55 protein-coding genes, 1 tRNA gene, 1 other RNA gene and 1 pseudogene (2 of these 58 running past the window's edge) are annotated in these 56,528 nt (G+C 57.7%); 28 read left to right on the top strand and 30 right to left on the bottom strand.

Annotated elements, in window-relative coordinates:
- The 8 genes from AC2FFB_RS10670 to AC2FFB_RS10635 all read left to right on the top strand — a co-directional run.
- Positions 1-703, top strand: the 3' portion of a protein-coding gene (locus AC2FFB_RS10670) for a glucosamine kinase nucleotide-binding domain-containing protein (protein WP_496689635.1). It extends 173 nt beyond the left edge of the window; only the last 703 of its 876 coding nucleotides appear in the window; the start codon falls outside the window, past its left edge; it ends in the stop codon at positions 701-703.
- Positions 690-1,439: a GntR family transcriptional regulator gene (locus AC2FFB_RS10665; protein WP_271949346.1), complete on the top strand. Its 750-nt coding sequence runs from the start codon at positions 690-692 to the stop codon at positions 1,437-1,439. The genes AC2FFB_RS10670 and AC2FFB_RS10665 overlap by 14 nt, the downstream gene beginning before the upstream one ends.
- Positions 1,440-1,458: 19 nt before the next feature.
- Complete coding sequence (locus AC2FFB_RS10660) at positions 1,459-2,487, top strand: SIS domain-containing protein (RefSeq protein ID WP_271949347.1); 1,029 nt, start codon at positions 1,459-1,461, stop codon at positions 2,485-2,487.
- Entirely contained in the window at positions 2,484-3,620 is a 1,137-nt protein-coding gene (gene nagA / locus AC2FFB_RS10655; protein WP_281994951.1) for an N-acetylglucosamine-6-phosphate deacetylase, read from the top strand. Before AC2FFB_RS10660 ends, nagA begins: the two co-directional genes overlap by 4 nt.
- Before the next feature lie 138 nt (positions 3,621-3,758).
- Positions 3,759-3,833 (top strand) — tRNA-Gly (locus AC2FFB_RS10650).
- 127 nt (positions 3,834-3,960) lie between these two features.
- Complete coding sequence (locus tag AC2FFB_RS10645) at positions 3,961-5,781, top strand: ABC transporter transmembrane domain-containing protein (protein ID WP_496874890.1); 1,821 nt, start codon at positions 3,961-3,963, stop codon at positions 5,779-5,781.
- 151 nt (positions 5,782-5,932) lie between these two features.
- Complete coding sequence (locus tag AC2FFB_RS10640) at positions 5,933-7,822, top strand: acyl-CoA synthetase (protein WP_496689643.1); 1,890 nt, start codon at positions 5,933-5,935, stop codon at positions 7,820-7,822.
- A gap of 13 nt (positions 7,823-7,835) precedes the next feature.
- On the top strand, positions 7,836-8,759 hold the full coding sequence (locus AC2FFB_RS10635; RefSeq protein WP_282027562.1) for an alpha/beta hydrolase: 924 nt from the start codon (positions 7,836-7,838) through the stop codon (positions 8,757-8,759).
- Positions 8,760-8,763: 4 nt separating this feature from the next.
- Here the strand turns inward: AC2FFB_RS10635 and AC2FFB_RS10630 are convergent, their stop codons facing one another.
- The 16 genes and pseudogenes from AC2FFB_RS10630 to AC2FFB_RS10555 all read right to left on the bottom strand — a co-directional run.
- Entirely contained in the window at positions 8,764-9,600 is an 837-nt protein-coding gene (locus AC2FFB_RS10630) for an alkaline phosphatase family protein (RefSeq protein WP_281994948.1), read from the bottom strand.
- 143 nt (positions 9,601-9,743) lie between these two features.
- Entirely contained in the window at positions 9,744-11,381 is a 1,638-nt protein-coding gene (locus AC2FFB_RS10625) for an ABC transporter ATP-binding protein (RefSeq protein ID WP_142636696.1), read from the bottom strand.
- On the bottom strand, positions 11,378-12,193 hold the full coding sequence (locus tag AC2FFB_RS10620) for an ABC transporter permease (RefSeq protein WP_142636698.1): 816 nt from the start codon (positions 12,191-12,193) through the stop codon (positions 11,378-11,380). The genes AC2FFB_RS10625 and AC2FFB_RS10620 overlap by 4 nt, the downstream gene beginning before the upstream one ends.
- Positions 12,193-13,149: an ABC transporter permease gene (locus tag AC2FFB_RS10615; RefSeq protein WP_142636701.1), complete on the bottom strand. Its 957-nt coding sequence runs from the start codon at positions 13,147-13,149 to the stop codon at positions 12,193-12,195. The genes AC2FFB_RS10620 and AC2FFB_RS10615 overlap by 1 nt, the downstream gene beginning before the upstream one ends.
- Before the next feature lie 15 nt (positions 13,150-13,164).
- Positions 13,165-14,748: an ABC transporter substrate-binding protein gene (locus AC2FFB_RS10610; protein WP_142636703.1), complete on the bottom strand. Its 1,584-nt coding sequence runs from the start codon at positions 14,746-14,748 to the stop codon at positions 13,165-13,167.
- 125 nt (positions 14,749-14,873) lie between these two features.
- Positions 14,874-16,865: a CocE/NonD family hydrolase gene (locus tag AC2FFB_RS10605; RefSeq protein WP_281972705.1), complete on the bottom strand. Its 1,992-nt coding sequence runs from the start codon at positions 16,863-16,865 to the stop codon at positions 14,874-14,876.
- 51 nt (positions 16,866-16,916) lie between these two features.
- Entirely contained in the window at positions 16,917-18,020 is a 1,104-nt protein-coding gene (locus AC2FFB_RS10600; protein ID WP_496689652.1) for a DUF4147 domain-containing protein, read from the bottom strand.
- On the bottom strand, positions 18,020-18,457 hold the full coding sequence (gene dtd, locus AC2FFB_RS10595; RefSeq protein WP_271949362.1) for a D-aminoacyl-tRNA deacylase: 438 nt from the start codon (positions 18,455-18,457) through the stop codon (positions 18,020-18,022). The genes AC2FFB_RS10600 and dtd overlap by 1 nt, the downstream gene beginning before the upstream one ends.
- 20 nt (positions 18,458-18,477) lie before the next feature.
- Entirely contained in the window at positions 18,478-19,146 is a 669-nt protein-coding gene (locus AC2FFB_RS10590; RefSeq protein ID WP_271949366.1) for a nitroreductase, read from the bottom strand.
- 85 nt (positions 19,147-19,231) lie between these two features.
- The gene (locus AC2FFB_RS10585; protein WP_281972708.1) at positions 19,232-20,341 is read right to left on the bottom strand and encodes a TFIIB-type zinc finger domain-containing protein; all 1,110 of its coding nucleotides are present in this window, start codon (positions 20,339-20,341) and stop codon (positions 19,232-19,234) included.
- 18 nt (positions 20,342-20,359) lie between these two features.
- Positions 20,360-20,851 (bottom strand): cytochrome b, encoded by a 492-nt coding sequence (locus AC2FFB_RS10580; RefSeq protein ID WP_281994944.1) that lies wholly within the window; start codon positions 20,849-20,851, stop codon positions 20,360-20,362.
- Between the two features lie 65 nt (positions 20,852-20,916).
- Entirely contained in the window at positions 20,917-22,065 is a 1,149-nt protein-coding gene (locus AC2FFB_RS10575; protein WP_281994943.1) for an SPFH domain-containing protein, read from the bottom strand.
- A gap of 22 nt (positions 22,066-22,087) precedes the next feature.
- Positions 22,088-23,092: a DUF2927 domain-containing protein gene (locus AC2FFB_RS10570; protein WP_496693850.1), complete on the bottom strand. Its 1,005-nt coding sequence runs from the start codon at positions 23,090-23,092 to the stop codon at positions 22,088-22,090.
- Positions 23,061-24,251 carry a toxic anion resistance protein gene (locus AC2FFB_RS10565; RefSeq protein ID WP_496693849.1) on the bottom strand — a complete coding sequence of 397 codons (1,191 nt, stop codon included), beginning with the start codon at positions 24,249-24,251 and terminating at the stop codon, positions 23,061-23,063. Before AC2FFB_RS10565 ends, AC2FFB_RS10570 begins: the two co-directional genes overlap by 32 nt.
- Positions 24,252-24,282: 31 nt before the next feature.
- Complete coding sequence (locus AC2FFB_RS10560) at positions 24,283-25,197, bottom strand: 5-bromo-4-chloroindolyl phosphate hydrolysis family protein (protein WP_271949379.1); 915 nt, start codon at positions 25,195-25,197, stop codon at positions 24,283-24,285.
- Between the two features lie 177 nt (positions 25,198-25,374).
- Positions 25,375-26,181: pseudogene (locus tag AC2FFB_RS10555) on the bottom strand (pseudouridine synthase); the annotation flags it as partial.
- Between the two features lie 61 nt (positions 26,182-26,242).
- Here AC2FFB_RS10555 and AC2FFB_RS10550 point away from each other — a divergent pair.
- Positions 26,243-26,698, top strand: a complete 456-nt coding sequence (locus tag AC2FFB_RS10550; protein WP_496693848.1) for a nucleoside deaminase — start codon at positions 26,243-26,245, stop codon at positions 26,696-26,698.
- A 28-nt stretch (positions 26,699-26,726) separates the two neighbouring features.
- On the opposite strand, the gene AC2FFB_RS10545 is transcribed toward AC2FFB_RS10550, so the two are convergent.
- Both AC2FFB_RS10545 and AC2FFB_RS10540 read right to left on the bottom strand, forming a co-directional pair.
- Positions 26,727-27,704: a nuclear transport factor 2 family protein gene (locus AC2FFB_RS10545; RefSeq protein ID WP_496689659.1), complete on the bottom strand. Its 978-nt coding sequence runs from the start codon at positions 27,702-27,704 to the stop codon at positions 26,727-26,729.
- Between the two features lie 7 nt (positions 27,705-27,711).
- Positions 27,712-28,404 carry a metal-dependent hydrolase gene (locus tag AC2FFB_RS10540; protein WP_496874889.1) on the bottom strand — a complete coding sequence of 231 codons (693 nt, stop codon included), beginning with the start codon at positions 28,402-28,404 and terminating at the stop codon, positions 27,712-27,714.
- Between the two features lie 58 nt (positions 28,405-28,462).
- On the opposite strand from AC2FFB_RS10540, the gene AC2FFB_RS10535 reads away from it, so the two are divergent.
- Positions 28,463-29,119 carry a ceramidase domain-containing protein gene (locus AC2FFB_RS10535; protein WP_271949387.1) on the top strand — a complete coding sequence of 219 codons (657 nt, stop codon included), beginning with the start codon at positions 28,463-28,465 and terminating at the stop codon, positions 29,117-29,119.
- Here the strand turns inward: AC2FFB_RS10535 and AC2FFB_RS10530 are convergent.
- A complete protein-coding gene (locus AC2FFB_RS10530) occupies positions 29,110-29,673 on the bottom strand; it encodes a DUF4202 domain-containing protein (RefSeq protein ID WP_496689663.1) in 564 nt (187 codons plus the stop codon). The two genes, AC2FFB_RS10535 and AC2FFB_RS10530, sit on opposite strands and share 10 nt — an antisense overlap.
- Before the next feature lie 135 nt (positions 29,674-29,808).
- Positions 29,809-29,967, bottom strand: a complete 159-nt coding sequence (locus AC2FFB_RS10525; RefSeq protein ID WP_185956681.1) for a hypothetical protein — start codon at positions 29,965-29,967, stop codon at positions 29,809-29,811.
- Positions 29,968-30,194: 227 nt separating this feature from the next.
- Between AC2FFB_RS10525 and gatC the strand changes: the two genes are divergently transcribed.
- From gatC to AC2FFB_RS10490, 7 genes are all read left to right on the top strand, one after another.
- On the top strand, positions 30,195-30,482 hold the full coding sequence (gatC, locus tag AC2FFB_RS10520; RefSeq protein ID WP_142636734.1) for an Asp-tRNA(Asn)/Glu-tRNA(Gln) amidotransferase subunit GatC: 288 nt from the start codon (positions 30,195-30,197) through the stop codon (positions 30,480-30,482).
- A gap of 3 nt (positions 30,483-30,485) precedes the next feature.
- On the top strand, positions 30,486-31,973 hold the full coding sequence (gene gatA / locus AC2FFB_RS10515) for an Asp-tRNA(Asn)/Glu-tRNA(Gln) amidotransferase subunit GatA (protein WP_496693846.1): 1,488 nt from the start codon (positions 30,486-30,488) through the stop codon (positions 31,971-31,973).
- A gap of 39 nt (positions 31,974-32,012) precedes the next feature.
- Positions 32,013-32,705 carry a hypothetical protein gene (locus AC2FFB_RS10510; RefSeq protein WP_281972717.1) on the top strand — a complete coding sequence of 231 codons (693 nt, stop codon included), beginning with the start codon at positions 32,013-32,015 and terminating at the stop codon, positions 32,703-32,705.
- Complete coding sequence (locus AC2FFB_RS10505; protein WP_496712845.1) at positions 32,656-33,372, top strand: N-acetylmuramoyl-L-alanine amidase; 717 nt, start codon at positions 32,656-32,658, stop codon at positions 33,370-33,372. The genes AC2FFB_RS10510 and AC2FFB_RS10505 overlap by 50 nt, the downstream gene beginning before the upstream one ends.
- Positions 33,373-33,495: 123 nt before the next feature.
- Positions 33,496-33,887, top strand: an RNA gene (rnpB, locus tag AC2FFB_RS10500) — RNase P RNA component class A.
- A gap of 281 nt (positions 33,888-34,168) precedes the next feature.
- On the top strand, positions 34,169-34,336 hold the full coding sequence (rpmG, locus tag AC2FFB_RS10495; RefSeq protein WP_007799108.1) for a 50S ribosomal protein L33: 168 nt from the start codon (positions 34,169-34,171) through the stop codon (positions 34,334-34,336).
- Between the two features lie 228 nt (positions 34,337-34,564).
- Positions 34,565-35,071, top strand: a complete 507-nt coding sequence (locus AC2FFB_RS10490) for a hypothetical protein (protein WP_185956682.1) — start codon at positions 34,565-34,567, stop codon at positions 35,069-35,071.
- Between the two features lie 166 nt (positions 35,072-35,237).
- Here AC2FFB_RS10490 and AC2FFB_RS10485 read toward each other — a convergent pair whose 3' ends face one another.
- Both AC2FFB_RS10485 and AC2FFB_RS10480 read right to left on the bottom strand, forming a co-directional pair.
- Complete coding sequence (locus AC2FFB_RS10485; protein ID WP_142636741.1) at positions 35,238-36,017, bottom strand: Bax inhibitor-1/YccA family protein; 780 nt, start codon at positions 36,015-36,017, stop codon at positions 35,238-35,240.
- A gap of 181 nt (positions 36,018-36,198) precedes the next feature.
- Positions 36,199-36,408 (bottom strand): DUF1127 domain-containing protein, encoded by a 210-nt coding sequence (locus tag AC2FFB_RS10480; RefSeq protein WP_142636743.1) that lies wholly within the window; start codon positions 36,406-36,408, stop codon positions 36,199-36,201.
- 125 nt (positions 36,409-36,533) lie between these two features.
- Between AC2FFB_RS10480 and AC2FFB_RS10475 the strand changes: the two genes are divergently transcribed.
- Positions 36,534-37,415 carry a LysR family transcriptional regulator gene (locus AC2FFB_RS10475; protein WP_142636745.1) on the top strand — a complete coding sequence of 294 codons (882 nt, stop codon included), beginning with the start codon at positions 36,534-36,536 and terminating at the stop codon, positions 37,413-37,415.
- A 7-nt stretch (positions 37,416-37,422) separates the two neighbouring features.
- On the opposite strand, the gene AC2FFB_RS10470 is transcribed toward AC2FFB_RS10475, so the two are convergent.
- Positions 37,423-38,379, bottom strand: a complete 957-nt coding sequence (locus AC2FFB_RS10470; protein ID WP_496693843.1) for an NADPH:quinone oxidoreductase family protein — start codon at positions 38,377-38,379, stop codon at positions 37,423-37,425.
- 339 nt (positions 38,380-38,718) lie between these two features.
- On the opposite strand from AC2FFB_RS10470, the gene AC2FFB_RS10465 reads away from it, so the two are divergent.
- The 3 genes from AC2FFB_RS10465 to AC2FFB_RS10455 all read left to right on the top strand — a co-directional run bounded on the left by AC2FFB_RS10465 (position 38,719) and on the right by AC2FFB_RS10455 (position 41,375).
- Positions 38,719-39,090 (top strand): helix-turn-helix domain-containing protein, encoded by a 372-nt coding sequence (locus AC2FFB_RS10465; RefSeq protein ID WP_142636749.1) that lies wholly within the window; start codon positions 38,719-38,721, stop codon positions 39,088-39,090.
- A gap of 44 nt (positions 39,091-39,134) precedes the next feature.
- Entirely contained in the window at positions 39,135-39,926 is a 792-nt protein-coding gene (gene hisN, locus AC2FFB_RS10460) for a histidinol-phosphatase (RefSeq protein WP_281994937.1), read from the top strand.
- 114 nt (positions 39,927-40,040) lie between these two features.
- A complete protein-coding gene (locus AC2FFB_RS10455; protein ID WP_281994936.1) occupies positions 40,041-41,375 on the top strand; it encodes an 8-oxoguanine deaminase in 1,335 nt (444 codons plus the stop codon).
- Here the strand turns inward: AC2FFB_RS10455 and guaD are convergent.
- Entirely contained in the window at positions 41,372-42,661 is a 1,290-nt protein-coding gene (guaD, locus tag AC2FFB_RS10450) for a guanine deaminase (RefSeq protein ID WP_496874909.1), read from the bottom strand. The two genes, AC2FFB_RS10455 and guaD, sit on opposite strands and share 4 nt — an antisense overlap.
- 140 nt (positions 42,662-42,801) lie before the next feature.
- Here guaD and mgtE point away from each other — a divergent pair, with 140 nt between their 5' ends.
- On the top strand, positions 42,802-44,196 hold the full coding sequence (mgtE, locus tag AC2FFB_RS10445) for a magnesium transporter (RefSeq protein WP_496712793.1): 1,395 nt from the start codon (positions 42,802-42,804) through the stop codon (positions 44,194-44,196).
- Complete coding sequence (locus tag AC2FFB_RS10440) at positions 44,193-44,750, top strand: 5-formyltetrahydrofolate cyclo-ligase (RefSeq protein WP_496712795.1); 558 nt, start codon at positions 44,193-44,195, stop codon at positions 44,748-44,750. Before mgtE ends, AC2FFB_RS10440 begins: the two co-directional genes overlap by 4 nt.
- 8 nt (positions 44,751-44,758) lie before the next feature.
- Here the strand turns inward: AC2FFB_RS10440 and AC2FFB_RS10435 are convergent, their stop codons facing one another.
- Complete coding sequence (locus tag AC2FFB_RS10435; protein WP_142636759.1) at positions 44,759-44,992, bottom strand: putative hemolysin; 234 nt, start codon at positions 44,990-44,992, stop codon at positions 44,759-44,761.
- Between the two features lie 87 nt (positions 44,993-45,079).
- Here AC2FFB_RS10435 and AC2FFB_RS10430 point away from each other — a divergent pair, with 87 nt between their 5' ends.
- From AC2FFB_RS10430 to AC2FFB_RS10420, 3 genes are all read left to right on the top strand, one after another.
- Complete coding sequence (locus AC2FFB_RS10430; protein ID WP_142636761.1) at positions 45,080-45,895, top strand: TIGR00282 family metallophosphoesterase; 816 nt, start codon at positions 45,080-45,082, stop codon at positions 45,893-45,895.
- A 90-nt stretch (positions 45,896-45,985) separates the two neighbouring features.
- On the top strand, positions 45,986-47,764 hold the full coding sequence (locus AC2FFB_RS10425; RefSeq protein WP_496689672.1) for an SLC13 family permease: 1,779 nt from the start codon (positions 45,986-45,988) through the stop codon (positions 47,762-47,764).
- A gap of 96 nt (positions 47,765-47,860) precedes the next feature.
- On the top strand, positions 47,861-48,607 hold the full coding sequence (locus tag AC2FFB_RS10420) for a YbaY family lipoprotein (RefSeq protein WP_496874888.1): 747 nt from the start codon (positions 47,861-47,863) through the stop codon (positions 48,605-48,607).
- On the opposite strand, the gene AC2FFB_RS10415 is transcribed toward AC2FFB_RS10420, so the two are convergent.
- The 4 genes from AC2FFB_RS10415 to AC2FFB_RS10400 all read right to left on the bottom strand — a co-directional run bounded on the left by AC2FFB_RS10415 (position 48,608) and on the right by AC2FFB_RS10400 (position 53,735).
- On the bottom strand, positions 48,608-50,269 hold the full coding sequence (locus AC2FFB_RS10415) for an FAD-binding dehydrogenase (protein ID WP_496874887.1): 1,662 nt from the start codon (positions 50,267-50,269) through the stop codon (positions 48,608-48,610).
- A gap of 11 nt (positions 50,270-50,280) precedes the next feature.
- The gene (locus tag AC2FFB_RS10410; protein WP_496690945.1) at positions 50,281-51,138 is read right to left on the bottom strand and encodes a bile acid:sodium symporter family protein; all 858 of its coding nucleotides are present in this window, start codon (positions 51,136-51,138) and stop codon (positions 50,281-50,283) included.
- A 72-nt stretch (positions 51,139-51,210) separates the two neighbouring features.
- Positions 51,211-51,945: a glutamine amidotransferase gene (locus tag AC2FFB_RS10405; RefSeq protein ID WP_496712799.1), complete on the bottom strand. Its 735-nt coding sequence runs from the start codon at positions 51,943-51,945 to the stop codon at positions 51,211-51,213.
- Between the two features lie 17 nt (positions 51,946-51,962).
- The gene (locus AC2FFB_RS10400) at positions 51,963-53,735 is read right to left on the bottom strand and encodes an SLC13 family permease (protein ID WP_496874886.1); all 1,773 of its coding nucleotides are present in this window, start codon (positions 53,733-53,735) and stop codon (positions 51,963-51,965) included.
- Positions 53,736-53,845: 110 nt separating this feature from the next.
- Here AC2FFB_RS10400 and AC2FFB_RS10395 point away from each other — a divergent pair, with 110 nt between their 5' ends.
- Positions 53,846-54,586 carry a YebC/PmpR family DNA-binding transcriptional regulator gene (locus tag AC2FFB_RS10395; RefSeq protein WP_271949434.1) on the top strand — a complete coding sequence of 247 codons (741 nt, stop codon included), beginning with the start codon at positions 53,846-53,848 and terminating at the stop codon, positions 54,584-54,586.
- Between the two features lie 136 nt (positions 54,587-54,722).
- Positions 54,723-55,994, top strand: coding sequence for a permease (locus tag AC2FFB_RS10390; RefSeq protein WP_271949435.1), 1,272 nt, complete (start codon positions 54,723-54,725; stop codon positions 55,992-55,994).
- A gap of 14 nt (positions 55,995-56,008) precedes the next feature.
- On the opposite strand, the gene AC2FFB_RS10385 is transcribed toward AC2FFB_RS10390, so the two are convergent.
- On the bottom strand, positions 56,009-56,528 hold the 3' portion of the coding sequence (locus AC2FFB_RS10385; RefSeq protein ID WP_496677723.1) for a LysR family transcriptional regulator ArgP. It continues 365 nt past the right edge of the window; only the last 520 of its 885 coding nucleotides appear in the window; the start codon falls outside the window, past its right edge — the gene reads right to left on this strand; the stop codon is at positions 56,009-56,011.

The following is a 56,528-nucleotide window of genomic DNA, read 5'->3' as shown; positions in this document are numbered from 1 at the left end:
TGGCAAGCTTGGCATCGGGGTTGAGGGCTTGTTGGCAAGTCCTGCCTTTGTTGGTTTAGCTGGGATCACGGATCAGGCGATCTCAACTCGTTTGAGGGATGCGCTTGGTCTAAAGCACGCCCGGATAGAGGATGATCGTCCCGCTGCCTTGCGCGGGGCACTGGGTGCGCAGGACGGGCTGATTGCCCATTGTGGTACAGGCTCATTTCTGGCCAGACAAACTGGTAGAGACATGCGCTTTGCCGGTGGCTGGGGCTCGGTCTTGGGGGATGAAGCCTCGGCCCAGTGGGTTGGAAGGATGGCATTGTCCTTGGCATTGCGTGCGTCTGATGGAACGCAGACCCGTTCGGACCTTTTGACCACTTTGCTGTCCGAACATGACGGACCTGCCGGGATCGTTCGTTTTGCAGGGGCTGCAGACCCTGCGCAGTTTGGAGCGATTGCACCAAAAGTGACCATGGCTGCCCAAGATGACGACGTGGTTGCGCAACAAATCATGCGGGCAGGTGCTGCCTATCTGGCGGATACCGCCACGCATTTGGGGTGGAGCCCGGGAGCCGCGCTGTGTCTGACGGGCGGTATTGGTGGTCAATACGCGTCGTATCTGCCCGAAAACATGCAATCCGACCTGCGCGCGCCGTTAGGAGAACCGCTCGACGGGGCGCTCGCCTTGGCAAAGGAGGTCGAACATGAGCATTGCTGATTTTCTGCGTTCGGATTCCTGGCTGACCGCTGATAATGGGCCGCGATATGTCCAACTACGGCGAAGGCTGCAGGAGGGCATTGATACGGGTGTTCTGCCCCCCAAATCGTCGCTTCCGTCCGAGAGAGAACTTGTCGAGATCACGGACCTTTCGCGCGTCACCGTGAGAAAGGCGATTCAAGAGCTTGTCCAAGAGGGCGTGATCGAACAGCGCCAGGGCTCGGGCTCGTTCATCCGCGAGCGCATCCCACGGGTCGAACAATCGCTGACACATCTGACTTCGTTCACCGAAGACATGTCCAGCCGTGGAATGAAAACCGCGTCGAAATGGCTGGAGCGGGGGGTCTTTGCGCCGACCCAAGAAGAGATTGCCGCCTTGAGCTTGTCCGAGGGTGAGCAAATCTCTCGTATCTACCGATTGCGCGAAGCCGATGGCCGTCCATTGGCGCTGGAAAAAGCGGCGTTACCTTTGGATATCCTGCCGAACCCGATCGAGGTGACCACCTCTCTGTACGAGGTCTTGGATCGGCTGGGCCGCCGTCCTGTTCGGGCGGTTCAGAAGATCTCGGCCCTGAATTTGGCCGCGCGTGAGGCTGAACTTCTTGATGTTCCCGAGGGAGCCGCCGGGCTGAATATTGAACGTGTTTCTTTTCTCAGAAACGGACGCGTCGCCGAACTGACACGCTCGCTTTATCGCGGCGATGCGTATGATTTTGTCGCTGAATTGCGGTTGTAACCTGAAAGGACGGAACTAGATGTCCGTAGAACTCTCGAAGATGCGTCAGGAAATTCTGGAAATTCCTGATGCCGTAGACCGATTGCTAAGCAATGGGGCTGACAATATCCGCCACGCTGCCCAGTTGGCGCGCGACGCAGACCCGCGTTTTCTGGTCTCGGTGGCGCGAGGATCTTCGGATCACGCCTGCACCTATCTGAAATATGCATGCGAACTATTGCTGAACCTTCCTGTTGCCTCGGTCGGGCCCTCGGTCAACTCGATCTATGGTGCCGAGCTTCGGGCGCAGGGTGCGTTGAGCATATCGGTGTCGCAATCTGGTCAAAGCCCGGACATCGTTGGCATGACGCGCGCGCTGAAACGATCTGGTGCCGTGACGGTCGCCATTACGAACAATACGGAATCCCACCTGGCAGATGCCACGGACGCCGTCCTGCCTCTTCATGCGGGACCGGAATTGAGTGTGGCAGCAACCAAGACCTTTGTGACGTCTCTGGTGGCGGGGCTGTGGTTGCTGGCGGAAATCGCGGATGAGGCAGAGCTGAAGCAGGCCATATGGTCACTGCCCGGGTATCTTGGGAAGGCTGCCCAATGCGACTGGACCCCGGCCGCCAATGCGATTTCCGGCCGGTCCCTGTTTACCTTGGGTCGCGGTCCATCGCTGGCGATCTCGAATGAAGCGGCGCTGAAAATCAAAGAGACCTGCCAGATCCACGCCGAGAGCTATTCGACTGCAGAAGTTCTGCACGGGCCGGTCTCAATCGTTGAAGAAGGGTTTCCAACCATTGTGTTCGCTGCCAGTGATGCCGCTGAACAAACAACGGCAGAAGCGGCTGATGCGTTGGCGGCAAAAGGGGCTACCGTTTTTGCCACAACATCGGCGGTGAAACGGGCGCAGCCTCTGCCGGTCGTCAGAACGGACCATTGGCTGACCGATCCCATCAGCGCCATCACATCGTTCTACAGCATGGTTGAATCGGTCGCCTGCAATCGCGGAATTGACCCTGATGCCCCGCGTCACCTTAAGAAAGTTACGGAAACTGTATGACCTCTGAGACGGTTGTATTCAGAAACGGCGCCTATTTCGACGGCACACACCTGCTGGAGGGGCAGGCGGTTGTGTTTCGCCAAGGTAATTTGTCCGAGATCACCCCGGCAGACGGAACCAAAATCGCCGGGCAGCAGGTCGATCTGAACGGTGATATTCTCTGCCCCGGATTTGTGGACCTACAGGTCAATGGCGGCGGAAGTGTCATGTTCAACGATGACCCTTCTGTCGAGACTATCCAGCGCATTTCTCAAGCGCATAGAAAGCTTGGCGTCGCATCCTTTTTGCCCACCCTGATTACCGACACTGCGGCCAAGACCCAGCAGGCAATAGAGGCCGCGATCAAGGCTGTGGATGTCGGTGTTCTCGGTGTCGCTGGACTGCATCTGGAGGGACCGCATCTTTCGTTGGCGCGAAAAGGGGCGCATGACGCCGCGCTGATCCGCCCGATGGATGAAGAGGATCTGACCACCCTGATAGCCGCGGCCAGCCGATTGCCTTGCCTTAAAGTAACCCTGGCGCCAGAAGCTGTGTCTGAGCGACAGGTTACCTCTTTGGCTGAGGCCGGAATTCTGGTGTCTCTGGGTCATAGCGATGCGGATTTTGCGACCTGTCAACGTTATGCTGCGGCGGGCGCGCGCTGTGTCACACATCTGTTCAACGCCATGAGCCAGCTTGGAAACCGCGAGCCTGGTCTTGTGGGGGCGGCGCTGGCCAATGCGGGTTTGTCTGCGGGTCTGATTGCCGACAGTATACACGTACACCCTGAGGTCATGCGGGCGGCATGGGCGGCAAAGACCGGCCCGGCCCGGATATTTCTGGTCAGCGATGCCATGGCTGTTGCCGGAACAGAGGATGCCGAATTCAACCTTGAAGGGCGCCGTATTACCAGAACGGATGGCCGCCTGACGCTTGAAAATGGAACGCTGGCAGGGGCTGACCTGGATCTGACGACGGCTGTTCGCATCCTTGTCAAAAATGTCGGTGTCCCGCTGAAGGATGCGCTGAGCGCCGCAACGACCTATCCTGCGAAGTTGATTGGCTTGGCCGAATCTTCCAGTAAGAATCTGGCATCCATGATCCGTATTTCGGCGGATCTTGAAACTTGCGAATGGGCGAATGCCGCGCGTTGAATAAGCCGCGCGCTGCCGAAACGACCCCGGGATTACCGATGCGCCGGGGTCCGTCCCCGGGTGTCATATGATTTTGAATTTCGCGTGCGAACTGTGCTTGACGACACCTTGGGCATGGCATAAACCAGCCACCGCTGAGCGGGCGTCGTATACTGGCTATTACCTCAGCCTTCCAAGCTGATGAAGCGGGTTCGATTCCCGCCGCCCGCTCCAAATCAGCCCCAAAAGTCTGCGTCAAATAGCCTTTCGTTTGGGCCATTCGGCTGCACCGCTTGACCCGGCGGGTTGTAGACGCCAAGAAGCGGGATACCGGAATTCGAACACGATGTAAGGGCCTGACATGGCAAAACCCGTCTCAGCCAGTCCAGCAGCAAAACCCGCACCCGGTGCGGCTGAGGAACGGGCCAGGTCCAGGAAGATCGGTGTTCTGGCTTCGCTCTGGCCATTCATGAAGCCTTATCGATTGCAAATGATTGGGGCCTCTATGGCCTTGGTTCTGACCGCCAGCATGACGCTTACATTGCCTTTGGCTGTCCGCCGTGTGGTCGACAACTTTCGGATCGAAGACGGAGAGCTACTGGATTGGTACTTTCTGGCGGCGCTGGGCATCGCCGCGATTCTGGCCGTCGGAACAGGTATCCGCTACGCGCTTGTTACGCGCCTGGGCGAACGCGTTGTCGCCGATATCCGCAAAGCCGTTTTTGATCGCGTCATCGGGATGAGCCCCGAATTCTATGAACGTATCATGACGGGTGAGGTGCTGAGCCGGATCACGACCGACACCACGCTGATTCAATCCGTGCTGGGCTCGTCAGTCTCGATCGCTCTACGCAATATGTTGATGTTTCTGGGCGGGCTTGTGCTGATGCTGCTGACCTCGGCCAAGCTGACCGGGATGGTCTTGCTGCTGATTCCGCTGGTTGTGGTTCCGATACTGGTATTGGGGCGGCGCCTGCGGGTTATTAGCCGGGAAAACCAAGACTGGATCGCAGCCTCATCAGGCAATGCCGGCGAGGCGCTGAGCGCGGTTCAAACCGTTCAGGCCTTTACCCATGAGCAGGCCAGCCGAAATCAATTCGGTGAGATGACCGAAACGTCCTATACTGTCTCGCTGCGCCGAATTCAGACCCGGGCCGTGCTGACCGTCATCGTTATATTCCTGGTGTTTTCCGGAATCGTGGGCGTGTTGTGGATGGGGGCGAATGATGTCCGCAATGGTGTCATGACCGAGGGCGTTCTGATCCAGTTCGTGATCTATTCGATCATCATGGCCGGTTCGGTCGCGGCCCTGTCCGAAATCTGGAGCGAATTGCAGCGTGCGGCCGGTGCGACCGAGCGGTTGGTCGAGTTGTTGAATGCTCAGGACACCGTGAACGATCCCGGCCAGGCGCAAGTTTTCCCCGCGCCCGTGCGCGGCGAGATTCAGTTCGACGATGTGACTTTCCGCTACCCGGCGCGTCCGGGTGTCGTGGCGTTGAATGAACTGTCGCTGACAGTCAACCCCGGGGAAACCGTCGCATTTGTCGGCCCCTCGGGGGCCGGAAAAACAACTGTGATCCAGATGATTCAGCGATTCTATGATCCTGACTCGGGACGCGTTTGTTTGGATGGCATTGACCTGCGAGATTTGGATCGTTCCAATTTCCGCCGTCATATGGCACTTGTGCCTCAGGATCCCACGATATTCGCCGCATCGGCGCGCGAAAATATCCGATTTGGGCGGCTCGATGCGACGGATGCCGAGGTTGAAGACGCAGCCCGCGCAGCTGCGGCCCACGAATTCATCTCGACGCTGCCCGAAGGCTATGACAGCTTTGTAGGAGAGCGAGGCGTCATGTTGTCCGGGGGACAAAAACAGCGGATCGCCATCGCCCGCGCCATTTTGCGCGATGCTCCGATCCTGTTGTTGGATGAGGCGACATCGGCATTGGACGCTGAAAGCGAGCGCGCTGTGCAAGGGGCTGTCGACAGGTTGCGTGCAGGGCGGACGACGCTGATTGTTGCGCACAGATTGGCAACCGTGAAAAAAGCCGACCGCATCATCGTCCTGGAGAACGGGCAGATCGTTGCGCAGGGAACGCATGACGATCTGGTATCGCAGGATGGGCTGTACGCGCGTTTGGCACGGTTGCAATTTACCGATGGTGTTGCAGCAGAGTAACCTGATGGCGAGAAATTTTGTTTTGCGCCCCAGCGTCATTCTACATTCTGGGTTGTTCTGCCGTTAAGCCCTTACTTGCACATGAGCGGGTTTTACTTTCATCCTAGATGAGAGCCTGCGCGTGACGCAGTAAAAGTACAGGGAGGAACTAATGGCATTCGCGGGATTAGACGATAAGGCAAGAATAGAAAATGAAATGCCGTGGGAGGATCGAGACGTACCGGTAACCTTTCATCAGTTACTTTCTCGAACGGCGGCCAAGTTCCCCGACCACAAGGCCATTAGCTTTCAGCTGTTTTCCGGCCCAACCGATAAGGCCGAGACACTGACGTGGTCTGATCTGCTGGGTAAGGTCAATCAGGCCGCCAATCTTTTCAGATCTCTGGGTATCGGTGAAAACGATGTGGTGGCCTATGTGCTGCCCAACTGCAACGAAACTCTGGTGACCCTCATGGGAGGGGCCGTCGCAGGGATCGTGAACCCGATCAACCCGTTGTTGGAGCCCGAGCAAATCGCAGCAATTTTGCGCGAGACGAAAGCCAAGGTTGTTGTGACGCTAAAGTCATTTCCCAAAGCCGATGTTGCACAGAAGGTGGAAGAGGCCGTACGCCACGCGCCCGGTGTGAACACAATTCTGGAAATCGACCTGAATCGCTATCTGACGCCTCCGAAATCGTGGATCGTGCCCCTTGTGCGTCCCAAAATGGGCGACAAGGCTAAATTGGCTCATGCGGACTATTTGAATTTCAGCAAAGAGCTGGCGAAACAGCCCGAGACACTGACATTCGAAGACAGTAAATCAGACCGTGTTGCGTGCTATTTCCATACTGGTGGTACAACCGGCATGCCCAAGGTTGCACAACACAAATATTCCGGCCTGATCTATAATGGCTGGTGTGGTGGCACCTTGTTGTTCGACGAAAACGATGTGGTCATGTGCCCACTGCCCATGTTCCACGTCTTTGCTGTGCATGTGATCGTCATGGCTGCAGTGAGTTCGGGTGCGCATGTGGTCTTCCCGACGCCTCAAGGATATCGCGGGGATGGCGTTTTCGACAATTTCTGGAAACTGATCGAGCGTTGGAAAGTCAGCTTTATCATCACGGTTCCGACAGCGATCTCTGCCAAAATGCAGCGCCCTGTCGACGCCGATATCTCGTCAGTGAAAACGGCCTTCTCGGGCTCGGCTCCTTTGCCGGTTGAACTGTTCCGTCGCTTTGAAGAGGCCACCGGCGTCACTATAGTCGAAGGCTATGGCCTGACCGAAGCCACCTGCCTAGTGTCGTGCAACCCGGTGGATGGCGAAAAGAAGATCGGTTCGATTGGCGTTCCGTTCCCTTATACGGATGTGAAAATCCTTCAGGATGGGCCCGACGGTCCGACCGAATGTGGCACTGATCAGATTGGTGAGATCTGTATCTCGAACCCCGGCGTATTTGCGGGCAACACGTATACAGAGGTCGAAAAGAACGTGGGCCTGTTCCACTATGACAAATATCTGCGCACCGGTGATTTGGGCCGGTTTGACGATGATGGCTATTTGTGGATCACCGGTCGTGCCAAGGATTTGATCATTCGCGGCGGGCACAATATCGACCCGGCCGAGATCGAAGAGGCGCTGTTGGGGCATGAGGCCGTGGCATTTGCCGGTGCGATCGGTCAACCAGACGCCCATGCGGGCGAAGTGCCCTGTGCCTTTGTCGAATTGGTCTCTGGGGCCAGTGTGACAGAGCAGGAGCTGATGGAATACTGCAGAGTTCACGTTCACGAGCGTGCCGCGCAACCTAAGCACATGACTATTCTGGACGAACTGCCCAAAACGGCAGTGGGCAAAGTCTTTAAGCCCGAGCTACGTAAGCAGGCGATCACACGCATCTACAATGGTGCGCTTGAAGACGCAGGCGTTGCTGCGCGTGTGGTTTCGGTTCTGGATGATAAAAAGCGCGGACTTGTCGCGCAGCTTGACGCCAACGGTTCCTCGGACGACGATGTCAGCAAAGTGCTGGGATCGTTCACCCGGCCATGGGAGTGGGCTGCCTGATCGCGGAGGGGCTATGGACTATGAACGTCTGATTGATGAAGAAACCTGGGCGTTCATAAGACGAACGGCTGAAAGCTATCCTGATGACGCGGTCGAATTGTCGATCGAAGATCAGCGCGGCGTCTATGACGTAATGTGCAAGGATTTTCGCCAGCCTCGCCCAATGGGTGTTGAAACAGAAGACAGGCGCGCCGCTGGCGTGCCTGTTCGCATTTACACCGCAGGCAATCCAAGCCGGACGGTGATCTATTTCCACGGAGGCGGGTTTGTCGTCGGCGGACTGGACAGTCACGACGATGTCTGTGCCGAACTTTGTGCACAAACTGGGTATCGGGTGATTGCCGTGGATTACCGCCTGAGCCCCGAACATATTCATCCTGCCCAGTTTCACGATAGTTGGGCGGCAACCAACTGGGCGGTGCAAGAGTTCCAGGACCCTTTCGTTCTGGCGGGCGACAGCGCTGGTGGAAATCTGGCCGCCGCAGTTTCACAGCACGGACGGACGCAGTTTGACAATCTTCTTGGTCAGGTCCTCATCTATCCAGGCTTGGGCGGAGATTCGTCCCGTGGTTCCTATAAGGAACATGCCCATGCGCCTTTGCTGACGCTGGAAGATGTAAGTTTTTACGAGAAGGTGCGCTGTGGTGGAGATGTGCCGGAAAACGACCCGACATTTGCTCCATTGCATGACACGGATTTCTCGGGGCTGCCCCCGACCGTGGTGGTAACTGCAGATTGTGATCCCTTACGTGATGATGGTGCGATCTATTGCGAACAGATCAGGGCTGCAGGTGGGCAGGCTCATTGCATCAATGAACCCGGCCTTGTGCACGGCTATCTGCGGGCGCGCACCATGGTCAAACGTGCGGCGGACAGCTTCGAGAGGATCTCGGTGGCGATAGAGGCGTTGGGCCAGCAGATCTGGCCCTACGACTGATCCCCTACTTCAAGAAGGGCTGACCCTTCATGGTCTCGGCAATCGGGGCACCCAAACGGTCCAGAATCGTGGGCGCCAGCTGTAGCTGGTCGATCACAGCGTCCGCATCGGGGCCTTCGGCGTCACCGAAGTAATACAGCGCGGTTTCCTGCTGCAATGCGCCACGCCCACCGTGATGGCCACGATCGTCCTGGCCGTGATCTGCGGTGACGATGACGTCGTAACCCAACTGCCGCCAGCGCGGGATAAACGGGGCCAGCATTTCGTCCATCACGAAACAGGCATGGTCCATCTCTTCACATTCATGAAAGAACCTATGACCCATGCTGTCCAAAGTGCTGGTATGCAGCAATCCATAGTCCAAGCCATGGCGTAGGCAGAGATTGGTCAGCGTTGCGAACAGATCGACGTCACAGGGCGTCATCTGGTTGGCTTTGCCATAGCCTGTCATCGTGTGGAACCGACCATGATTGATCGTTTTGCTGTTGGGCTCGTCATATTCAACATCGCGGACATAGTCGAATGGATGGCGATTAAAGAATTGCGACCAGAAGCTGTGGGCCACAGCCCCAGTCACGCCGCCGGCTTCGCACACTTGGCTGAAGATGTCCTTCTGACTCAGGCGGAACACGTTGCCATTGCCGGTACAGCCATGCTCCTGCGGTGTTACACCGGTATGGATCGAGGCATAGCAGCTTGCCGAGATTGACGGTAGCACAGCGCGCTTCTTCCAAACGCGCGCCTCGCCGGTGTCGACCCAGCCTTCCAGATTGCCGAACAAGCGACGGAAATTGCGCCATGGAACACCGTCCAGAATGATGAGGAGAAGTTTGCGGTCCATGCTCTGACCCTTTTTCAGATTGCTTCAGCCGACCCTAAAAGATTCGGTGCGGTCTGGCTGCCTAATCCCGCCCCGAATGGCAAAATCCCGACACCTTGATCGAATGGCGCCGGGATTTCATAAACTTACGGGAAGGGCCGGGATCAGTTCCCGGCGCTTTCCATTTTGCGGTGGGCGACGACCTCTTCCAGCCAGCCCAGATGCATTTCGGGGACAGAGCTGAGCAGTAGGTCGGTATAGTCATCAAACGGTGGGCTCAGCACCTGCGACTTGGGGCCGTAGCGGACGACTCGGCCCTGATACATCACCGCAATACTGTCGCTGATCGCGCGCACCGTTGCCAGATCGTGGGTGATGAACAGATAGGCCACATCCTCGATCTTCTGCAGGTCCAGCAGCAGTTTGAGGATACCATCCGCCACCAGCGGATCGAGCGCCGAGGTGACCTCATCACAGATGATCATCTTAGGCTTGGCCGCCAATGAACGCGCAATGCAAACACGCTGTTTCTGGCCGCCAGAAAGTTCCGCCGGATAGCGATCCATGTACTTCTCGCCCAGCTCGATCTCATCCAGCAGTTCCACGATCCGCTTGCGCTTTTCGGCGCCGCGCATGTTGAAGTAGAACTCCAGCGGGCGCCCGATGATCGTTCCAACGGTTTGACGCGGGTTCATTGCCACGTCTGCCATCTGATAGATCATCTGCAACTCACGCAGGTCTTCACGGCTGCGGCCCTTCAGATCGCCACTGAGCTTGCGTCCGGCGAAATTGATCTCGCCATCGCGCGGCGGAAGCAGCCCGGTGATCACCCGTGCCAGCGTGGACTTGCCAGAACCGGATTCGCCCACAACTGCCAGCGTCTGCCCCGGATGAAGCTCGACATTGACGTTGTGCAGCACGTCGAAATTCAGCCCCTTATAGCGCGCAGTGATCCCGTCAACTGTCAGCACTGGTTCGGATGTTGGCTTCTTTTCTTCATGTTCGATGGAGCGGACCGAGACCAGCGCCTTGGTATACTCTTCCTGCGGGTTGTTGATGATCTGATCGGTGTTGCCGTACTCGACCGTGTTACCCATGCGCAGAACCATGATGTCGTCGCTGACTTGCGCAACGACTGCCAGATCGTGGGTGATATAGAGCGCGGCAACGCCGGTATCACGAATGGCTTCCTTAATGGCCATCAGAACATCGATCTGGGTGGTCACATCCAGCGCAGTTGTCGGTTCGTCGAACACCACCAGATCAGGCTCAGGACAAAGCGCCAGTGCTGTCATACACCGCTGTAGCTGACCGCCCGAAACTTGGTGCGGATAGCGATCACCAATATTGTCCGGATCGGGAAGCCCCAGTTTGGCGAACAGTTCCCGCGCGCGGGCTTCGGCCTCTTTACGAGAGAACTTCTTGTGCTCCACCGCGGCTTCGATCACCTGATCCATGATCTTCTTGGCTGGGTTGAACGATGCTGCGGCGGATTGCGAAACATATGCTACTTCGCCTCCGCGCAGATTACGGATATCGCTATGCGGGGTTTTCAGGATATCGCGCCCGTTAACCCAAACTTCTCCGCCGGTGAGTTCAACACCACCACGGCCATAGGCCATTGAGGCCAGACCAATGGTGGATTTACCGGCCCCGGATTCACCGATCAAACCCAGCACCTTGCCGCGTTCAAGGTCAAAGCTGACCCCGTGCACGATTTCGATATCATGGGGTTTTTCTCCCGGCGGGTAAACGGTCGCGCCGATTTTGAGGTCGCGGACCTTGAGAAGGGTATCACTCATCCCCGGCCTCCTTTCAGCGATGTGGTACGGTTCAGGACCCAGTCAGCAACAAGGTTGACCGAGATGGCGAGGGTCGCGATGGCAACAGCCGGATATAGCGCCGCGCCGATGCCATAGACGATACCGTCTTTGTTTTCCTTCACGATTCCACCCCAATCCGCCAGCGGCGGTTGGACGCCCAGACCCAGGAACGAGAGGGTCGAGATAAACAGAACCATAAAGATGAACCGCAATCCGAACTCGGCCACCAGAGGCGACAGAGCATTGGGCAGGATTTCCCGGAAGATGATCCAGATACGACCCTCACCGCGCAGCTTGGCAGCCTCAACATAGTCCATCACATTGATATCCACAGCGACAGATCGCGACAGGCGATAGGGGCGTGTGGCATCCAGCAGGCCCATCACCAGGATCAGGATCGGGACAGTCACCGGGACAATCGCCAGAATGACCAGCGCCAGGATCAGTGTCGGGATCGACATGACCAGGTCAACCGCTCGGCTGAGGACCTGATCGGCCCAGCCACCAAGAACAGCGGCCAGCAATCCCAGCGTGGTGCCGGTGGCAAAGCTGAGGATTGTGGCAGCAGCAGCGATAAAGATGGTCGTGCGCCCGCCATAGATCATGCGAGTTAGCAGATCGCGCCCGATATTGTCCGTACCCAACAGGTGTTTGGCACTGGACGGTTCCCAGACATCACCGACCACCTCGGCCATGCCGTAAGGAGCGATCAGAGGTGCGGCGAGCGCCACGAAAAAGTACAGCCCGGTGAAAAACAGACCGATCATGGCCGAAATAGGAAGATTCTTCATCATTTCGGGTGCCTCAGTCTTGGATTGGCAAGGATGGACACGATATCGGCAACCATGTTTAGCCCGATATAGACCGCAGCGAAGACAACGCCGCAGGCCAGAACCACAGGCACGTCACGCTTGGTCACCGAGTCCACAAGATATTGCCCCATGCCAGGGTAAACGAACACCACTTCGACCACGACGACGCCCACGACCAGATAGGCCAGGTTCAGCATAACAACGTTGACAATGGGCGAAATCGCGTTGGGGAAGGCATGTCGCGCGATGACCTGAAAACTGGACAAACCTTTCAGCTCAGCCGTTTCGATATAGGCCGACTGCATCAGGTTTAGGATTGCGGCGCGGGTCATCCGCATCATCTGTGCCAATACCACCAGCGTCAGCACAAAGGCCGGCAAGGCGATTGCATAGAGCTTTTCGCCGAAGGACATCGAATCGTTGATCATCGCAAGCGAGGAAAACCAGCCCAGTTTTACGGAAACGAAATAGATAATCACGTAGCCGATCAGGAATTCGGGGATCGAAACCGTGGTCAAGGTCACAGCCGAGATCAATTTGTCCGGCATACGGTTGCGATAGCGGACGGCCAACAAGCCAAGGAAGATAGCGAGTGGTACGGAGACGACGGCGGCGGCACAAGCCAGGAACAGCGTGTTGCCCAGGCGCTTGCCGATGCTTTCAGCGATATCCAGTTTGTTGGTCATCGATTGGCCCAGATCGCCTTGAACGATCCCGCCCAGCCATTCGGCGTATCGGGTCAGGGCAGGGCGGTTCAGCCCCATTTCCTCACGTAAGTTAGCAAGAGCCTCAGGAGTTGCGGACTGTCCCAGGACGGCTTGCGCGGCGTCTCCGGGCAGGGCTTCGGTCAGGCCAAAAATCAGGGCCGAAGCGCCAAACAGCAATAGGAGTCCCAGCGCAAGGCGCTGGGAAACCAATTTGATGATAGGATGCATGATCCGTGGTCCTTATCAGGAGAACCACATCTTGCGGGACATGTTGCCGTTCATCATCTCTTGGGTCGGGTCGCTTTCCCAACCTTCCAGCTGATTGCTGACACCTTCGACGAAATCATTGAACATCGGGCAGATTACGCCGCCTTCGTCGCGGACCATCATGCCCATCTGTTTGTAGATGTCCTTGCGCTTGTCATTGTCCAGCTCGGCGCGGGCTGCAAACAGCATCTCGTCAAAGGCCGGAACCTTGAACCGCGTGTCGTTCCAGTCTGCGGTCGACAGATACGCGGTCGAATACATCTGGTCCTGCACCGGACGGCCACCCCAGTACGAGGCGCAGAACGGCTGTACGTTCCAAACCTCGGACCAGTAACCATCGTTGGGTTCACGCTTGATTTCCAGCGGGATACCAGCCTGAGCCGCGGTCTGCTGGAACAGGGCGGCCGCGTCCACTGCACCAGGGAAGGCGCCATCAGCGACCTGCAGAATGATTGGCGAGCCGTCATGACCCGACTTCTTGTAATGCTCAGCTGCTTTTTCGATGCTGAATTCACGCTGCGGGATCGAACCGTCAAACAGCGGGTAGGCCGCGTTGATCGGCATGTCATTCCCAATCGAGCCATAGCCACGCAGAACCTTGTCGACCAGATCCTGACGGTTAATCGCGTGTTTCAGGGCCAAACGCAGTTCATTGTTATCAAACGGTGCCGTGTCGCAATGCATGATAAACACATAGTGGCCACGGCCTGCGGTTGAATGCACAGTCAGGTTCGGTGCGCGACCCAGCAGATCAGCAATCTTGGGCTCAACCCGGTTGATCGCGTGGACCTGACCGGATTGCAGCGCGGCGGTCCGGGCGGTTGCGTCATTGATAACAACCACTTCGACGCTGTCGAAATTGCCGTAATCGCTCCAGTGGTTGGCGAATTTCTTGAACACGTGGCGCACGCCGGGTTCGTTGACTTCCACTTGGTAAGGGCCGGTGCCAACCCCTGCGCCCGGATCTTCCATGCCGCCATCCGGCTGGATGATCAGATGATAGTCCGCCATCAGATAGGGCAGGTCGGCATTTGGTTCATTCAGCGTAACCTGGAAATTGTCGCCATCAGCCTTCATCGATTCGATGCCGCGCATGATGCCCAGAGCACCGGACTGGGAATCCTCGTTCGAGTGACGCTCCATGGTTTTCAGCACGTCTTCGCTGGTCATGGTCTTGCCGTTGTGGAATTCCACGCCCTGACGCAGTTTGAAGGTCCAGACCCTGGCATCCGCGCTGCCTTCGACGCTTTCTGCAAGGCGCGGTTCGATCGATCCATCGGGCGCAACCTCGACCAGTTGGTCGCCGAACTGCTTGCCGTTCTGGAACGGAACCGAGCTGGCATAGGTGGCCGGGTCAAGCGAGTTGGTGGATTCCCCGCCCTGCAGGCCAAATTTCAGATCACCGCCCTTTTTCGGGCCAGCCGCGCGTGCAGCATCGGCAAACATTGTGCTGGCCATCGCAGCAGACACACCAAGTGCTGCAGCTTTCCCCATAAATTCGCGGCGGGTCAGCTTGCCAGCTGTAACCTGCTTGGCCATGTGAGTGATTTGTTCGTTCATTCAGATATCTCCCAGTGATTTATCTCGTCAGCCCCTGACGGGTTTTTTTATTGACGCGCCAGTCAAGTTAGGCGCAATTCGGTTGGTCGAGCAAGAAAAAAGTCCGGCTCAGACCTGCTTGAATTTCACATATGATTACGCGGTACGGTATCCTCCTTAGTCTTTGAAAATACCAAACTGCCGTTTTCAAATGCCTTGAGTTCAGCACAGAGGTAGAAGTTTCCGGCGTCTGACCACATTTCGCAAGATGTTTCTGTACGCAGCTCTGTGCCGTCACGGATTATCTCTTGTGTCCAATGGCAATATCCGCGCGCAGATAAGGGGTCATCAGGGCGAATCGACCAACGTTCAAAGGCTGTTCCGCCATGTGTCAGGCCGTGGTGGTTGTCCGTAACAAGGCCAAAGTCATCTTCGATAATCAGATGAGTTTCCCCCGAGTTCATGTCAGTTTCGACCTGTCGAGAGTTCCGGCTGTCTCGGACAGTCGTGATGTCGTGTGCGGCCTCGGCATCCGGGGGGGGGAATACATATGCCTCGCTAGCCGCGTGACGGATGGGCAGCTTGATTTGGCCCTCGGTCAGATGCAGTTCTGCAGACTCGGGCGAAGGCCAGATCAGCGGCCAATAGGCGCTGGATACCGCAATCCGCAAGCGGTGTCCCCTTGGCACCCGATAAGCGATATGGTCCAGATTCAGCGTGACCTCGTATACCTTGCCTGGGACCAATTCGGTCGGTTGCGAATGGGTATCGCGATGGCACAGGTTAAGGACACCGTATGTTATGCGTGTTGTTGCCCCATCGGGATGGACGTGATTCAAGCGCACTGCCATCTGGGCATGGGGACGGTCGGCACTGATGTGCAGGCATATTTGCGGCGCGCCCACGATGTTCAGATCATTGGCCAGTGGGGCGCTGTCGAAACAGGCCGAAAATGCATCATCCACACGCTGATCGCCCGGCATATCCGGCCCCAACCAGATGGCGCAGTATTCTCCGCCTTCCATCCCGCAGGTCTGGGGGGATCGGATGCACGTGTCCAGCGGTCCGGGTTGGTCCAGCCCAACATTAGAAATATTCAGAGTTTGAATAGGAAGATGCGAGGTCGCGCCTTTATCCTCGGTTATCCAGCAACCGGGCCGTTCCTTGTACCAGCGCTGGGGGCGTACCCCATCCATAAGATAGGCGCGATAGTCGGGTTCCTGGTCGACGCCAGTATCCTGGCCTTTCAACCAATGGTCCCACCAACGCAGGGCCTCTTGCAGAAATCCGATTCGGGGCTCCGGAACAGCAAAATGCGGATACTTGTGAACCCATGGTCCGACGATCCCCTTGACCGGAGAATCAAGCTGTTCAACCAATAAAGGCACCGTATTCTTATAGGCATCGCCCCAGCCGCCAACAGCCAAAGTCGCCGCCCGGATAGCGCTGAAATCCTCGCAGACTGACCCGTGACGCCAATAGGCATCCCGAGTCTGATGGCGCAACCAGACAGAGGGCAGAAAGGGCTCGTTCTCAAGGCGGTCCAGCCACAGCTCGCGCCAGTTCGGACGCAGGGCCGGATCGGGAGCGCGCGATGAATAAGACCACATGGTCGCGCCCCAGCCGAGATTTTCGTTCAGCAGGCAGCCACCCTTGTAGTGGATGTCGTCCGCATACCGGTCGGCGGTCGAGCACAGCGTGATAATCGCCTTCAGCGCCTCTGGCTGTAGTGCCGCCACCTGCAAAGCATTGAAACCGCCCCAACTGATCCCCATCATTCCTACAGAACCAGAGCACCACGGTTGCTGCGCCAGCCACTCGATAGTTGCAACTGCATCGTCCAGTTCCTGCTGGGTATACTCATCCTCCATCAGCCCTTCGCTGTCACCATTGCCGCGCATGTCGACGCGGATGCAGGCATAACCGCGCTTGGCAAACCAAGGATGGGTCAGGGCGTCTCGTGTCGCAGTGCCGTCGCGCTTGCGATAGGGCAGGAACTCCAGAATGGCAGGTACAGGGTGGCTTTCTGCATGCGACGGCTTCCATATCCGGGCTGAAAGCCGGCACCCATCCGGCATGTGAATGCCGACATCTGGCAGGTCTTCGATGTCGAGTAGCGAATTGTCGGCTGGATTCATTCAGTCAGTCTCGGGGCCAAAAGGGTTTTGGTGCAGGTGAAAATCGTCAAATCAGCTTCGGATTGCGACAATAAGGTCCATTACGTTGGTTCCGGTCGGCCCGGTGACGAAAAGAGCATTTGCGCGTTCCAGATAGCTGCCGCTGTCAGCATCCCGCAGCGCCTTTTCCGCACCATCGCCCCAAATGGTCCCGTCAACAATCGCCCCCGCGGCCTGGGTCGGCCCGTCGGTGCCGTCGGTGCCCCCGACAAGCAGCGTCAGCCCAGCAATACCCGCGATTTCTCTGGCCAACGCTAAAGCGAGGGCCTGATTGCGCCCACCCTTGCCTGGATTTCTGGGCAGCACGACAGTTGGCTCTCCACCGAAAACCATGACGCCTTCGGGCATATTGCGCAGCCGTGGCCCCAAACGGGCTGCTATGCTTTTCAGGTCATCGTGCAGACATTCCTCATTCGCTAAAACGGGTGCGCCCTCGGCCATGGCCAGTCGGGCGGCGGCAGCACGGGCATGCTTGTTCGATGCAACGATGCGCGCAACTCCCTGAAAATCGCGCGGCTCAGGAAGTGCGCCAATGCCCGATCCGATAACGTTCAGGTCATCGCCGGGCACATCGGAAATCGCCAGAACAGTCGCCTTCGCTCCTTTGAACTGGGCCAACAGGCCAGACCCTTTGATTTGGGACAGTTTGCGCCGTTCGGCGTTCATTTCAGAGATATTCAACCCTTCCGACAGCAGTTTTCGGTTCAACTGCTCCAGATTCGCCAGCGTATTGCCGGGTACAAGGTCCTCAGCCAAAGACGAGGCCCCGCCCGAAGCCAGCAGCAGCAAATGCGAAGATGATCCCATCGACTGGACCATCTCACGCAGTGCGCGGCCCGCTTGCAGACTGCGGATATCAGGAACGGGATGAGAGGCCTCGATCACCCTGACATGGTCAGGCAGGGCGTCCCCGTGGCCATCCTTGGTGACAACTAGCGCGGGGAGGGGGCCGAAATGGTCCAGCGCTGCGCGGGTCATCGCCGCCGCAGCTTTGCCGACAGCCAGAATTTGGTTGGGTTGCTCTACATCGTTCAAGGCGGATAACGTCGCCGCATATCCACCAACCGCGTCAACCCCGGCCTGCCATATTCGGGTTGCCTTTTGCCTTTGCTCCATCAGCTTTCGACCCAGATCGTGACCGGGCCGTCATTGACCAGTTCGACGGCCATATCCGCCCCGAATTGACCGGTTTCGACAGGGACGCCAAGACCACTTAGCCGATGCGCGAAAACCTCATACAAGCGTTTTCCAACCTCTGGCGGTGCCGCTTCAGAAAACCCCGGGCGGTTCCCGCGCGAGGTATCAGCGGCAAGTGTGAACTGGCTGATTACTAGGGCCGAGCCGCCCGTATCCAGAACCGACCTGTTCATCTTGCCGGCCTCATCCTTGAATATCCGCAGCTTTGAGACCTTGGCAGCAAGCTGTTCGGCCTTTTGGTCGTCATCCCCCTGCATCGCGCAAACCAGTATCAGCAGGCCCGGACCGGTTTGTCCGATCACCGTACCCTCGACCGAGACTTTTGCCAGCGAGACCCTCTGCAACAGCGCACGCATTTGGTTCCTCCATTTGATGGTCAGTCGACCCACTCGACAAACGCGTCGGGCGCGGCGCGACTGGTTCTAAACCTGTTGGCCGGGTGGTCTTTGTCTGCATAGCCGAAAGAGATCGCACATAGGATCAGACGGTCATCCGGGATGTTGAAATATCGGTGCAGAAAAGGGCCATAGCTGGCCACTGCGGCCTGCGGAATTGTCGCTATGCCCAGAGCCTGCGCCGCTAGGGTGAAGGCCGTAACAAAGCCACCACAATCCATCGCGCCATAAGCGCCGAGTTCCGTTGGGCTGGATATGATTGCACAATGGGGCGCTCCGAAAAGGGCGAAATTCTCCATCATCTGCCGGGTGGACCCGGCGCGATCTCCGCGTTCAACGCCAACGGCTTCGTAAAGGGCCCAGCCGCATTCACGGCGGCGTTCCTGGTAGATGCCCGAATAGGAGGCAGGAAAGGGCAGGTCCGGGGATGGCGTGTCCGCGGTTACCTCATCCTGCAGAGCCTTCCGAAACTTATCGGTCTCTGGCCCGCTGGTGATGGTCACGTTCCAGGGCTGCGCATTGCACCAGCTTGGAACGCGGGCTGCGCTGGTCAGGATCTGATTAATCTGATCCTTTGGCACCGGGTCAGACAGGAAGGCGCGGCAGGAATGCCGTTGATCCAGTAGACTGTTCAGAGCGGATAGTGTCACACAGGCCTCCCCATCGGCGTTGACAGGGCGCAGGATGAGGTCAGACTGGCGGATGTTCAAGTGCTGATGCGGTTAGCCGGTCACGTCATTGCTGACCGGTTGCCACCATGTAACCAACACCGGCAGCTACCAAAAGGCCAAGGCACACGGCGACAGAGATCTTGAGCGCTGACCAGGGACGTTCCCCCTGAACGCGCCCGGTGCGGCCGTTTACTACAAACCTGTACGTCTGCCCCCGATATTTGTAGGCGGCCATCCAGATCGGCAGGAGGACATGCTTGAAGGTCACATCCCGCACATCGGTCTCAACCGCATGAACGCGCTGCCGATCGCCACCAATATCAAAGCGTACATCCCGTTCTATCACGCGGGACATATGTGTGCGGGCTTCGGTGTAGCCGTCATTCAATTCGACTGTATAGGCCTCGGCCCGAAAACCGGCGAGGTACTCAGGCTGATACGGTTCCAACGCGGGTAAATCCCAGGGTTCCAGCGCGTCGGTGTACTTCTTGGGCAAAGACTGGGATGCCAAAACCAGAACGTCATCAAAGAACCGTGCGACCCGGCCCGATTTCGGGGACCATCTCACCTTGGCGACCCTTTGCTGTACACGCTTGCCATCGCGCATGACGCTGCGTGTTTCATAGTAAACTATGCCGCGCTCGCCCCGATATGTGGATTTCGTATCCGCATCGAAGGTCCAGTATGGAACATAGATACCCTGCATCTTGCGCCCTTTGCGGGCATAATCCTTCAACCCGTTTGGGGCGAACCATAACCGTCCCAGCCAGTCTCCCATCGCCTTATGCGCAGTGCGTTCATCCAGCGCAAAGGGCAGCACGCCGCGGGGTTTGATGTGACGGCTGATGCCGGTATCCGTCACTACTGGGGTTGCGCAAAAGGGGCATTCGGCTGCGTGCGTGGCCGGGTCAAATTCAACTTGAGCCGCACAGTTGGGGCAGGTCAGAACACGCGTTTCCTCGATCTCATCGTCAGGCAGCTGATCCGAAAGCGCACTGTTGAAATCCAGCTCTTTCAGGCTGGAACCGCCCCACGGTCCGGCGCCAATTGCCTCTGAGTGACCGCAATGGTCACAGGTGAGCGTACCATCACCGGGATTGAACCGATAATCCGCCCCGCATTGATCGCAGGGAAAGCGGTGTTCGTCTACAATGTTAGGGTCGGTAGGGGCCATTGAAGTCTCGAATTTGCGTTATCGGCCAGAGGACAGGCGCATCCGGTTCAGCACCCCGTCCCGTTTGATGAAATGATGCCAGATGGCAAAGGCAGCGTGACCTAATGCGACGAACAACAGGGCATTGCCCACGGTTTCGTGGACCTCACCAGCAACATGGATACCCCCGAACCAGGCCAACATGCCGAAGATTGGCACCGCGACCATCAGCGCATAAAGCAAGAGATGTCCCAACTTTGCTGCGGTCGCCATCAGGGCCGAGCTCTCCTCAACCGGGGCAGGCGCGCCCTGTCGCCACCGTAGAAGGATGCGGACCAGGATCAGCGCAAAGACGATGCAGCCAAGCCAGACATGAGGGGTGGCCCCTTCTGTCCAGACCGTGTTGCCCTCGAGCCGGGCGTGCAGGGCCCGTCCCATGCCATCGCTGCTGATCCATTCGCCGATGATGATCACAGCGATCAGCCAGTGCAATACGATTTGGGGCTTTGAGTAGCGGTCCAAAGTAGACATTCGTTTGCTCTTTCAGAGAGGTTGCGGATACGCGTTAAACGTTGCTGCCTAAGCTTTCCGTCACTTCAGGCTCCGGGCGGGGGTGGCGGCAGGATCGTGAACAACTGCGCCAGTTCCTGTACCTCACCCGCCTTTTTCCAGCCGTCCTGACCGGCGGTCCAGACATGGGTGTCTCGTGTGATCTCTCCGTCTGTCGCCATGCGGCCCATCTTGGCCTTGGAAAATGGCCCGCTGGTTTGCCCGTCAACGGCGATATGCCAGACATGTTCCACTGGCGGTGGCGGCGGAGGCGCCGTATGCGCCGCAGGTTGCTGGGCAGCGGGGGCGGAACCGCCCCACGGACCGCTCGGCTGACCCGCTGCCATGTTCGACATCTGCTGTGCCATGGCCATGCCCATTCCCATGCCAAGGCCAGCGCCCATGCCACCGCCCTGACCGGGATTGTTGGCCGCGGCTGTCATCGCCTCAGCGGCTGAATACTGGGTGAATTTACCCAGATCACCAGCCAGCCCCATCGATGTCCGCTTGTCCAGCGCCGCTTCAACTGCGGGTGGCAGTGAGATGTTCTCGATATAAAATTCAGGCATCTCCAGCCCGTACCCGTCCAAGACCGGGGTCACTTCTGCCGCGATCAACTTGCCCAGATCGGCGGTATTGGCGGCCATGTCCAGAACCGGAATGCCTGATCCTGCGATGACCCGGCTGAATTCCTGAACGATGATATTGCGCACCTGAAAGCTGATCTCGTCCATCGTGAACTCACCATCGGTGCCGACGATTTCGATCATAAATTTTGCTGGGTCTTTGACCCGGGTTGTATAAGTACCGAAAGCGCGAATGCGGGTCGGTCCGAATTCCGGATCGCGCAGCATGATCGGATTCTTGGTGCCCCATTTCAGGTCATTGAAGCGAGTCGTGTTGACGAAATAAATCTCGGATTTGAACGGAGACTGAAAGCCATGGTCCCAATGCTGCAGTGTCGTCAGGATCGGCATATTGTTGGTCTCGAGCATATAGAGACCAGGAGTGAAGACATCCGCCAGCTGCCCCTCATGCACGAAAACGGCCGCCTGGCCTTCGCGCACGGTCAGTTTGGCGCCGTATTTGATCGCATGGCCCTCGCGTTCGAACCGCCAGACCATCGTATCGCGGGTGTCGTCGACCCAGTGGATGACGTCGATGAACTCGCCGGTCAGAAAATCGAAAATACCCATTTGGGGTCTCCTTATCTTGGGCTCACAGCTGCTGGCCCATCAGTTCGCGCGCAATGATCCGCACCACGGGACGCGCGTCTTCGACAGCCACGCCAGGCTCAAGACGCGGGTCATAGAGCATTGTCAGTAATTTCTCGTCATGGCTGGTCAGCAGCGCAAATTCATCGTCATCATTAAAGATGGAGGGTCGCGCAGCGTTGCTGTCATTGGAGAGTCCCAGCCCCTGCGCCATTTCTTCGTGGATGCAACTGCGCCGCAGCATATCAGGCAATTCAGCACGGATCAGCACCACCGCCCGAACAAACCGGTGCAGGGACCGGTTGGTCGGAGACGCGATGACAAAACAGTCAATATTTGAACGCGGGTTTGCAACCAGGTCTAGCAAAGGCTGATCGATACCGGGCACAAGCTGTTTCAGGCGGGAGACCACGTATGCACTGTCATCCTTTCCCGCGAAAAAGACATGGAAATTTGCCTTGCGGGTAACGACAGACATCGGATGGCCGGTCACTTTGGACAGCCGCGCGGTAAAGATCTCGACCTGTTCGGCATCCTTTGCCCGCATTTCGGGGGACACAGACGGGGCGAATTCTGTCTGAACACGGATAGGGGCGGACCATCGGCTAAGCTGGCCCTCGGTCGAGTATGTGGTCGCGGTGACGGCGTGATCTGGGTACTCGTTGAAAAAGGCAATCGTCTCGAAATTCCGCTCCAGATCGCTGGCATCATAGGGTGTGTCCGGCCCGCCGCCATCGCTGCGCAGCATACCACGCGTTAGCAGGTCACGTTCTACCCGCTGATAGAACCGCGCAAGATCCTGACTGGCCGCAGATGGAGGTACATAGGCATTAGGGGCAGGCGCTGGGGGGGCTACGGGGCGCGGTTGAGGGGCAACCGAAGACGTCAGGGCCTCGTCGCAGTTGGCCAGCGCCAGCAATGCGACCAGACCCAATACAGGCTTCAGATATCCCTGTGACCGCACCTTCAATCCACCATCAGCCCGGAACAGCTGTTCCGGCGTTGTCACCGATACCGTCCTTGCGCGCTTTGGCTGCGGCCAAAGTGTCGCGCAGTTCGGTTTCCATCTTCTGCAGCTCTTGCTCGGCAGCGGCGCGTTTGGCCTTGCCTTCATCCGCAATCTCCAGGCTTTCATTGATGGTTCCGATCAGATCGGCATTGGCCTGTTTTACGGCCTCGATATCAAAGACACCGCGCTCCATTTCCTGACGGATCACCTTGTTCGACTCGCGCAGGTTGGCGGCATTCGCAGTCAGAAGGTCGTTGGTTAGGTCATTCGCATCGCGCACGGCGGCGGCGGCCTCGGCGCTGCGCTGAATGGTGACGGCTTGTGCCAGCTGGGTTTCCCAGAGTGGCACGGTGTTCACCAGGGTCGAGTTGATCTTGGTCACCAGGGATTTGTCATTTTCCTGAACCAGACGGATCGAGGGCAGCGACTGCATGGTGACCTGCCGCGTCAGCTTCAGGTCATGCACCCGGCGTTCCAGATCATCGCGCGCAGCACGCAAATCGCGCAGCTCCTGCGCTTTCATCACCTGATCCTCTTCGGGAGCGGCCTGAACCTCGGCCTCTTTCTGAGGAATGTCCTGACTGTCCAGTTCGTTCAGCTTCTCTTCGCCGGCCGCGATGTAAAGCGCCAGCTCATCATAAAAGCCCAGCGTCTTTTCATACAGGATGTCCAGGGACTTGATGTCCTTCAACAGCGTATGTTCATGCGAAAGCAAGTCATCCGTGATCCGGTCGATCTGGCCTTGAACCTGTTCGTATTGGGCGGTGAACTTGGCGAACGGGGCGGCCTTGCCCAGCAGTTTTTCCCACCAGCTACGCTCGCGCCGCACGTCGAGTTCGCTGACCGAGAAACCACGGATCGTGGTCACGATGTTACGCAGGCTGTCACCTGCCGGACCGACATCTTTGTTACGTACATCCGCCAGCATCGCCTGGCTGATTTCCTGCAACTCGGCCTGCGCACCCGAGCCGAAGGACACGATGGAATTCGTGTTCCCCATGTCGATCTCGCCCATGCGTTTACGAATTTCAGCACCTACAGGCTCGTCGGCCTCTTTCAGAAGGACAATTTCCGCCGTGGGGTCGGGCAGGGCGACGGCGGTCACTTCCTGTAGCAGCGTTTCGGCTTCGACTGCCTTGTTCTTTACTTCCTCGGACATGGGGTAATCCTCTCTGTATACTTCGGGCCGGTCAGTCCAACCGAACGCCTTCGCGCTGCAACCGTTCGCGCAGCACGTCAATTTCAACCGTCAGATCGCTGCGGTCATCCAATAGCATCTTACGGGTCCTGGCAGAGAAATTCTGTTCCAGGTCATCCAGTAGAGACGAGTAATTCTGCAGCGACTGTGCATCACGTGTTCTCGCATAAACATCCGAGAACTTGACCGTCGCGTCACGGGCACCCTGCAGATAGACGGTCAGGTATTTTCTTGCTCCGGCCAGATCGCGCGGATCTTCTTCGACGGTGCGAAACAAATCGCGGGCAGTTTCCTGAAATCGCTCGACCCGCGCTTCGATCCGGCGGTCCCCAGCACGTTTGATGGCGTCGGTCATTTCGGTCAGATGCGCCTCAGCGTCTTCGACTACCCGTGCGACACGGTCCTGCTGAAAGGTATCGATGCCTTCCATGCCTTTGTCTGACATAGGGTCCAGGCCGAAGGAAACGGAATGCAACACAGCAGCGGCGGTGCCGAATAAAACTGGGGCGATGAGGCTGGCGTCAGACACGGTTGCCGCATCGAGAAACTCGGATCGGTATGAGGCCAATCCAGCCCCAAGGCCGGTCAGAACGCTGGAAAATATCTTGCGGGGAATTGCCGGGCGCCGGGCTGTGCGCCGCGCGTTATAGGCCGCTTCGGCCCGCAACCCTTCGCGCAGCAGAAAGGCCGCCCCGGTCAGCAAACCAGCGGCAATCAGGCCAATGGTCATCCCGATTGCACCGTCGTTCAGCGACAGAAACACCAATGGAACAGCCGGGATAAACAGGATATTAGCCCGTGCTCCAGCTGGTTCTACGCGCGCGCCATCAAACTGACCGCGCGCCGGTTGATCTGTCGACGAATCTGAGTCGTTTGGGCTGTATTTGCCGCCAAAGCGTTTGGCCATGTGCTTACAGCCCTCCCAGTAACCCGGTGCAGACGCCGAACAACAGAACCAATAAGGCCACGTAAGCCAGTTTTTGTACTCCGGACCCGGACATGATGCTCCCTGAGTTTCTCTTTGCGGAAAACTTAGGGGATGCGCGGCCCCGGCGCTAGGGGGAAGGTTACCTAACCCTTATCATTTGCGAGATTTCTTGCCGATCGGAGGCCGTTTGCGCTGTGGCCGTGCAGGGCGTTTGGCCGGAGCCTCGGGCTCAGCCTCAAGACCAAGCTGATCACGCATGACCCGGCGGCGAATTTCCTCGACCTCTCCGGGTTTCAGTTTGCCCAACTGAAACGGGCCGTACGAGACGCGCAGCAACCGGTTCACGGCAAAGCCGATATCCTCGATCGCGCGGCGGATTTCGCGGTTTTTACCTTCGCGCAGGCCAATGGTCAGCCAGGCGTTTGCACCCTGTTGCCGATCGAGTGTTACTTCCATCGGTTGGAACCGTTCACCCTCGATCACCAGCCCCTTTCGGAGCGGCGCGAAATCCTCGTCTTTTGGACGCCCGTTTACACGGACGCGGTATCTGCGCAGCCATCCGGTGGCAGGCAGTTCCAGCTTGCGCTTGATGCCGCCATCATTTGTCAGCAACAGCAACCCTTCCGAGTTCAGGTCAAGCCGCCCGACGCTCATGACGCGGGGCATGTCCTCGGGCAACTTGTCGAAGATCGTCGCGCGGCCTTTTTCGTCCTTCGTCGTCGTAACCAGACCGGGTGGCTTGTGGTACAGCCAAAGACGTGACGGTTCCGGCTCGGACACCGGCTTGCCGTCGACGGTGATCTTGTCTTTGGCGGTAACGTTCAGCGCGGGGCTGTCGATGGTCTTGCCGTTCACAACCACACGACCTGCTTCGATCATGCGTTCCGCTTCCCGGCGCGAGGCGACGCCAGCGCGGGCAAGGACTTTGGCGATCCGGTCGCCTGGAGGAGGGGTATTAGTCATTTGCAGCCCATAGCGCATCCCGCCGCCTTGCGAAAGGCAGGTTTCTGATGCAGTCAGAGGCATGGAGTTCAGATCGTACATGGATATCGCGCTTGAGCAGGCGCGCGAAGCCGGTGAACGCGGCGAAGTTCCGGTAGGGGCTGCTATCGTGCTGGGCGACCGGGTTGTCGCCGTGGCAGGCAATCAGACACGCGAGTTGAACGACCCAACCGCACATGCCGAGATTCTGGCCCTGCGCGTCGCCTGTGCTGCGACCGGATCGGAACGCCTGATTGACCACGACATCTATGTCACACTGGAACCCTGCGCGATGTGCGCCGCGGCTTTGGCCGCCGCTCGTGTTCGGCGGATCTATTACGGGGCCTCTGATCCCAAATCGGGTGGGGTAGCTCACGGGGCGCGTGTGTTTTCCCATCCACAGTCGCACCATAAACCCGAAGTGTTTGACGGTATTGCCGCCAAGGATTGCGAAGCCCTGCTGCGCGAATTCTTCACCAAAAAGAGGGCCAGTAAATAATCTGGGTTGGGACCACCGGCCTGCGGTGCTAGGGTTTGGCCCAGTCCACGCGATAGACCGTCTGTGGACCACCGAACCCCTTTAGTTGAGCCGAAATCGGAGCGCTGAACTGCAGCCCGGCGGTCGCGCCCAGCAGCAATCGGGTAACGTCGGTGACAAGAATTTCATTTGCGCCACAAAGGCCAGTCACCCGTGCGGCCTTATTGACCACTGATCCAAAGAAATCCTCGTCCCGCTGAATGACATCGCCGGTATGAATGCCAACCCGAAGACCCAAGGGTATATCCGACTGTAGGGCCGCATTTTCCCTCTGGAATTCGGTCGCCGCTTGGATCGCGTCGTGGACAGAGGAGAAGATCGACATCGTGCCATCCCCAAGTGATTTGACCAGTCGGCCGCCATGGGTGTGAATCAGATTTTCAGCCAGATCGAAATGGCTGGATATGAGCGCGGTCCATTTGTGATCTCCGACCTTACGCGTAATTTCAGAAGAACCCGCGATATCAGTAAACATGACCGATGCCGCGCCCTCTTGTTGATCCTGAGTGAATTCCTGCCGAGCTGCCGCGATCAATGCGTTCAGCGCTTCATGCTCGATCCCGATTTTCTCCATGTTCGAAGTCGGGTTGGAGACATGCATCTGGATCATCTTCCAGACACCGTTTTCCAGATGCAATACAAAGGTGAACCTATGGAGTGTGGCTTTGCCGTTTGATGTGAATGCAAGTGTTGCTTCGCAATGGGCCCATCCTATGTCACCGCATTCAAACGCCTCGAGCGAATGTTCGTCCCAGCTGAAATCCGGAATTTCGCGGGTGTGGTCGGCAAAGCCCTGGCGGAACACCTGTCCGGACCAGCTTTCGCCATCTGCCGACCCCTGATACCGCAGATGTTCAGATGACGAGAGCAGGTTCATCAGCGCGGCGCGATCCTTGAGGCGAACCGCATCATTCCAGCGCCGTATGACAGCGACCAGTTCTGGAGAGGGTGTTACCGCGTTACTCATCAAGCGGCTACAGCTTGATGGCTTGCATCAGCTGCGGTTCGATCACCTCGACACCCGGCAAACCGTCCGCCAGCACCTGCGCGGATTGTTCCAGAATCGGGAAGGTCTTGTAATGGCAGGGAATCACGGTTTTGAAATTGAAATAGCGCTTTGCAGCATAGGCGGCGCCTCTCATGTCCATGGTAAAGTGGCCCCCTGCGGACAGGATACCAATATCGGGATTATAGTAATCCCCCATCCAGTCCATATCGGCCATGATATCGGTGTCGCCCGAAACATAGAGCATGTGCCCCTCGGATGAGATCATGAAACCGACCTCGCTGCCGCCGGTTCGCAGCCCGTCTGGGGTCGAAAATGTCGAGCTGTGCGAGGCGGGTACCATCGAGACCATAACACCGTTCAGGTTGACCGTGCCGCCTTTGTTGAAGCCGACTGTTTCCAGACCCTCGGTTTCGCTCCAGTACCCCATTAGGTCATACTGACCGACCACGGGGACGTTCAGATGTTTGGCCAATGAGACAACGTCAACAACATGATCGAAATGCGTGTGTGTCAGCAGGATATGTGTCGCGTCTTCCAAAGCAGCGTCATGCTGATCTTCAGGCAAAACGGGGTTGCCGGTCAGCCAAGGGTCGATCAGAAGAACCTGTCCTGCTGTTTCAATGCGAAAGCTGCCATGCCCAAGCCAGATGATATTCATGAAAAGCACTCCCAAATGAACTGTTGGCTGCAGACTAGCATCGGGTATGTAAAATTTCATGGATTGGTTTCGGGAAATTGACAGTTATTGCGAGCGTTTATCGCCTGCCTATTGGGCAGAGCCGATAAATGCGGTTACGAATGCCGCCTTTTTGATTGCGGCTTTCATTATGTGGCGGCGGGTGCGCGGGCCGGGGATGCCATTGGCAAAAATGCTTGTGGTTATCCTGGTCGGCATCGGAATTGGCAGTTATTTGTTTCACACCCATGCACAGGTCTGGTCCGCGTTGGCGGATACAGCACCCATCCTGCTTTTTATCCTGACCTATATTTTTGCAATGAATCGCGACGTCTGGCAGTTGCGGCCGCTTTACGCGGGGATCGGCGCGGCCCTGTTTGTGCCATATGCCGCTTTGACGATTCCGGTGTTCCAACTGATTCCGGGCCTGGGCGGATCGGCCGCCTATGCTCCGGTGCCGCTATTGATCCTGATTTACGCCGTCCTGTTGTCGAAATGCCTGCCTGATACCGCCCGCGGGCTGGCGACCGGCGCAGTGATCCTGATCGTGTCAATTACCTTTCGCGCTTTGGACGCACCGATTTGCACGCAGTTCCCGACTGGCACGCATTTTCTGTGGCACATCCTGAACGCCACGATGTTGGGCTGGATGATCGAGGTCTACCGCAGGCACCTAAGCCGTGCGTCTCAGGCCTGAAACGCAGCAGCCAGTTCTGTCGGCAGGTCAAATTCGGCCAGAACCCTGGTGCGTGCATCGGATGACATCTTACGCGCGGTTTTCTCGACAATGCTGAGGATTTTTTCCTGCGAGTGCTTTGCGGCGAAGGGAGCGAAATACCATTTGAGGAACACAAAACAGGCCACATCTTCCAGCGCCTGTACCTCGTTGTCACGTTTGATACCCTGCTTGCGCACCATGCGTCCGGCGTCTTGGATTTCGTTTTCTTCAAATCCGCACTGCTTCATCAAGGTCATGACGGTTTGCGCATGGTGTTCGCCCTGCGCCTTGCGCCAAGCCAGATACCCGGCGCGCCCTTCGGGATATTCACTTCGGGCCAGCTTCCAGCGTTCAACATGTTGCCCGCGTGCGGCGATCTCAAGCGAGTTCGATGCATCGGGAAAAAGCCTGGCCAGTTCAGCGCTCATGCGTTGTCCGTAAAGCAACGCTGCGGGTTGGCCGTTCTCTAAGGTTGGATCTTGGGTGTTGGCTGCGTCGATTGCGTCCAGGACTGCCTGTTTTCGCGCGCTCATTCTATGCTCCGTGGGCTTGCCGGAAATCCGGCGGTGTGTTCGGACGCATCGTAGCGAGTCGGCAAATCAAACGCAGCAGTCAAATGCGAAATTCCGGGTCGGAGAGGGGGATCCGACCCGGACGAAGTTGTGGCGTCAGTTACCCAGCTTCGTTTTGTCCTGTGTAACTGGTTCGGAAACCTGATCGGGGAAAGACAGGTCGCGGGTTAGCGAACCCATGGTGGGTCCGAATGCCTGAGCTTGCGTAGCAAGAACAGTAGTGGCCAACACAAATGCGGTCATGAGCGTTTTCATCATCTTACTCCAGTTAGTGGCTGTGCCATGCTGTAAGAAGTGAACGGCGCAGTTCACTTTTTCAAGGCGGATTCTGAACTAATTGGTTTACTTTTGTGCATAGGCGCTATGCATTTTTGTATGGCTAAGCCGCCTCCTTGCATAGAAGGGGCAGAACAACCGCCTGCTACCCTTGCGACCGAGGCATCAGACAGGTAAATGCCCCCTGACGCATATGAGGTTTTCCGATGTCGATTGACCAAAGCACCGCCGCAAAGGTGGCCAAACTGGCCCGGATCAAGGTCGAGGATGACGCGCTGCCTGCGCTGGCATCCGAGTTCAACACCATTCTTGGGTTCATCGAACAGTTGAATGAAGTGGATGTCGACGGTGTCGAGCCGATGGTTTCGGTCGAACCGATGCGCCTGAAGCGCCGCCAGGATGTGGTCACCGACGGCAACCAGCAGGACAAGGTTCTGGCCAATGCCCCCGACGCACGCGAAGGTTTTTTCGCAGTCCCCAAAGTGGTGGAGTAAGACATGAGCGATCTGAACAAACTGGGCCTGGCCGAAGCCCGCGACGCGCTGCGTGCCGGTGATGTCACCTCGGTCGAGCTGACCGAAGCCTGCTTGACCGCCATTGATGCAGCAGATGCGCTGAACGCTTTTGTTCATAAAACCCCCGAGATCGCGATAGAACGTGCCAAGGCAGCGGACGCGCGCATCAAAGCGGGTGATGCGCCGTCGATGTGTGGTCTGCCGATCGGCATCAAGGACCTATTCTGCACCAAGGGCGTGCCCTCGCAGGCAGCCTCAAAGATTCTTGAAGGCTTCAAACCTGAATACGAATCTACCGTTTCGCAGCAACTGGCCGATGCGGGTGCCGTGATGCTGGGCAAGCTGAACATGGACGAGTTTGCCATGGGCAGCAGCAACGAAACTTCGGTCTATGGCAATGCGGTCAGCCCGTGGCGCCGTGGCAATGACGACGCACAGCTGACACCGGGCGGGTCCTCCGGCGGATCGGCTTCGGCGGTGTCGGCTGATCTGTGTCTGGCCGCCACTGGCACCGATACTGGCGGTTCGATCCGTCAACCAGCGGCTTTTGTCGGGATTACTGGCATCAAGCCGACCTATGGCCGGTGTTCGCGCTGGGGCATAGTGGCCTTTGCATCCTCACTGGATCAGGCCGGGCCGATGACCAAGAATGTCCGCGACGCGGCGATCATGCTGGAAACCATGTGCGGTCATGACCCCAAGGATTCCACCAGCGCCGAGTTGGCCGTCCCGAATTTCGAGGCCATGCTGACCGGCGACATCAAGGGCAAGAAGATCGGTATCCCCAAGGAATACCGGATGGACGGCATGCCCGCCGAGATCGAAAAACTCTGGGCAGATGGCGCGGCGATGCTGAAGGTCGCAGGGGCCGAGATCGTCGACATTTCGCTGCCGCATACCAAATACGCGCTGCCCGCCTATTACGTGATTGCGCCTGCCGAGGCGTCCTCGAACCTGGCGCGCTATGATGGTGTCCGCTATGGCCGCCGCGCGCAGTTGGGGCAGGGCGACGGCATCACCGAGATGTACGAAAAGACCCGCGCCGAGGGCTTTGGTCACGAGGTGCAGCGCCGGGTGATGGTCGGGACATATGTTCTGTCGGCGGGTTTCTATGACGCCTATTACAACCGCGCCCGCAAGGTCCGCACGTTGATCAAGAAAGATTTCGAGGACGTTTTCGCCGCCGGTGTTGACGCCATCCTGACCCCGGCCACGCCTTCGGCGTCGTTCGGTCTGGGTGAAATGACCGAGGCGGATCCGGTTCAGATGTATCTGAACGACGTCTTTACCGTGACGGTCAACCTTGCTGGTTTGCCGGGCATATCGGTTCCTGCAGGTCTTGATTCTCAGGGTTTGCCGCTTGGTCTGCAGCTGATTGGCCGTCCATGGGACGAAGGCGATTTGCTGAACACGGCCTATGCGCTGGAAAGCGCTGCGGGCTTTGTGGCCAAGCCGGGGAAATGGTGGTAATCCTCTGATCAACAAGACAACGTAGAACGGAGCAGCTGGATGCGCTTTTCGATTCTGATCCCCGCAATCGGGTTGATGGCCGCCTGTAACACGGTGGCCCCGGTTCAGGGTACAGGGTTCAACACCCCGACTTATCAGGCGCAAAGAGAAGCTGAGCTGGCAGGGCAGGGCGGCACTGGAAGCCCTCTGCCGGAACCCTATGAGGTCTCGCAGCAACCCTTGGGCTCGCCAACATCCGGCGTGGATGGCGCTGACCTGGCCACGGCCACTGCTGCAGCGCTTGCAAGCACCTCGACGCAGGCGGCCGCCGCTTCAGCATCGGTGCCGACTGCGAGCAACAGCGGCATCTCTGACGAACAGGATTTTGCTGCGGTTTCTGAACGTCGCAGTATCGAAACCGATGCTGCTCGAATCGAACAGAACAGCCAAACCTATGAGGTTGTCGCCCCAACCGCGGTTCCGCAACGCGGAGCGGATGGTCAGCCAAACATCGTCCAATACGCGCTGAGCACATCCAATCCGGTCGGTGCCCAGCTTTACAGCCGTGCAGGGTTCAACCTGCAGGCCAAGGCACAGCGGAATTGCGCGAAATTCCCATCGGCGGACCAGGCGCAGATCGAGTTCCTGTCAAATGGCGGTCCCCAGAAGGACCGCAAGGGGCTGGACCCTGATGGCGACGGATATGCTTGCGGCTGGGATCCCAGCCCGTTCCGCAGTGCCGTCAACAACTGATCCAAAGCCCATCTGGCACCCATCCCCCAATTTCGGAGATCGCCGGGATGGGCTGACGCCGTCATTGATCGTTTTGCACTACACCGCAATGGACAGTGCACAGGCTGCGCTGGATCGCTTGTGTGACCCGGCCTTCGAAGTCTCTGCGCATTACCTGATCGGTTCCGATGGCACGCTTTGGCAAATGGTGCGCGAAGAGGACCGGGCCTGGCACGCCGGGGCAGGAGAGTGGCGCGGGCGAACCGATATCAATTCGCGTTCGATTGGGATAGAACTGGACAATCTTGGCACCCATCCTTTTCCCGAACCTCAGATGACCACGCTTGAGTGGCTTCTGGCCCGTATCATGGCCCGATGGGCGATTGCACCGGACGGGGTTATCGGCCATTCCGACATGGCTCCGGGGCGCAAGGTCGACCCCGGCCCTCGCTTTCCCTGGCAACGGCTCGAACATCTCAATCTTGCTGGCCAACGTGGCCAGGATGATGGCCCGCAAGAGGCCTCGATGCCGCTGTTCCGTGCGTTGGCGCAACAGATGGGCTTTTCGCCCGAAACGGACGACGACACGCTGCTTGCCACCGTGCGTCTCAGATACCGCCCTTGGGCCAAAGGCCCGTTGGAACCTGCGGATTTCACCTCGCTCGGCCATGCGGCGCTCTGGACCTGATCGGCTTTTCATCTGACCAAAAATATCTCGGGGCTGAATTGACCGCAGGCCAAGAAGGGGCTGCCCCTTAACGCCCTATCGGCCCTTGACGCGGCCTGACACTGCGCATACCCACGTCTCCGCGCGGAGGGCCGGATGGCTGCTGGGGCGTAAGCCCGAGAGGAAAGTCCGGACTCCACAAGACAACGGTGCCGGGTAACGCCCGGGCGGGGCAACCCGACGGAAAGCGCCACAGAAATCAGACCGCCATGCGTGCATGGTAAGGGTGAAACGGTGGGGTAAGAGCCCACCGCGCCCCTGGCAACAGGGGTGGCACGGCAAGCCCCACCGGGAGCAATGCCAAATAGGGTCCCCACGCGGGCAGGTCGGCGTCCGCCGATACCGCCGCTAAGTGCGTCTTGGCCGAGAGGGACCGGGTTGGCAGCTTGAGCCGTGCAGCAATGCACGGCCTAGAGGAATGGTCATCGAAGGGGGCAACCCTGGAACAAGATCCGGCTTACAGGCCCTCCGCGCGTTAATATTGCTAAGACGAATCGCGTTGTTCCACAGGTGGGTCAGGGCTGGAGTCATCCTTTGATACAGGTCTTGCTGTGGCTGCTGAGCTGGCATCCCTTGTGGCCGAAATGGCCGCGTAAAGGTCTGCGATAAGCTGGGGGCAGGGACGATCTTGTGTTTTGATGAAATCTGCGCCGATCTACCCGAATTCAGGTTGACTCGGCTGCATGACCGGGTAAAAGCGCACGCTCATAGGAATTCAACCGAAAGGCCCCTGCCTTTTCGGACGCAGGAGATAACCATGGCGAAGCCGACGACAATCAAGATCCGTCTGAACTCGACCGCGGGCACGGGCCACTTCTATGTGACCAAAAAGAACGCGCGCACCATGACCGAGAAAATGACCGTTCGTAAATACGACCCGGTCGTTCGGAAGCATGTCGAGTACAAGGAAGGCAAGATCAAGTAATCTGCCGTCCTGCTTGGACAGAATGACAAGGGTCCTGTTTCGACAGGGCCTTTTTCGTTTGCGCGACGATGTTTCATACCTGAATCTATCGGCTCAAGGCAGCCGGAGCGCGCTTGGAGGCCGTTGCAGCTAAGCATCAGCAGCCGAGGCATTCGTTTGCCCGCTGGGTTGCTTTTTGGAATGTATTGCAACTACGCTTGAGCTAACCGTTCCAAAATGTTGGCCGTCATGAAAAAAATCTTGTTATCCACAGCAACTATTCTGGCTCTCGCAGCCTGTGAAGACCCCTATAACCGCGAGGGTGTTGGCTTTACGGGCATTGATGGTGAGCCGCGGAGCATCAGCGAAGTGCCGGGTGCGGCGGCGTTTGTTCCAGAGTCCACCAATGTTCCGGCAGAGTTGGCAGAGCTGCCCCCGGTCCGAGTTTCAACGGACGAGACCGATCCGGGTAAAATTGCACGTGTTGCAATAGAAAATGGCGCGCGCAGCGATACCAGCGCAGTAGTCGTTTCTGGCTCAGATACAAACCTGTTCCTGAGCACTGTTGAAGTGAACGGAACGCTTTTCGGCGTCGTGCGTACCGAAAATAGCCGCACCAGGGTTCCGAATACGATTGGTGCAAACTTTGGTACTGGCGCCGAACAATTCACTGGCTGCTTGCCTGTCGGCGACGTTTATCGCAAAGGTTCAGAAAAGCGCAGTTCCGGATTTGCTGTTCAGTTGAACTGCAGCTAATGTTCCGTTCGCTTTCAATTCCAAGGCCTCGTCATCAGGACGGGGCCTTTCTTTTTGGGAGCACGTGGCGAGGAGCTGACCGCAGGGCGACCTGCTGCAGGCCGCAAAAGAAAAGGGCGGGTCGTTTCGGACCCGCCCTGTTTATTTGCTGCTGTAATGCGGTGTGCTACTCTTGTTGCCCCATGAACATCAGCAAGAACTGGAACATGTTCAGGAACGAGATATAGAGGCTCAGCGCGCCGTCTATAGCCGCTTTGTTCAGCCATTCCTGGTCACCATGTGTTGCATGCGCAACGTAGGTGTTTTTGATGTCCTGTGTGTAGAACGCCGTCAGGCCAGCAAAGATAATCACTCCGATTGCCGAGATCGCGAACATCATCGCAGGCGATTGCAGGAACATATTTATGACCATCGCCACCAGCAGGCCGATCACACCCATAATCAGGAATGTGCCCATGCCGCTTAGATTGCGCTTGGTGGTGTAGCCAAACAGGCTCAGACCAGCAAAGGCAATCGAGGTCACAATGAACGTCTGCGCGATCGAGTAAGGAGTGTAGATCATGAACACCGAGCTCATCGAAACGCCCATAACGGCCGCGAATACGAAGAAACCCAGTTGCACCGCCGCAGCCGACCCGCGCCGCATCAGCGCGCCCCAGCCAAAGATCAGGAATGCCAGCGGTGAGAACATCACTATCCATTTCAGCGGCGACAGGAACAGGGTGCCGCCCAGGCTGGTCAGATAACGATCAGCGCCGATCTGAGCAACTGCGTTGCTTGGATCTGAGGTTACGGCAAGACCAGCAATAGCCCAGGCCGCGAGTGCCGTAATCAGCATGCCCACGGACATTGTGCCGTAGACTTTGTTCATATGGGCGCGCAGGCCCTCGTCAATCTGGGCAGCGCGCGTACCGGTCGCCGTCCGGATCGTGTCAAATTGTGCCATTAAAAGGTCTCCCTCCACATATTCTTTTTGCGTCCCGATGTCAGGCCGCGCTCCTCGCAAATATCGTCAAGTGCGGGCTGTGTTTCAAGGGTTTAACGTGGGAAACAGGCTAAAACACGCAACAAAAATGGCGGCTTCGAGGTGTCAGCCGCCATTCAGTGGTAAAAGTAGTGGATTAGGTTCATTTTTGCCAGAATTCCGGAGCATCCCATATGCGGCGTTTTGCTTCGGCTTCGGCTTCTTCACGGGTAATGCCGATATCGAGAAGGGCGCGGTCGTCCAATCTGGCGAGCTGACAGCGTTGGCGCCGTAGCGATAGCGCATCCAGAACAGAAGTGAGCTTAAAGCGCTGCCGTGGCTTGCAATATGTTGAAGCTGTGATTTGCGTCATAGCCTTGTCCTTTCGGTTTTTCTGATGTGTTGTGCCTATTGCATCAACTTCCTTGATTTATATGGAGGGCTGTGACACATTTTGAAAATGAATATTATTGAACACATCCATAAGGAATCGTGAAGATGCGAAATCTGGACATCACCACTCTCCGCTCCTTTGTGGCAGTTGCCGATCAGGGTGGCGTGACGCGGGCAGCCGGTTTCCTGCACCTGACACAATCTGCCGTATCGATGCAGCTAAAGCGGTTGGAGGAGCTTTTAGGTCTGGAGCTGCTGGACCGAAGTGGCAGAACCATCGCGCTGACAGCGTCGGGAGAACAGCTTTTGGCCTATGCCAGACGCATGATCTCGTTGAATGACGAGGTGATGTCCAAGCTGACGGATCAGGCCTATGAGGGCGAGGTCGTTCTTGGTGTGCCGCATGATATCGTCTATCCGGCGATTCCCCGGGTGCTGCAGCGATTCAACGCGGATTTCCCACGCGTCCGTGTGCAGCTTATCTCCTCCTATTCGCTGCAACTGAAGGATATGTTTAAGCGCGGAGACTGCGATTTGATCCTAACGACCGAGGCGACAGTGGGGCAGGGGGCCGAGACGATTGCCGAGCTTCCTTTGCGCTGGATTGGTGCGCCGGGCGGGTCTGCCTGGCGAAAACGCCCCATTCCGCTAGCGCTTGGGCGTCGGTGTCTGTTCAGGCCGCAGGTCATTGCTGCGCTGGATGCGGCTGGAATTCCCTGGGAGCTTTCGGTGGAAACCGAAAACGACCGTACTATCGAGGCAACGGTCAGCGCCGATTTGGCGGTTCATGCCATGCTCGAAGGGACAGAGGCCGCACATCTTGCCCAGATCGATTCGGGTGGCGTCCTGCCCGAGCTTCCTGCGCATATGATAAATCTGTATGGCGGCGAAACTGGCCGCGGGGCCGTGGTTGAGGCGTTGGCGACGCTGGTGCGCCAGAACTTTCGTTTGCTTGGGGGGGTGCCGCTCAAAGCCGTTGTCGGTTGATCATCCCTTAAGGGGTTATGACAACTTTCCCGGTGGCCGTCCTGTCGCGCAGCATGGCCAGTCCGCGTTCGGCTTCGGACAGGGGCAGGACATGGCTGATATGCGGTTTGATGCGGCCCTCGCTATGCCAGCGAAACAGCGTTTCAAAGCTGTCCGTCACAATCTGAGGTCGAAACTTCAAGTAGCCGCCGATGTAGAGCCCGATGACTGTCAGGTTCTTGACCAGTAGGTGGTTGGCCGGAATTTGCGGCACCTCACCGCCCGCAAAGCCAATGGGCAGGATGCGACCTTCGGGGTTGGTCGCGCGAAAGGCGGCTTTAAACACATCGCCGCCGATCGCGTCATATACGACATCCGCGCCTCCTAATGCCTGGACACGGGCGCGCAGATCTTCGGATGCGTCGATCAGATGATCGGCCCCGGCCCTCTGTGCCACCTTGAGTTTCTCACTGCCGCGCGCCTGCGCAATAACCGTGGCGCCCATAAGCTTGCCGATCTCTACCGCCGTCAGGCCGACGCCACCTGCCGCACCGGTCACCAAAAGGGTTTCGCCGGGCCTGAGCCGCGCACGATGATCCAAGGCAATATGACTGGTGCCATATGTGATCTGAATTGCGGCGGCGTCTTCAAAGCTCATAGAGTCAGGGATTGCGATTGCACGATCGGCGTCGAACACTCCGAATTCAGCGAGGCCACCCTGGCCGGAATAGACAGCGACACGGTCACCCGGGTTCAGGTGGCGTACATTGTTTCCAATTTCGCGAACAATCCCTGCGACTTCCATGCCCAAGGAAAAGGGCGCCACCGGGGTGTCCTGATACGTCCCCTTCTGCATAAGGAGATCCGCAAAATTCAAACCGCAGGCTTTGATTTGAATGCAGACCTGGCTGTCGCCGGGTTCTGGCAGGTCAATATTGCAAAGCTGGGCCTTGGCCCCGTTGGTCTGGATATGAAACGCCAGCATGATTTGGCTCCGTCTTTTCGGGCATAGGTCAGTGCTGTCGTGGTTTTGTCAATCTGTTACCCTGCTGAAGACCCCGTTAATCCGGTGTTGATCAGGTGGTTGTTTCCAGATCGGAATCAACGTGTGCGCGGTATTCACAACACAACTATAAACCATTGTTTGTGGAATCAGATTCAACCTTCTTGAAAAAAGCGCCAAAAAACGTAATAGTGCGCTATGGTGCTGATTTGGGGGGCATGTTCCAAATTAGGGAGTGGTTAAGTCGGGCTCGCTAATGTTGCGGTAACAAAGCATGTTGCGCACCCGTCTCAGTTGTGTGTGTAAGGGAGGATAGTACCAATGACCCATCACGTCGATGTCCATGTGGGCAAACGCGTCAGGCATCGCCGCTGGCTGATTGGCATGACCCAACAGCAGTTGGCACAGCAAGTTGGTATCAAGTTTCAGCAAATCCAGAAATATGAAACCGGTGCCAATCGAATCAGCGCGTCTCGTCTTTGGGACATTGCCGAGGCATTGGATGTTCCGGTCAGTTTCTTCTTTGAAGGCCTGGAAGAGGTCGAGAAAGGAAGCTCGGATAAGAAATCGGTTCCTGCAGACCTTATGGGCGACAAAGAAGCCCTGGATCTCGTCCGCTCTTACTATGCCATACCGGAAAACCAGCGTCGCCGCTTGTTCGAGCTTGCGCGCGTTCTGAGTGATGTTGCCTGATTTCGCGGGTTGACTCTGATCCTGACGGAACGCACGGGTAGCGTATGGATAAGGTGTCGCTGAGTGATCTTGAAGTAGCTGAAGAAATGGCCGACGCAGCGCGTTCGGCCATTCTTCCTTTTTTCAGGCAGTCTAATCTTGAGACTTCAAATAAGCTGGATCAGGGATTTGATCCGGTCACTGTCGCCGACCGCGCAGCCGAAAAAGCCATGCGCGCGGTTTTAGCCCGACATCGGCCCCAAGATGGAATATTTGGCGAGGAATATGGGCAGCACGAGGGGCAAAGTGGCCGCACCTGGGTTCTGGATCCGATCGACGGCACCCGAGGGTTTATCAGCGGGACACCGACATGGGGGGTTCTGATTGCGCTTAGCACGCAGGACGGGCCAACCATGGGGATCATCGACCAGCCGTATATCGGGGAACGCTTCATCGGCTCGGCGGATATCGCGCGAAGCCATGGTCCTACGGGCGATATGTCCCTGAAGACCCGTTCAACACCTTCTCTGGACCAGGCGATTCTGTTCACGACCTTCCCCGAGGTCGGCGCGTCGGAAGATCGTGCCGGGTTTGAGGCTGTGTCACAGCACGTACGCCTGACCCGCTATGGAATGGATTGCTATGCTTATGCTCTGCTTGCAGCGGGTCAGGTGGATTTGGTGATCGAAGCAGGTCTGAACGCCTATGACATTCAGGCGCCAATCGCCGTGATTCATGCGGCTGGCGGTATCGTCACAGACTGGCAAGGCGGCCCCGCCCATAATGGCGGTCGGGCTCTGGCGGCGGCAAACCCGGATATTCACGCAGCTGCGCTGGAAATTCTGCGCAACTTCTGAAAATTGTTGCGGCGACCCGGCGAGCGGATTAACCTTGAGCCGGCTGGTTCTTGTGCCCGTTTTCCGCCAGCTTTTGCACTCCATGCATGAAACGGGCGATGCAAGGAGAGCAAGATGACTGGTATCCTCATCAAAAATGCAGACACGATCCTGACCATGGATGACCAGCGCCGAGAGCTTTCGGGCGCGGATATTCTGATCCGAGATGGACAGATCGAACAGATCGGCCACGGGTTGCAGGCAACCGCAGAGATCCATAATGCAAGCGGATGTGTGGTTACGCCCGGCCTCGTGAACACGCACCACCATCTGTACCAGACCCTGACCCGCGCCGTGCCTGGCGGGCAGGATGCGCTTTTGTTCGGATGGCTGAAAACGCTCTATCCGATCTGGTCGCGATTTGGCCCCGAAGAGATGTTCGTATCCGCCCAGATCGGTTTAGCCGAGCTGGCTCTGTCGGGATGTACGCTCAGTTCTGATCACCTGTATCTATACCCCAACGGCGCGCGTCTGGATGACACCATTGCTGCGGCGGCTGAGGTCGGCCTGCGGTTCCACCCAACGCGCGGCGCGATGAGTATTGGCGAAAGCGATGGCGGCCTGCCACCGGATGCTCTGGTCGAAGCCGAAGCAGCTATTCTCGAAGACATGATGCGTGTGGTCGACGCCTTTCATGACCCGTCAGAGGGTGCAATGTGTCGGGTCGGGCTGGCACCTTGCTCGCCGTTCTCTGTCAGTCGCGACTTGATGCGAGACACGGCCAATCTGGCCCGTGACAAAGGCGTAATGCTCCACACCCATCTGGCCGAAAATGACGAGGATATCGCCTATTCTCAGGAACAATTCGGGTGCCGTCCTGGTCAATATGCCGAGGATTTGGGATGGACCGGATCAGATGTTTGGCACGCCCATTGCGTGAAACTGGACGGGGCAGAGATTGATCTGTTTGCCCGGTCCCGGACTGGCGTGGCCCACTGTCCCTGTTCGAACTGCCGGTTGGGCTCGGGGATAGCACCGGTAAGGTCGATGCGAGATAGTGGCGTGCCTGTGGGTCTTGGCGTCGATGGGTCGGCCAGCAATGACAGCGGCAATCTGATCCTCGAGGCGCGGCAGGCTATGTTGTTGCAGCGAGTCGCAAGCGGTGCCGATGCCATGTCCTCTCGCGAGGCGCTTGAAATTGCCACGCGGGGTGGGGCGGATGTCTTGAACCGACCTGATTGCGGCCGTCTGGCTATCGGTAAGCGTGCCGATATAGCCATTTGGGATACGCGCGGCATCGAAAGCGCGGGCAGTTGGGATCCGGCAGCCCTGTTGCTTGCCGGTCCGACGAGGGTAAAGCACCTGTTTGTCGAAGGCCGTCAGATCGTGCGGGACGGGCAGATCGCAACGCTGGATCTGCCCCGGGTGATTGAACGGCAGAACCGATTGGCCCTTGCCTTGCAATCCTAGGTCCTGACAGGTTGACCTGCGATCCAAACCTCGGCAATCGCCCTGTCATCGCCCATCATGATGGTGGGAAAGATGGCCTCCCACAAATCATCGGCGCAGGCCTCGCGTTGCGCGATGGCCGGGGTTGAGGCGAGATCGAGCACGATCAGGTCGGCCTCCATTCCCGGGGCGATATTGCCGATGCTGTCATCCAGCCTCAGCGTTCGGGCCGACCCTACGGTGCCCAGCCACAGCAGTTGCGCGGCGTGCAGCGGCGTTCCGCGCAGTTGTCCGATCTCATAGGCCGATGCCATCGTGCGCAGCATCGAGAAACTTGAACCGCCACCAGTATCCGTTGCCAGACCAACCCGGTGTCCGTCGCGCATCAACCCTGCCATGTCGAACAGTCCTGACCCGATAAAGGTGTTTGAGGTCGGACAATGGATCAACGCAGCGTCGACCTCACGCAGTCGGTCGCGCTCACGTGCCTCAAGGTGGATGACGTGGCCATACAGGCCGTTGGGGCCCAGCAGGCCGGACTTTTCATAGGTGTCCAGATAATCGCGGGCGTCGGGAAACAGCTCGCGTACCCAGGCAATTTCATCAGTCTGTTCGCTGAGATGGGTTTGCATCAGGCAATGGGGATGCTCTGCCCATAATGCGCCCATGGCCTCTAGCTGTTCGGGTGTGGAGGTGGGTGAGAAACGCGGCGTAATCGCATAGGACAGGCGGTCGATCCCGTGCCATTTCTCAAGCAAGGCCTGGGACTGGTCATAGGCGGTTTGCGCCGTATCCCTCAGACCATCGGGCGCGTTACGGTCCATGCAGGTTTTGCCCGCAACCACCCGTTGACCGCGTTGTTTGGCCGCAAGGAAAAAGGCATCAACACTCTCGGGATGGATGGTGCAATAGCTGCACATCGTGGTGGTGCCATGTGCCGCTGTCAGGTCCAGATACCGGTTGGCAATCTCAGAGGCATAGGCTGCATCGCCGAATTTCATCTCTTCGGGGAAGGTATAGGTGTTTAGCCAGTCGATCAGGCGTTTGCCCCAACTGGCGATCATGGCGGTCTGCGGATAATGCACATGCGCATCAACAAATCCTGCAAGGATCACGTGCTGACCATGATCCACGACTTTTGCCTCGGGGTGGGCGTTGTTCAGACTGTCGGCATCCGATACGCTGGAAATCCGACCGTTTTCGATCAGAACCGCTTCGCTGATTTTGACAGCCTCGGTCGGTTCGCCCTCGAACGGGGTGCCAGTGAAACTCAGGACACGCCCTTTCAGCAGCGTTTTTTGCGCCATACTCATTCATCTCCGCCTGTCTGGGACTGCGAAACAGCATAGGGGCAGGAAAGTTGTCGGTAAATCGGCGCATTGTCATTGTTTTCCGGTAGCTGCTTCTTCTATTTAGGGGCCAATGGGCGAACAGAGCGGGGGCAGATATGACAACAGGTATTAACGAACCCGTAAGTGAGCCGACTTCTGATGATGACGCTTATGCACTGGATCGTCGAACGGTAGCATCCATTCTGTATGCAGTTGATGTTGATGACCGCGATAAGCTGGTCGAATTGATGGACCCGCTGCACGCTGCCGACATCGCCGACCTTCTGGAACAGATCAACCCCTATGACCGCACCCGGTTGATCCGTCTGTATGACAAAGAGTTCGACGGCGATATTCTGTCTGAACTGGACGAAGGTGTCAGGGAAGAAGTTATTGAAGTCCTGCGTCCCGATGTTCTGGCGGATGCCGTACGCGACATGGAAAGCGACGATGTCGTCGATCTGCTGGAAGACCTTGAAGAGCCGCAGCAAGAAGCCATCCTGGGTGCGCTGGAGGATTCCGAACGGATCGCGGCCGAACAGGCGTTATCCTACCCGGAAAACTCGGCCGGACGGCTTATGCAACGCGAAGTCGTCATGGCGCCCGAGCATTGGACAGTTGGGCAGGCCATTGACTTTATGCGTGCCAATGACGGACTGCCAGAACAATTCTACCATTTGGTTCTTGTTGATCCGCGGTTGAAGCCAACAGCACAGGTAACACTGGGCAAACTCATGGCCACCCGGCGCGAGGTGCCTCTGCACGAAATTGCCGAAGAAGAGTTCTATACCATTCCCGTCGATCAGGATGAAGAGGACGTGGCCTATGCGTTCAATCAGTACCACCTGATCTCGGCCCCAGTGGTGGATGGTGACGGACGGCTTGTTGGTGTGATCACCATTGATGACGCGATGGTGGTGCTGGATGAGGAATACGAAGAGGATATGTTGCGCCTAGCCGGTGTCAGCAACGAAAGCTCGCTGTCCGACAGTGTGGCCGCGACCAGCAGGCGACGCCTGCCGTGGTTGGCGGTCAACCTGTGTACTTCGATCTGCGCCTCGCTGGTGATTTCCCAATTCGAGGCGGCGATTGATCAGTTGGTGGCATTGGCCATTCTGATGCCGATTGTGGCCTCGATGGGGGGCAATGCGGGGACACAATCGCTGACCGTCGCAGTGCGAGCCCTGGCAACGCGCGACCTGACAGGTGCGAACGTAATGCGGGTGATCCGACGGGAACTGCTGGTGGGCATGTTGAACGGGCTGTGTTTTGCCACCGTTCTGGGCGTGGTGGGAATGTATTGGTTCGGCTCGCCGTTGCTGGGTGTCGTGATTGGCTCCGCTCTGGTCGTGAACATGGTGATCGCAGGCTTTGCAGGTACGGTAGTACCGGTCGTGCTGGACCGGATGGGTGTTGACCCGGCGCTGGCGTCAGGGACCTTTGTGACGACAACGACGGATGTCATGGGATTCTTTATCTTTCTTGGGCTTGCCAGCGTGGTGCTATTGTGACCGATCTGACCGAAATCAAAGCTGCCGCGCGCAAGGCGGCCTTTGCCCGGCGCAAATCTGCGTTTGATGCAAATCCGCCCGGTGCCGCCGGGCGACTGTCTGAAATTCTGGCCGGGCACCGCGGAGTACCCCTGTCGGGTTATATGCCCATCCGGACCGAGAGTGACCCGCTGCCCGCCATGGCCGAGGCGTCCGCTTATGGCCCGGTTGGTGTGCCGGTTATTCAGGCGGCCGGGCAGCCGTTGAAATTCTCTCGCTGGACGCCCGAAGGTAGGCTGAAGGATGGTCCGTTTGGCGCCAAAGTGCCCGAGGTCGATGACTATTTCGATCCCGAAATTCTAATCGTTCCGCTGGTGGCATTCGATGCAAATGGGGGGCGTCTGGGTTATGGGGGCGGGTTCTATGACCGGACATTGGAAGGGCTGCGCGCGAAACGCCCGACTCTGGCCATCGGTTTTGCCTTCGATGCGCAAGAAGCAGACGGGCTGTCGCTGGAATCGACGGATCAGCCGCTTGATATGGTAGTAACTGAAAGCCGTGTGTTGACCTTTTAACGAAGGTATCAGCCCTGGTTTTTAGCGCGAAAATATTCCCAGGCATTTTTTTCGGTGCCATCAGGCAATATGCACACGCCGGTCTGACCATTCTCTCCGTCCCGAATTTCATACCGCCCACCGCTGTCGATGCAATAGATGGCCGAGGGGTTTGGCAGCTGTGGGTTTGAGTTGACCGCTTGCTCTTCCGAGCAGGCAGCAAGGGTGGCACAGACACCAAAGGTCAGACCGATCCGAAACATAAAGAATCTCCTAAATAAAGAGTTTTGCCGTTCATTGGGTCAGCTTAACGGCTTGTACTTGCGAATTGCCACACTTAGACGGTTTCTATGAGGATACTTTTTCTGGGTGACGTTATGGGCCGCGCTGGACGCGCGGCTGTTCAGCAACATCTGCCACGTCTGCGCGACGAATGGCGGCTGGATTTCGTGGTGATCAATGGTGAGAATGCCTCGAACGGAATGGGTTTGACCGGGGATCATGCCAAGCTGCTGTTAGATGCAGGGGCGGATTGTCTGACGCTGGGCGACCACGCTTTCGACCAGAAGGACATGTTGCAATTCATTGAGAGCGAACCGCGCATTGTGCGCCCCGTTAACTTTGCTAAGGGTGCTCCGGGACGCGGGCATCGTCTCTATACCGCCCCTGGCGGGCGCAAGGTTCTGGTTGTACAGGTGCTGGGGCAGGTCTTTATGAAGCGGCCCTTCGATGATCCGTTCTCGGCGATCGAGCCAATTCTGAAGTCGCACCCGCGCGGCGGTCAGGCCCAGGCGATCATCGTTGACATGCATTGCGAAGCCACATCCGAGAAGATGGCGATGGGGCATTACTGTGACAAGCGCGCCAGCCTCGTGGTTGGAACGCATACGCATGTGCCGACCGCAGATGCTCAGATCCTTCCGGGGGGAACAGCCTATCTGACCGATGCCGGGATGTGCGGGGATTACGATTCTGTCATTGGTATGGAAAAGCTGGAACCGATGCGCCGGTTCATCACCGGCATGCCCAAGGCGCGGTTTACGCCTGCAAATGGCGAAGCAACGCTAAGCGGTGTGTTCGTGGAAACCGATGATCGCAATGGTCAGGCAAAATCCGTGCAAATGGTGCGCGTTGGGGGTCGCTTGCAACAAGCCGGGCCGCAATAGCGCGACGTTGGGCTTGCCCTGCTGCCCGCAATACGGGAAACTGCCCGACGGGCGCGCAAGCTGGGCCAGGGTTCGGACTGAATACCACGAATGCAATTTCTTCAACTGACAGAAACGGGCAGCGCGATCGTGGCGCTATTGGTTGTCGCAGGCATGTTTGTCATGTTCCTGCGCGAGGCTTACCCGACCGAGGTTGTCGCCATCGCGGGCGTTGCCCTGATGCTGGTGACCGGTATCCTGCCCTATCAAAGCGCGTTGGCAGTTCTGTCCAATCCTGCGCCATGGACGATTGCGGCGATGTTCATCGTCATGGGGGCTCTGGTCAGAACCGGGGCATTGGATTCCTTTACCGCAACTGCGCAGAAACAGGCACAGGTTAACCCGCGTATCGCGATTGCCATGCTCATGGGGTTTGTGGTTCTGGCCTCGGCGGTGGTGTCAAACACACCCGTGGTCGTCGTGATGATCCCGGTTTTTGTACAGATTGCCCGCACGTTGAACGTGCCGGCCTCGAAATTGCTGATCCCGCTCAGCTATGCTGCCATCATGGGGGGGACGCTGACACTGATCGGCACCTCGACCAACCTGCTTGTGGATGGTGTCGCGCGATCTCAGGGTCTGGCTGCATTCACGATTTTCGAAGTCACGCCCTTGGGCATCGCAGTAGTGATCTACGGCATGATCTATCTGCGCTTTGTTGCGCCGCGCCTGCTGCCGGAACGCGACAGCATGGCCTCGCTTCTCAGTGATCGCTCTAAGATGAAGTTCTTCACCGAGGCCGTCATTCCGCCCGACAGCAACCTGATCGGGCGCGAGGTGACAGGGGTGCAACTGTTCAAACGCCCTGGCGTACGCCTGATTGACGTGGTCCGCGGGGACGAGTCTTTGCGGCGCAACCTCAAAGGGGTGACGCTTGAGGTTGGGGATCGCGTGGTCCTGCGGACCGAGATGACCGAGTTGCTGAGCCTGCAAAGCAACAAAGAGTTAAAGCGTGTTGATCAGGTTTCTGCGGTCGAGACCAAAACGGTCGAAGTGCTGATCACACCGGGGTGCCGTATGGTTGGGCGAACGCTGGGCGTGATGCGCCTGCGCCGCCGCTATGGTGTCTACGTTCTGGCGGTACATCGGCGGAACCAGAATATCGGTCGTCAACTAGACGACCTCGTGGTGCGGGTCGGGGATACTCTGCTGTTGGAGGGATCGCCTGCCGATATCCAGAAGCTTGCCGCTGATATGGATATGGTCGACGTGACACAGCCCTCGGCGCGTGCGTTCCGCCGCAATCACGCTCCGGTGGCGATTGGCGCACTTATCGGGATCGTCGTATTGGCTGCATTGGGTGTGGCGCCAATTCTGTTGCTCTCCATTCTTGCGGTCGCTCTGGTTCTGGTCACCCGCTGCATAGACGCGGATGAGGCGTTTTCCTTTATCGAGGGGCGGCTTCTGGCGCTGATATTCTCGATGCTGGCCATCGGGGCCGCGCTTGATAAGTCTGGGGCGGTTTCCCTGATCGTCGATGCAATCGCACCTGGGCTAAGTGCGCTGCCACCGTTCCTGATCGTTTGGGCCATCTATGTTTTGACCTCGGTGCTTACCGAACTCGTCTCCAACAACGCCGTTGCGGTAGTGGTCACGCCGATCGCAATCGGGTTGGCACAGGCCGTCGGCGTAGACCCAAGGCCGCTGGTAGTTGCGGTGATGTTGGCGGCATCTGCATCCTTTGCGACACCAATCGGATATCAGACCAACATGATGGTCTATGGTCCGGGGGGATATCGGTTTGTCGATTTCATGAAGGTTGGCATCCCCTTGAACCTGACGGTTGGGCTGCTTGCTTCGTTGCTTATTCCGATCATCTGGCCGTTGTAACACAGGCGCGAACCCGCCGGTTTTGCGCTGACGGTCTTGTAAAGGCTGATCCAGACACAATCTTTTCCTCTAGAACTTGGACGAAAGGACGGGATTATGCCTTTTCCAAAATTTGGTCAGTTGATCGTAATGGGTGCGATTATGGTGGCGCTGATTGGCAGCGATGTATCGGCTGGTTCGGTGACCGGTACCGCCTCCTATCGCGAACGGATTGCCGTGCCTGAAGACGCGACGCTATATATCGAGCTGCAGGATATATCGCTTGCGGATGCGCCAGCGGTAACGCTGGCTGCGCAGCGCTACGTGCTGAGCGGGGTGCCTGCCGAGTTTGAATTGACCTATGATGATGCTCTGATCCGTGACGGGATGACCTATGCGGTGCGGGGGGCAATTTATCGTGGGTCACAACTGCTGTTTACGACCGACACGGTGTATCCGGTCCTGACCAATGGTGCGCCGGATACGGCCGACCTTTTGTTGGTCAAGACGGGCGGCCCCACGTCGGCGGGGCTGGAAAACACAAGCTGGACGGCGATTGGTGTGGATGGGGCCGTGCTGAACAGCGAACGCGCACCGCAACTTGATTTTGCGCAAGGCGGTGCCTTTAGCGGCTCAGGCGGTTGCAACCGTTTCACAGGGCAGGTCGAAATTTCCGGAAATTCGCTTACGTTTCCAGACAATATTGCGGCCACTTTGATGGCCTGCCCGCCCGAGATGGAGCAGGTCGAGGATCAGTTCTTTGTCGCCCTGCAAAACGTGGCCACTTATGCGGTGGCAGGCAATAGCCTTGCGCTGCTGGACAGCGCAGGCGACCCGGTTCTGAAATTCATACGCACGCAGTAATCAGGCCACAGCGCGCGACCGTCCTGCGTTGCGCCCGGAAAAGATGCAGCCGCCCAGAAATGTGCCTTCCAGCGCGTTGTATCCGTGATAGCCGCCGCCGCCGAAACCGGCGACCTCTCCTGCGGCGAACAGCCCGGGAACGACCTGACCGTTTGCACCGATCATCTGACTGTCGAGGTTGGTCTGCAAACCGCCCAGCGTTTTGCGCGTCAGCATGTGAAGTTTGACCGCGATTAGCGGCCCATTGGCAGGATCAAGGAACTTGTGTGGTTTGGCGGTGCGGATCAACCTGTCACCCCGATAGTTGCGGGCCGCCAGAATAGCCGCCATCTGCGCGTCCTTGGAAAACGGGTTGTCGACCTGTGAGTCTCGCGCTTCGATCTGGGCGCGCAAATGCGCCTCATTGATCAGATCGCCACCCAGTTGGTTCATGCCGCTGACCAGTTCGGTCAGAGTGTTGGCAACGATGAAATCTTCCCCGTGCTGTTTGAAGGCCTCGACCGGCGCGGTGGCTTGCGATCCTGACAAAATGCGCTGACGGATAACCTCTTTCCAGCTGCCCGAGGTGAAATCCGGGTTCTGTTCCGACCCGGAGAGCGCAAATTCCTTTTTGATGACTTTCTGCGTCAGTACAAACCAGCTGTATTCATAACCGGTCTTCAGGATCTCTTTCAGCGTGCCCAACGTGTCGAACCCCGGCAAACAAGGGGGCAACAGACGATTGCCGCGCGCGTCAAACCACATAGAGCTTGGGCCGGGCAGGATACGAATTCCGTGCGATGGCCAGATCGGGTTCCAGTTTTTGACGCCCTCGGTGTAATGCCACATCCGGTCGCCGTTGATCACATGTCCACCGGCCTTTTCGCTGATGGGGATCATGCGGCCGTCAACGTGGAACGGCACGCCCGCGATCATGTCTTTGGGTGGTTCGCCCAGGCGGTCGCGCGGCCAGTTCTTGCGCACCATTTCGAAATTGCCACCAATACCGCCCGAACTGACGATGACCGAAGGAGCATAGACCTCGAATTCCCCAACCTCTTCTCGGTTGGTCTTGGCGCCATGCGCGGCTGCGTCCTCAGCCAAGACCTCTCCCGAGACGCCTTTGGCACAGCCGTTTTGCATAATGATATGGCTGACTTGGTGGCGGAACTTCAGCTGGATCAGGCCTGTGCTGACATGTTCGCGCACGCGACGGATGAAATGTTCCAGAACACCAGGGCCGGTGCCCCATGTGATGTGGAACCGAGGTACCGAATTGCCATGCCCATCGGCATAAGAACCGCCACGTTCGGCCCATCCAACCACAGGAAACCATCGCAGCCCCATATCGTGCAGCCAGGGCCGCATTTCACCGGCGGCGAATTCGACATAGGCCTCGGCCCATTTGCGGGGCCAAGCGTCTTCTTCGCGGTCAAACTGCGCGCTGCCCTGCCAGTCACGCAAGGCCAGTTCGTGGCTGTCCCTGATGCCCATCCTGCGCTGTTCTGGCGTGTCGACCATGAACAGTCCACCGAGGCTCCAGAATGCCTGACCGCCGAGGAAATGACCGGGTTCCTGATCCAGTATGATCACCTTTTTTCCGCGGTCGCCTAGCTCGGCCGCGGCCGCAAGCCCGGCCAGCCCAGCCCCAACGACAATGGCATCTGCGGTGTTATTGGTCATGTTTTTTCCTCTCAGCTGCGGCGCAGCCAGGCGATAAATGGCAGGGCGACGACATACATCAAGATACCATAGACGGCCGATGGCAGAGCAAGAGGGCTTAGCCCGTTTTCCGTGCTGGTAATCAGCGCTGCCAATGTGATGCCAAGAGTCGAGTTTTGGATGCCAGTTTCGATCGAGATCGTCTTGCTCTCGTTCCATGACAGGTTCACAGCGCGGGCCAGTCCCAGCCCGATCAGCAGCAGCGCAATGTTCAGGGTGATCAACGCCGACCCCATCAGCCCCAAATTTTCGACGAACATTTCCCAGTTCCCGGCCAGCGCGGCGAGAACGATCAGGACGAAAAGAATCGAAGCCAGTTTGGACAATGGGGCATCGACCCGCTCTGCGAATCCTTTTGCGAAATGCCGTATACTGACGCCGATGGCAACGGGCAGGGTGGTGATCAGGAACATCGCTATGGCCAGCCCGGTGATCGAAACCTCGGGTGCGTCCTCGCCCATGAAGTGATTGATCGACCATGCGGCCAATACGGGTACCGTCACCATCGACAGCAAGCTGATGATGGCTGTCAGGCTGACGGAAAGAGCGACATCACCCTTGGCCAGTTTAGTCAGGATATTGCTGGTAACACCGCCGGGGCAAAAGCTGAGGAGCATAACACCGACTGCTATTTCCGGTGGCAGTGCAAAGAGTTTGACCGTCGTAAATGCCGCAATGGGAAGCAAGATCACCTGGCAGAACGCCCCTATCGCAAAAGGGTATCGTCTGCTGACAACCCGGCGGAAATCGGCGATCTCAAGCCCGACACCCAAGGACAGCATGATTATGGCCAACGATAGTGGCAGGCCGACATTAATAAGCAGATCCAACTACAACTCCTCCCAAAGCCGTTCGGACCAGCGTAAGCGAGGGTCAAAGCCGCAGGCAACCGCGCCGTAGGGTCAGCCGTAGCGTTGGGCGAACCTGCGCAGGATTTCACCGGGCAGAGTGACATTGGCGGCGTGGCAAATGTCGATCAGACGCTGCGCATCTTCGGGCGGGAAATAGCCGTGGTGTTTGTAGATGGTGATACGTTCTTCAAAGTCGCGGGCATCAGCCTCGGGGTGGAACTGTGTGGCATAGACATTCTGGCCCCAGCGGATCATCTGGAAGGGGCAAGGGTCCGAGGCCAGCAGATGCACGCACCCATCTGGCAGGGATTGCACAGCCTCTTTATGGCCCACAAAAGCATCAAAACTCTGACCCAGCCCCGAGATCAGTGGATCGGTGGCACCGTCCTCTGTCACGTGGCAGGTTGAGGGGCCGACGGGCTCTCCGAACTGGTCCTTGCTGACATCGCCACCCAAATGCGCGGTAAGAATACCCAACCCATAGCAGCACCCCATGAACGGATGATCGCGCCCGGTGATCTGTGACATCAGACCCATGATGGCGGCTTCGGTGCGGGCATCCGTCGGCGATTTTGTCGCCGGATCGTCGCTGACACAGCCGGGGCCGCCGCCGACGATCACCCCGGCATAGTCGGTCACGTCCAGACCGTCGGGCAGGTCTTCGCAGTCCAGCCGGATGCGGTGGGTCTGTTCGGGGCTCAAGCCGGTTTTGTCCAGAATCGAGGCATATTCGGCATCGGACGCATCGGTTTCCGGGCGTAACTGCAGGATCAGAAATTGTTTCATGGAACGGCTCTTACCCGTCACAGCGGCCAGAACACAAGGATGGCGGGTATCGAAACCGCAATGATCAGGATTTCCAGCGGCAGGCCCATGCGCCAGTAGTCTCCGAACCGATAGCCACCCGGACCCAGAACCAGCGTGTTGTTCTTATGCCCGATAGGCGTCAGGAACGCAGCCGAGGCTGCAACGGCGACCGTCATCAGAAACGGGTCGGGGGAAACCTCAAGCGTGCGGGCCATCTGAATGCCGACCGGGGCCGCCACAATCGCCGTGGCGGTGTTGTTCAACACGTCCGACAGGGTCATGGTGACCACCATCAGAACGGTCAGAATAGCCCATGCAGGCAGGCCGTCAGTTAACTGGATCAGCGCATTGGCGATCAGTTCGGTGCCGCCCGAGGTTTCCAGTGCGCTGCCCAGGGGGATCATCGAGCCCAGCAAAACGACCACCGGCCATTCGATGTGAGTATAGAGATCTGCGATTGGCATGATCTTGGTCAGCACATAGGCAACCACAACCAGCCCCAATGCGACCGGCAGGTAGATCAGCCCAACACTGGCTGCCAATACCGCGGTGGCAAACAGGCCAATCGCAAGCCAGGCCTTTTCATTGGCGGTGACGTTCAGACCGCGTTGGGCCAGCGGTAGGCATCCCAGCCATTCGGTCAGATCGGCGCTGCGATCACGCGGGCACAGCAACAACAGGATGTCGCCAGCCTCAACCTCGGTTTTGCGGACCTGTTCGGTGATGCTGCGGCCCTGGCGCGAAATGCCCATCAAAACGGTGCTCTGCCGCCATGCCAACCCCAACCCCTGAGCCGTACGCCCGGTGATGCGGGCGTTTTCGGTCACGACAACCTCGACGACTTCCAGCCCGTCGCCTTCAGCGGTCAGAAGCTCCTGTCGACGTGTGTCCGAAAAATCCAGCTTCAGCGCCGCGCGGAATTCATCCAGCGCCTCGGGGCGGGCTTCAAGCACCAGCGCGTCACCCTGATTCAGTGTTGCATGGGCCGACCGGCCATAGCGGCGCTTGCCGTCACGGATCATGCCGATGATGGCGACGTCGGATTTCTCGGCATCTTCATAAAGCTCGCTGACCCGTTTGCCGATCAACGGCGATTCCGGTGGGACGGTCAGTTCTGCGATATATTCGGCCAGCGCCTCAGAGGTTTCGGTTTGCGGTCCCCGGTTCGGGATCAATCGCCAGCCCACCAGTGAGACAAAGGCTAGCCCGGTAATCGCAGCAATGCCACCCACAGGGGCGAAATCGAACATACGAAAGGGCTCGCCCAGAGTTTCTGCGCGGATTGAGGCGATGATGATGTTCGGTGGCGTGCCAATCAGGGTCGCCATCCCTCCCAGAATTGTTGCAAAGCTGAGCGGCATTAGGGTCAGGCCGACGGCTCGTCCGGCTTTTCGTGCGGTCTGAATGTCGACCGGCATCAACAGGGCCAAGGCAGCGACGTTATTCATGAAGGCGGACAGAACCGCCCCGATACCGCCCATCAAGGCGATATGGGCCCCGAGGCCGCGTGACGCGTCAACCAAGGATCGCGTGATCAGGAATACCGCACCGGACCGGACCAGTCCGGCCGAAACGACCAGAACCAGCGCAACGATGATGGTTGCGGGATGTCCGAACCCCGCAAAGGCATCATTCATGGGCACGACGCCCAACACCACTCCGATCAGTAGCGCGGAAAAGGCAACCAGGTCATAGCGAAACCGCCCCCAAAGCAGCATTCCGAATACAGTGGCAAAGAGAGCGAAAAGTATGATCTGATCTGTCGTCATACCGCCAACATACTCGCAGAAGAAGTCGTCGCAAGCCGGTCTCTTGATCCCATGGCCCGCAAACGTCTATATGGGCGCCAAATACGCAATCACTATCACGAGGACGCACCATGGCAGGCCACTCCAAATGGGCCAATATCCAGCACCGCAAGGGACGTCAGGACGCCGCGCGGTCCAAACTGTTTTCCAAGCTGTCAAAAGAGATCACCGTTGCCGCTAAGATGGGCGACCCCGACCCCGACAAGAACCCGCGTCTGCGTTTGGCGGTGAAAGAGGCCAAGTCAAACTCGGTCCCCAAAGACGTGATCGACCGGGCGATCAAGAAATCGCAGGCAGGCGACGGCGACGAATACGAAGAAATCCGGTATGAAGGCTATGGCCCCAACGGCGTGGCCGTCATCGTCGAGACGATGACCGACAACCGGAACCGGACCGCATCGACCGTGCGCTCGACCTTTTCCAAGAATGGCGGCAATCTTGGCGAGACCGGTTCCGTCGGCTTTATGTTCGAACGCAAGGGTGAAGTGGTCTATCCGGAAACGGTTGGTGATGCCGACACCGTGTTCGAAGCGGCCATTGAGGCAGGCGCGGAAGATGTTGAAAGCTCGGACGAAGGTCATATCATCTGGTGCGCCGACACCGATCTGAACGACGTCTCGAACGCGCTCGAGGCCGCGCTGGGTGAAACGGAATCCACCAAACTGGTTTGGAAGCCAAGCACCACGACCGAGCTGGGGCTTGAGGATATGCAAAAGCTGATGAAGCTGGTCGATGCGCTGGAAGATGATGATGACGTTCAGCGCGTCACAACCAATTTCGAAGCCTCGGATGAGGTGATGGCGCAGCTTTGATCTGCCCCGCATCTTGAGATTTGGAAACCCGGCCGTCAGGCCGGGTTTTTTGTTGGTTGGAGGATAGGGCTATTGGCCGATCAGGTTCGAACCCATAGGCTGGGTCGAATAGCTGAAGCAGTGAGTCAAAGAGCAGATGACCGAACCTCAATTTGATTTGGCCAAACGCAATGTGCCTGTTTTGACCGGGCAGAGTATTCTGTCCCAGGTCGCCTGGACCCTTGGCAGCCCGTCCATTGTCTTGCCGTTTCTTGCGGTTTCGCTGGAACTCCCGATGTTCATCGCCGGCGCGCTGGTTTCAATCCGCATGGTCGGCAGCATGATCGCCGACGTGTTTCTGGCCCAAGTCATTGCGCTGCGCGAACAGAAGAAACGCAGCATCGCGATGACCGAAGTATTGATCGGGGCCTGCCTTGTCATGGCTCTGGCGGCGGCCGCGACGGGCAGTCTCGTGTTCACGGCTACAGCCTTTATCGCCGCATTTTTTTTGATCGGTCTCGTGGGTGAGATCCAGACATTGCTGCTTACTGACCTGCTGGGCGCGCACGTTCAGTCCAGGTCACGGATGATCATGCGATATCTGCAGTTAGGCGCCGGCGGATTGGGCGCAATCGGTCTTGTTCTGTTGGTCCATCAAATCACGCTGGGCAACCCTCCGTTTGCGCGCCATTCGGTTGTGATCGGAGTTGCAGTGGTGTTTTTTCTGTTGTCTGGCCTATCAATCCTGGCGATGTCCGAAGTTCCGCATCAGAAAATTTCCACAGCGCCTGAGGACGAAAGCAAAAGACATTGGTCCGAGTATTTCACCGATATTCTGGCGATGTTCAACCAGACCTGGTTCCGGCGCTATATGGTCATGCGCCTTCCGATTGTGGTTGTCAGTCTATCGGTTCCGTTCTTTGCCCTGATGGCGGCCGAGGCACATCACAGTTCGGCCAAAGGTCTTACCGCAATGATCATTTCGTCGGCCTCTGGATATCTGGTCTCTGCGCCTTTGTGGCAGTTTGTTAACCTGAAATCCCACCGGGCGGTCATGGTATCCGGAACTCTGATGGTGGCCTTGACCGGAGCAGGGCTGCTGACGGTCCATTACCTCCATATCGGTCATCAGGTGCACACTCATGCGGTTGCCCTGTTTGTGGTGACCGTGGCGGTAACAGGCATCAGCAGTGCCCGAAAGTTGTATTTTCTGGATATCGCCCCGTTTGATCAGCGGGTCAAAGGGGCGGCAGCGGTGAAAAGCATCTCGCGGATTGTTGCGGTCATCGTGTCGGCGGCGCTGGCTGGGCTGGCGCATATGCACGAGGTCTCTGCGGCGGTTTTGATCGTTGTCTTGGTCAGCCTGATCGCAGCTTTTGCCTGTTACCGGGTGGTGACGCCAATTCCTAAAGCGCCCGAGCCATCCTGATCGGCCAATCCTGTCTATCGTTGAATAAGCGCGTCGACAGCCGCGCGCTTTACAGCGGCGGTCAGCGGCGAAAGGGCCGAGGATAAGACACGCCCGACCTGCCAGGTCAGCGGAACATCAAGGGGCGTGTCTGGTATCAAGGGGCACAACAGGCCATCTGCCAAAGGCTTTTGTACCAACTCAATCGGGTTCATTCCCCACCCGATGCCGGCGATCGCTGCATCCACAAACCCGTGTGAGGATGGCAGGAAATGCGATGGTGGGGAAATGTGGTGCCCGAACTCTCTGGCAAACCAGGCTTTCTGAAGACCGTCCTTTTGATTGAAGGTCAGGCACGGTGCCATGGCAAGGCTGCTTTTGGTTACACCGTCCCGGAACCATTTATGCATAAAACCTGGGCTGGCCGTTGGAATATACCTGAAATCCCCAAGTGGATGGGCATCGCAGCCAGAGACCGGTTGCCCTCCGGTGGTAACAGCCGCGCTGACCTCACCGCGGCGCAACCAATCGGCCGAATGGTCCTGATCATCAATT

The sequence above is a fragment of the Ruegeria sp. YTSA219 genome, assembly GCF_059609985.1.
This window is presented reverse-complemented; position numbering and strand designations above follow the sequence as displayed.

Bases quoted from the DNA above. Each gene is read 5' to 3' on its own strand.
- AC2FFB_RS10540 (WP_496874889.1), bottom strand. From the start codon at position 28,404: ATGAATATCATCTGGCTTGGGCATGGCAGCTTTCGCATTGAAACAGCA.
- AC2FFB_RS10435 (WP_142636759.1), bottom strand. From the start codon at position 44,992: ATGTTTCGGATCGGTCTGACCTTTGGTGTCTGTGCCACCCTTGCTGCC.
- AC2FFB_RS10580 (WP_281994944.1), bottom strand. From the start codon at position 20,851: ATGTCTACTTTGGACCGCTACTCAAAGCCCCAAATCGTATTGCACTGG.
- AC2FFB_RS10640 (WP_496689643.1), top strand. From the start codon at position 5,933: ATGGCATTCGCGGGATTAGACGATAAGGCAAGAATAGAAAATGAAATG.
- AC2FFB_RS10475 (WP_142636745.1), top strand. From the start codon at position 36,534: ATGCGAAATCTGGACATCACCACTCTCCGCTCCTTTGTGGCAGTTGCC.
- AC2FFB_RS10600 (WP_496689652.1), bottom strand. From the start codon at position 18,020: ATGGAGCAAAGGCAAAAGGCAACCCGAATATGGCAGGCCGGGGTTGAC.
- AC2FFB_RS10470 (WP_496693843.1), bottom strand. From the start codon at position 38,379: ATGCTGGCGTTTCATATCCAGACCAACGGGGCCAAGGCCCAGCTTTGC.
- AC2FFB_RS10585 (WP_281972708.1), bottom strand. From the start codon at position 20,341: ATGGCCCCTACCGACCCTAACATTGTAGACGAACACCGCTTTCCCTGC.
- AC2FFB_RS10575 (WP_281994943.1), bottom strand. From the start codon at position 22,065: ATGGGTATTTTCGATTTTCTGACCGGCGAGTTCATCGACGTCATCCAC.
- AC2FFB_RS10535 (WP_271949387.1), top strand. From the start codon at position 28,463: ATGGATTGGTTTCGGGAAATTGACAGTTATTGCGAGCGTTTATCGCCT.
- dtd (WP_271949362.1), bottom strand. From the start codon at position 18,457: ATGCGTGCGCTGTTGCAGAGGGTCTCGCTGGCAAAAGTCTCGGTCGAG.
- rpmG (WP_007799108.1), top strand. From the start codon at position 34,169: ATGGCGAAGCCGACGACAATCAAGATCCGTCTGAACTCGACCGCGGGC.
- AC2FFB_RS10490 (WP_185956682.1), top strand. From the start codon at position 34,565: ATGAAAAAAATCTTGTTATCCACAGCAACTATTCTGGCTCTCGCAGCC.
- AC2FFB_RS10545 (WP_496689659.1), bottom strand. From the start codon at position 27,704: ATGAGTAACGCGGTAACACCCTCTCCAGAACTGGTCGCTGTCATACGG.
- AC2FFB_RS10485 (WP_142636741.1), bottom strand. From the start codon at position 36,017: ATGGCACAATTTGACACGATCCGGACGGCGACCGGTACGCGCGCTGCC.
- gatC (WP_142636734.1), top strand. From the start codon at position 30,195: ATGTCGATTGACCAAAGCACCGCCGCAAAGGTGGCCAAACTGGCCCGG.
- AC2FFB_RS10660 (WP_271949347.1), top strand. From the start codon at position 1,459: ATGTCCGTAGAACTCTCGAAGATGCGTCAGGAAATTCTGGAAATTCCT.
- AC2FFB_RS10665 (WP_271949346.1), top strand. From the start codon at position 690: ATGAGCATTGCTGATTTTCTGCGTTCGGATTCCTGGCTGACCGCTGAT.
- AC2FFB_RS10630 (WP_281994948.1), bottom strand. From the start codon at position 9,600: ATGGACCGCAAACTTCTCCTCATCATTCTGGACGGTGTTCCATGGCGC.
- nagA (WP_281994951.1), top strand. From the start codon at position 2,484: ATGACCTCTGAGACGGTTGTATTCAGAAACGGCGCCTATTTCGACGGC.
- AC2FFB_RS10395 (WP_271949434.1), top strand. From the start codon at position 53,846: ATGGCAGGCCACTCCAAATGGGCCAATATCCAGCACCGCAAGGGACGT.
- AC2FFB_RS10565 (WP_496693849.1), bottom strand. From the start codon at position 24,251: ATGTCCGAGGAAGTAAAGAACAAGGCAGTCGAAGCCGAAACGCTGCTA.
- AC2FFB_RS10625 (WP_142636696.1), bottom strand. From the start codon at position 11,381: ATGAGTGATACCCTTCTCAAGGTCCGCGACCTCAAAATCGGCGCGACC.
- gatA (WP_496693846.1), top strand. From the start codon at position 30,486: ATGAGCGATCTGAACAAACTGGGCCTGGCCGAAGCCCGCGACGCGCTG.
- AC2FFB_RS10390 (WP_271949435.1), top strand. From the start codon at position 54,723: ATGACCGAACCTCAATTTGATTTGGCCAAACGCAATGTGCCTGTTTTG.
- AC2FFB_RS10480 (WP_142636743.1), bottom strand. From the start codon at position 36,408: ATGACGCAAATCACAGCTTCAACATATTGCAAGCCACGGCAGCGCTTT.
- AC2FFB_RS10400 (WP_496874886.1), bottom strand. From the start codon at position 53,735: ATGACGACAGATCAGATCATACTTTTCGCTCTCTTTGCCACTGTATTC.
- hisN (WP_281994937.1), top strand. From the start codon at position 39,135: ATGGATAAGGTGTCGCTGAGTGATCTTGAAGTAGCTGAAGAAATGGCC.
- AC2FFB_RS10420 (WP_496874888.1), top strand. From the start codon at position 47,861: ATGCCTTTTCCAAAATTTGGTCAGTTGATCGTAATGGGTGCGATTATG.
- AC2FFB_RS10530 (WP_496689663.1), bottom strand. From the start codon at position 29,673: ATGAGCGCGCGAAAACAGGCAGTCCTGGACGCAATCGACGCAGCCAAC.
- AC2FFB_RS10455 (WP_281994936.1), top strand. From the start codon at position 40,041: ATGACTGGTATCCTCATCAAAAATGCAGACACGATCCTGACCATGGAT.
- AC2FFB_RS10425 (WP_496689672.1), top strand. From the start codon at position 45,986: ATGCAATTTCTTCAACTGACAGAAACGGGCAGCGCGATCGTGGCGCTA.
- guaD (WP_496874909.1), bottom strand. From the start codon at position 42,661: ATGGCGCAAAAAACGCTGCTGAAAGGGCGTGTCCTGAGTTTCACTGGC.
- AC2FFB_RS10560 (WP_271949379.1), bottom strand. From the start codon at position 25,197: ATGGCCAAACGCTTTGGCGGCAAATACAGCCCAAACGACTCAGATTCG.
- AC2FFB_RS10505 (WP_496712845.1), top strand. From the start codon at position 32,656: ATGCTTGCGGCTGGGATCCCAGCCCGTTCCGCAGTGCCGTCAACAACT.
- AC2FFB_RS10620 (WP_142636698.1), bottom strand. From the start codon at position 12,193: ATGAAGAATCTTCCTATTTCGGCCATGATCGGTCTGTTTTTCACCGGG.
- AC2FFB_RS10430 (WP_142636761.1), top strand. From the start codon at position 45,080: ATGAGGATACTTTTTCTGGGTGACGTTATGGGCCGCGCTGGACGCGCG.
- AC2FFB_RS10550 (WP_496693848.1), top strand. From the start codon at position 26,243: ATGGAGTTCAGATCGTACATGGATATCGCGCTTGAGCAGGCGCGCGAA.
- mgtE (WP_496712793.1), top strand. From the start codon at position 42,802: ATGACAACAGGTATTAACGAACCCGTAAGTGAGCCGACTTCTGATGAT.
- AC2FFB_RS10465 (WP_142636749.1), top strand. From the start codon at position 38,719: ATGACCCATCACGTCGATGTCCATGTGGGCAAACGCGTCAGGCATCGC.
- AC2FFB_RS10615 (WP_142636701.1), bottom strand. From the start codon at position 13,149: ATGCATCCTATCATCAAATTGGTTTCCCAGCGCCTTGCGCTGGGACTC.
- AC2FFB_RS10605 (WP_281972705.1), bottom strand. From the start codon at position 16,865: ATGAATCCAGCCGACAATTCGCTACTCGACATCGAAGACCTGCCAGAT.
- AC2FFB_RS10610 (WP_142636703.1), bottom strand. From the start codon at position 14,748: ATGAACGAACAAATCACTCACATGGCCAAGCAGGTTACAGCTGGCAAG.
- AC2FFB_RS10510 (WP_281972717.1), top strand. From the start codon at position 32,013: ATGCGCTTTTCGATTCTGATCCCCGCAATCGGGTTGATGGCCGCCTGT.
- AC2FFB_RS10525 (WP_185956681.1), bottom strand. From the start codon at position 29,967: ATGAAAACGCTCATGACCGCATTTGTGTTGGCCACTACTGTTCTTGCT.
- AC2FFB_RS10405 (WP_496712799.1), bottom strand. From the start codon at position 51,945: ATGAAACAATTTCTGATCCTGCAGTTACGCCCGGAAACCGATGCGTCC.
- AC2FFB_RS10635 (WP_282027562.1), top strand. From the start codon at position 7,836: ATGGACTATGAACGTCTGATTGATGAAGAAACCTGGGCGTTCATAAGA.
- AC2FFB_RS10645 (WP_496874890.1), top strand. From the start codon at position 3,961: ATGGCAAAACCCGTCTCAGCCAGTCCAGCAGCAAAACCCGCACCCGGT.
- AC2FFB_RS10415 (WP_496874887.1), bottom strand. From the start codon at position 50,269: ATGACCAATAACACCGCAGATGCCATTGTCGTTGGGGCTGGGCTGGCC.